The sequence below is a fragment of the Enterococcus sp. genome, assembly GCF_032555305.1.
GTDB lineage: Bacteria > Bacillota > Bacilli > Lactobacillales > Enterococcaceae > Enterococcus_A.
Genome location: NZ_JAWGOQ010000018.1, coordinates 1 through 57,671, shown reverse-complemented (window position 1 = coordinate 57,671; position 57,671 = coordinate 1). Strand labels below are relative to the sequence as shown.

Below are 57,671 nucleotides of genomic sequence, written 5' to 3'. Positions count from 1 at the left end.
CCAGTATTTGGATCAAGTCGCAGATTATTTTCATGATGTTTACCCGGAATATTCGATCCAGATTCAAGGATCAAAATTAAACGAGGCGGAAAGAGAAGAATTCTTAGCCGCTTTTGTCGATCAGCCAAATGATACCTTGATCGGTTTTTGTGTACTGGGGGGGATTTTTTCAGAAGGCATTGATTTAGTTGGCGAACGATTAATTGGTACAGTCGTTGTTGGTGTAGGCTTACCGCAAATCAATCATGAACAAGAATTGATCAAAGAGTATTATGATGAAAAACGCAATCAGGGATTTAGTTACGCTTATCAGCTGCCGGGGATGAACAAAGTCATCCAAGCTGCCGGTCGAGTGATCCGAACGATGGAAGATCGAGGGATCATCTTATTGTTAGATCAGCGCTACACGAATCCACATTATCAAAACCTGTTACCGATCAGTTGGTCGGATCGCAAAGTTGTCTATGGTGCAGAAGACGTTGAAAGAACAGCACAGGATTTTTGGCAATCGAGAAAATAGGTAAAATGACTAAACAAGAGCTTTCATTACAGAAGGACAAAATAAAAATATCGCATATAAAATATTTATAAAACATCTTTGTTAAAGTAATTAGCACATAGACAGCCCTAGAAGAGATCAAACTAAAAGCCGACATTTTCTGTCGGCTTTTTTTAACGATAATTAGTAAATTGAACATCAATGGGTAAATCGATATTCTTTACTAACGCGATTACTTGCTGTAGATCATCTCGGCTTTTTCCAGTAACTCGTAGCCGATCTTCTTGTATTTGTGCTTTCACTTTAATTTTGCTGTTTTTAATTGCAGTAGTGAGTTTTTTTGCACTTTCCTTATCAATTCCATTCACTAACTCCGCAGCCTGGCGAGCATTTCCACCTAGCGCATGTTCAGAATCAGAAAATTGAATATTCTTTAGTGGGACCCCACGCTTGATCAACTTGCTGAACAAAACATCCTTGACTTGTTCGATTTTATATTCATCCTCAGCTTTTATCACCAGTTGATTTCCTTCTAGCTTGATATCAAATAGGCTTCCTTTAAAATCGAAACGATTTTTCAATTCCTTCAGGGCGATTTGGACCCCATTCTTGACTTCCTCTTTGTTCAGTTCTGAAACGATATCAAAGCTTGCATCCTTTGCCATAGACATCCTCCTTATTCCATTCGATCAGAATCTCATTAGTGACAATCGATATCCTGATCCTTTTCTTATAGTTTATCAAAAATTGCTAAGAAAGCTATGATTATTCTCCAATCAATTATTGAAAACGATTGATTATTGCGGAGTGAACCTGTTACTCTATTATAGGTTTGAATTAAAGGAGGAATTATCGGATGCAGAAGGTTATCAATTATACATCTAAGGATTTGACGAAAAAAATCCTTGTCATTTTATTTACCGGGCTGACTGGCGCGGTCGGCTTGAACTATTTCTTGATTCCAGCAAATGTTTTTTCAGCCGGGATGACCGGAATTGCTCAAATCGTTGAGCATTTACTGTCAAATACTGGTTTATCCATTGATACCGGGATTTTGATCTTTCTTCTGAACGTTCCGGTATTTATCTTAGGATTCATTAAATTAGGAAAATCTGCGATGATTTTAAGTTTTGCTAACGTCATCTCAATGTCAGTTTTCACGACCCTGGTGCCTGTTGGTCAAGTAACGGATAATGTTTTGATGAATGCCATTACTGGTGGTGTATTACTGGGCATTGGAGCAGGATTTTCTTTGAAGTTTGGTTTTACTACAGGCGGCTTAGACATCGTTTCCTTACTATTATCCAAAACGACTGGTCGAACAGTCGGAAATTATATGATGCTCTTAAATGGTGTGATTGTAGTGGTTGCAGGTTTCTTCTTTACTTGGGAGAGCGCCTTATATACGATTATTACGATATTTACTATGAGTACTGTTGTTGACTATGTTCATACTAGCCATCAGAAGATGACTGCCTTTGTTACTACAGATAAAAGCGTCGAAATGCGAGCAGCCCTGAGCAACGAACTGCTTCGAGGAATGACAGTCATCCAGGCACGTGGAGGATTTAGTTCTAGTGAACGAGAAATGATCATGATCGTTTTCACTCGCTATGAATTATATACGCTGAAACAAGTGGTTGCGGATGTAGATCCACATTCATTCACAAATATTGTGGCAACGGATTCTGTAGTGGGGACTTTCTTGACTCACGACGAACAACTACAAATAAAAAATTCGCAAAATAATAAATAAGGATTCTTAAATGAGAATAAACGGGTTTCAATTCTCATTTACAAAAGCCTTGAGATAGAGTAAAATACATCTTGAAACTCGAAAGGGAGTGGAGCAGGTGGAAGAGAACACACAAAAATGGACCGATGCAGAAGTAGCAGAAATCAAAGAAACTATTTTGACCGCTTTAGAGTCAGTTATTGACCCAGAGTTAGGTATTGATATCGTCAACCTTGGTTTGATTTATGAAGTAGACTTCGAACAAACTGGGAACACTGTGATCAAGATGACCTTGACCACTATGGGGTGTCCGTTAGCAGACATCTTAACAGACAATATTCAATCAGCATTGTCTGAGATTCCAGAGGTAACGAATGTAGAAGTGAAGCTCGTTTGGTATCCCGCATGGACAACGGATAAAATGAGCCGTTACGCACGAATTGCTTTAGGGATTCGCTAATTTAACAAAAGAATCTGTCTCCTCTTCCTTAAGAGGGGACTTTTTTTGCTATAATCGAGGAAAGGGGCGAGACTAAGATGGAAGATTATCAACTAGCAGATTATCTAGCCGCAAAGAAATCATTGTCTTCAACATTGCATAAAATTGAGCAGGCAATTGTTTCGCTAGAGGAGAAGCAAGCCACTGGGCGAAACATGAAGGCTCAAATTACCTTATCGCGAGAACGAGTGAAGGCACTGAGACTTTCACTTGCTTTGATTGAGCGAGAAATTACTAGATTGTCTTAAAAACAGATGCAGGACATAAAAAATGTGTTTTGCATCTGTTTTTTCTTTTTTAATATGACAGCTTATTGTCGCATTAGCATTGATATAGTTTTGGAAGAAAGGAAGGAAAGATATGCAGATTGAACGGTTGGTGCAAATGATCTTTTATATCGTTAGCCGGAAACAGGTCACTGCAAAAGAGCTGGCGGATTACTTCAGTGTTTCGACTCGCACGATATATCGGGATATCACGACGCTGACTCTAGCTGGAATCCCGATTATTTCAAAGAAAGGAACTGGTGGGGGTATTTCATTGATGGATGGATATGCTCTAAATAAGTCTTTTCTGACGAATGATGAGCAAGTCCAGATTTATCAAGGTCTGCAAATTCTTCAGGCTTCAAATTATCCGGATGCTGAACAGGCTTTAAATAAAATCGGTGCCCTTTTTGATCAGCCATTAATCAATGACTGGCTGGAAATTGATTTTAGTCACTGGGGCAGCAGCGATGATGAGAAAATCACGATCTCAGAATTACGCCGAGCCATTACCGAAAAGTATGTACTGACTTTTGAGTATTTCAATTCTGAGCTGCAGCGCTCCGAAAGAATGATTGATCCGCTGCGTTTGATTTTCAAATCACACGCATGGTATATCGTGGGTTATTGCCACACGAATAAAGCAATCAGAGTTTTTCGTTTATCTCGTATGAAAAGGCTCAATGTCACGAATACACAATTTGAACGAATACTGCCAGAGGATTTTTCTTTAGGTGAATCAACTTATACTATTGAATTTGTATCTTTCAAATTACTTATTGCTGCTGAGATGTCCTACCGATTATTCGATGAGTTTCACGAGGATCAGGTTGAGCGTTGTTCTGATGGAAGCTACTTAGTGACTGTTCAGTATCCTTTGAACGAATGGACCTATCATCGGTTGCTTTCGTTTGGGACGTATGTTGAAGTACTCGAACCTGCTGCAGCCCGGATTGAATTAAAAAAACGTGCAAAAAAAATCGCGTATCAGTATATAAAAGAGGAGGAAGACTAATGGAAGAATGGTTGTTTGTCATGATGATCAAGAAAACAAAAGAGTATCGTCGATTGAATAAAGCAGGAGTGACAGAGCATGTCGAAAATCTGCGGAAGCTGGATGAAGCGGGGAACATTGAACTAGCTGGAGCATTTAAGGGATTTCCTAGAATGGCCGGAATGTTCATTCTCAAGGCAAAAAGCTATGAAGAAGCAGAGGCGATTTGTCAAAAAGAACCTTTGATTGTCGCAGGGTATGCTACATATGAACTTCATAGGTTGCAAATTGCTAATAAAGAAAATAATTATTTATTATAGGAGAGGGGAAATAAAATGAAAGAAGGAAGTATGCTTTTCGTGCGAACCGATTATCGGACTGGAGAAGGCGAGGTTAGCGAACAAGTAGCGATGGATTCTGCCGCATATTTGAAGAAGCTTTCAGAAGAACGTTACTTAACAGCAGGAGTATTTGGTGATATGGCCACTGAGGAGATTGATGGCGCGATGATCATTTTTGAAGCGGAAAATTTAGCTGAAGCGAAGGCGATTTCGGAGGCTGATCCGGTGTTTCAAGACGGGGTATATCGTTATGAATTAAAGCAGTGGTATGTAATGGTTACGCCAACAGAGAAGTAATAAAAAAAGAAACGACGGTTGAGTGGTCGTTTCTTTTTGTTTTAAAGACCTTGGAACAGTTTCATTATAGCTTCAGCTCTTCTTCTGGTCGGTTCGTTTAACGATTCTAATTCTGTGCCAATCTCATTTGATGAAGCTTCTTTCAATAAGAGCAATCGATAGATTAAGCGTAAGTCCTGACGACGTACTTTTGGCAGATGCTGCAGCAATACTTGATTGAAGTCAGCATTCATCTGATTGATCCCGATCAATGGGTCTTTTTGAATAGTGTAATTAGTCAAATACCGATCAAAATCCTGTAGGGCAGAAGCAGCTTTCTCAGGTACGAACCCATTTGCCCATGCAGCAGTTACCAAAACAAAACTATCTGAATCAGAGAGGTCTTGCTGAAAGGCTGTGATGGTTGCGTTCAAAACTTTTTCTTGTACAGCCTCAAATACGTCTGGTTCATTTTGTTTCATACGCGAGAAATAATTGGTAAAACCATCACTATTTAACAAATTCAAATCAATTGCTTTGAACCAATTATAATAGTGAGAATTAATATATGAGTACGTGTTGTTTTTGTCCTGGCGTTGAATTTTTTTTAGATTTTCGATTGTTTTCATCAATTTTCCTGCTTTCTTTTTGCTTTTTTTAGAATGCAAACTTGAGTCAGTTTCAATTCTATATAATATAAGAAGTGTTACCCTAGTGTAGGATAGACTTGCACTGAAGAAGAATTTCTATAAGTGTCGATTTTATTCGATAATCTAATCGTCATTATACTACTTTTTATACGAGCCAATCTTTTTGCCTACTTTTTTGATTAAGTTATACTAAGAATAAGTCATAATTTTGAGAGGATATTTTATGAATGAATTAATTAATACATTTAGTGAAAGAAAAGACGATCTATTATCAGCGATCTTTGAACATTTAGCGATTTCTTTGAGCGCCTTACTGATTGCTATAGTGATCGCAATTCCGCTAGCGATATTATTAAGCCAACGGAAAAAATTAGCCGAGGTTGTTTTGCAAATTACAAGTATTTTGCAGACAATTCCTTCGTTAGCTTTACTGGGATTATTAATTCCTTTTGTAGGCATTGGTACTGTTCCAGCGCTGATTGCCTTAGTGGTCTATGCGCTATTACCGATTTTCCAAAATACTTATATTGGATTAGCCGAGATTGATCCATCGATCGAAGAAGCTGCTGATGCATTTGGAATGTCCCGAATGAGAAAACTAATGCGCGTAGAATTACCGATGGCAATGCCAGTGATTATTTCTGGTGTTCGAACAGCATTAGTATTGATTATTGGTACTGCGACATTAGCCGCTTTAATTGGAGCAGGCGGGCTAGGTACATTTATTTTGTTAGGAATCGATCGAAACGATCCCAACTTAACTTTAATCGGTGCGATCAGTTCAGCATTGTTAGCAATTATTTTTAGCACGTTGATCCGTTTCCTACAAAATCGTAGCGGGAAGGTCACATTAATTGCTCTAGGAATAATCTGTCTAAGTATCGGCGGCATTTTCTTTGCTCAGAACAATCCGATGGGTACTGAAACAGTAACGATCGCAGGAAAGCTAGGTTCAGAGCCAGATATTTTGATCAACATGTACAAAGAGGTCATCAAGGATGAAGATTCGTCGATTAATGTCGAACTAAAACCGAATTTTGGGAAAACAAGCTTCTTGTTTAGTGCCGTGAAAAGCGATCAAATCGATATCTATCCTGAGTTTACCGGAACCGTCTTAGAAAGTTTGGTTAAAGTACCGAAAAATACACCAGATGATTTGTCACCAGAGAAAACTTATCAAGAGGCGAATAAATTATTGGACGCGCAATTTGATATGCGCTTGCTAAAACCGATGGATTATGAAAATACCTATGCTTTAGCAATGAAAAAAAGCGAAGCTGAAAAACGGGGTATCACAAAAATTTCTCAATTACAAGGACAGCAGGATCAATTGAAAGCCGGCTTTACTCTTGAATTCATCGATCGTCAAGATGGTTATCGCGGAATTCAAGATAAGTACGGTGTGAAATTAAGCTCGGTTCAAAGTATGGAACCAGCGTTGCGGTATCAAGCTATCAATAATGGAGATGTCGATGTAATCGATGCTTATTCGACTGATAGTGAGATTAAACAATATGACTTAGTGACATTAGAAGACGATCGGCATCTCTTCCCTCCGTACCAAGGTGCACCTTTGATGAAGAAGGAATTTGCCGACAAGCATCCAGATATTGTCAAAGCCTTGAATCGTTTGGCTGGTAAAATCACAGAAGATCAAATGATCGAAATGAACTATCTGGTTAACGTGAAGAAAGAACAGCCAGCAAAAGTTGCTCATGACTTCTTAGTGAAAGAAAAGATCATTGGGGAGGAGAAATAGATGGAACCGATTATTGAATTTAAAGATGTTAGTAAAGAGTTCGAAGGCAATGTTGTCTTAAAAGATTTAAACTTTCAGGTTCGAAAGGGAGAAATTTTTGTTCTAGTTGGTCCTTCAGGAAGTGGTAAAACTACTTCGCTGAAAATGATCAATGGCTTGATCGAACCAACGGACGGCAATCTATACTTTAAGGAAAAACGAATCAAAGATTATAATATTCAAAAGCTGCGCTGGCAGATCGGTTATGTGCTACAACAGATCGCATTATTCCCAACAATGAGTGTTAAGGAAAACATAGAGGTAATCCCAGATATGCTTGGTTGGGATAAGGAACGACGCAACAAGCGTGTAGATGAGTTGTTGAAGGAAGTAGACATGGATCCAGAACAATTCAGAGATCGGATGCCTAGCGAACTCTCTGGCGGACAACAGCAGCGAATTGGAATCATTCGTGCACTCGCTTCAGAGCCGGATATTGTATTGATGGATGAACCATTCAGCGCTTTAGACCCAATTTCTCGTGCTAGCTTGCAGGACCTTGTCTTGGAGCTTCATCAAAAATTAGGTAACACGGTTATCTTCGTCACGCACAATATGAAAGAAGCTATGAAGATCGGCAGCCGTATAGCGGTGATGCACGAAGGGAAATTGATTCAATGTGATACACCGGAAGAAATCCAAAAACATCCTGCAAACAAATTTGTTGAAGAATTCTTCGACGAAACTACAGATGAAGTCTATACTCAAACGCTGGAGGCCTTATATAATGGCGGTTACTATCAAAAATCAGAAACTGCGGATTCAGCATTGTTGACCTTAGAGGTAGATACAAGTTTGAGTGAAGTTTTTGATCTATTGGCTGAGCATGATGCATTTGCCATGAAACATGACGGGAAAGTTATCGGCATCATCAACCGGAGCGATGTCTTCCGTTACTTAAGTCAGGAGGGGTAACATTGAAAAAATATGATGCAATCGTGATTGGCAGCGGACCAGCCGGAAATTCCGCAGCCTATGGTTTAAAGGAACAGGGGAAAAATGTAGCAATTATCGAGTCGGATTTATGGGGCGGTACTTGTCCAAATCGCGGCTGCGACCCCAAGAAAATGTTGATGAGCGGGGTAGAAGCTCAAAAACGAATCGAAACGATGATCGGTAAGGGCTTTGAACAAGCTCCAAAAATCGTTTGGGAAGATTTGATGACCTTCAAACGGAGCTATACCGATAGTGTTCCACAAAATACTAAGGATGGACTAGATGCTGCAGAAATTGATCGTTATCAAGGCCAAGCTAGCTTTATTGATGCCAATCAGATCGTTGTGGATGATCAAAACTTAGCGGCGGATCAATTCTTAATTGCAACAGGACAGCGTCCTTCAGTATTGCCAATCGACGGTCAAGACCTGCTGCAAAGCAGTACGGACTTTTTGGAATTAGAGCATTTGCCCAAGAAGATCGCTTTTATCGGAGCGGGGTATATCGCTTTTGAATTAGCGGTAATTGCTAGTGCTGCCGGTTCAGAAGTACACATTATTCATCATAATGATCATCCACTAAAAGAATTCGATCAAGATTTAGTGACTGATTTAGTTGAACATATGAAGTCAGACGGCATTCAATTTCATTTTAACGTGAACACGAAAGCAGTAGAGTTGCTGCATCCACAATATCGTATTACTGGCGAAAATATTGAATTGACGGCAGATATGGTGATTGGTGCAACCGGTCGAGTCCCTAATGTCGAAGGATTGAATTTGGAGAAGGCTGGCGTCAACTATGACAAACGTGGAATAAGCGTTGACGATCATTTGCGTACGTCACAACAAAATATTTTTGCCTGTGGGGACGTAGTCGCAAAAAGCCAACCTAAATTGACACCAGTGGCTGGTTTTGAAGCCGGTTATGTGGTAATAGCAATGAATGGTGAATCAGAAGAAATAGAGTACCCAATGATTCCAACAATCGTGTTTGGCGATCAACGGTTAGCTAGGATCGGTGTGAGTGAAAGAGAACTTGCTGCTCATCCAGAAAAATATCATTCACAAACGATGGAACTTTCTAGATGGTATACGTATCATCGAATTAATGACCAAGGAGCAAAAATCAAATTAATTTATGATGAAGAAGATAAAATCGCTGCAATCACTTGCTTAAGCCAGCTCGCTGATGAAGTTATCAATTATCTTTTGATCATCCTGACGAAGAAGATGACTCACGAAGAAGTAGAGAAATATATCTTTGCGTATCCCAGTCCCGCCAGCGATCTTTCATATTTTATTTAAAACAGAGGGCAACCTCTGTTTTTTTTTATGCAATTATGCTAAAGTTTACGAAAATACGTTCCCATGGTGAGAAAATGAAAACAACACTAACACAAGAAATCGAAAAAGCTCTATATTATTATTGTATCGAACTTGGCGGAATCGTCGTAGAAGAAGTCACTATGCCTGAAGAACAAGGCATCGTTGATACTTTGGCTTGTTTTTTTAAACCAAATTCTACTGAATGGCGCTGCTATGAACTAAAAGTAACCAAAGCTGATTTTTATTCGAAGGCTAAGCTTTCTTTTATTGGTCATTATAATTATTTTGTTTTGACAGAAGAATTGTATGAAAAAGTATCAGCTGATATTCCCAGTGACATAGGTGTATTAGTTTATCGTCCCTATTCACAGGCTGAGGATCTACCTGCCAATGGAACATTTTTCATCGCGAAAAAGCCATTGAGAAGAGAACTTCAAGTTGAAGAGACCGCTTTAACACAACGGTTTATGGCCTCATTATTTCGTGAGGTTCAAAAGGCGAAACGGATGTCATACGGTCCGAGTTTCTTCTCAACAGAGCAGCTCTATAAAGAATTGCGCAAACGTTTGGACGAAAAGGATAGTTTGCAAGAAAATAATTATTACCGGCGTTTTATAGAAGATGTCCAATCCGCTAGAATTGAAAGCTTAGAAGAAGAATTGCGGGCATTGGAACAGGATTATGAGTTTTTACGTCAACAAAGACAGGTCCGACGTCGACCAACTGAACCATTGGAGTGAGGCTATGTATTATCCATATCTAAGAGGTAAACAATTCGACTTGCTAGCGGTGAATACTTTGATCAAAGAAGCACGCTGGTCTGAAAGAATTCGTCCTATTATTGAACCAGTTCGAGATTCAGCGACATTGAAAAAAACGATCGAGCTCTTCGATCAAAATAATTATTGTTGTTATTTGATCACAAATCCTCAGGTAGGTACAGCAAAACTTTTTGCTGAAAAACGCTTCGAGTGGCAGCTAAGTTCACAATCGAGTGTAAAACCTGCAGAGATCATTACCAGAGATAATCCGTTTTTAGCAGATCTCTATTTATTCAATGCTCATTCTCCGCGAAAGCAGGAACAGTTACATATCAAAAATGCTGATATATCCATTATCCCAGATCAAGGAAGATTTAGAATTTTAGATGTACCAAATAAAATTTTACTCAGAGAAGCTTTTCAGATGAAAAAAAATGTTGCCAATTATGCTGAAAAGGTGGATGATTTTTATAGCGACGAACACCTTTATTTAGATTCTAAATCAAAGGGTTTTAGCGATTATACAATTGAAGGTAGTCGTTATTTTGATAAAGGTGGTCCCAGTCGTGCAATCGCAATTCATATCAGTTATTTTGATGCGTATCTTAATTTAAGGATCAAACATTTTGTGTCTGACAATAATGAGAGCGCAAAAGATCAAGGAGGTAAATTTTTCGAGGCATTAGAAAAATTATTTGAATGGTATTCCCGCAATCAAGATCAGTTACTACTAACACTTGGTTTAGAGGAGTTATTACACTATCGGGAAAGTAAAAAGTTTCCTGGGTTGGGAACGATCAAAAAATGGTCATTAGCACATCATTTAGAATTGCTTGGTGCATTTTTAGAGCAAGGTGATCATTGGCAGAGAGGGTGGAAAAACAATGGGGTATGAAGATGAAGATTTTATCGTCAGACAAGCCAAGCAAATGGGAGAGCTCTTAGGCGGTATAATGGGTAAAAAAGATGCTGAAGCTCTTTTATCTTTTGGCAATGAGGCGAAGACTAGTGATTTAAAGGAACAAGATTTTGATTTCCGCTTAACAACGTTAGAAGACGTACCAGCCATCGGAGTCATAGTCAACGAAGCGAAACAATATTTAAAAGAACAAGGATCACCGCAATGGCAAGATGGGCATGAACCCCATGAGGGAGTGATTCGTGAAGATATGCGTAAAAAAGCCAGCTATGTACTGACTTTGAAAGGCGAGATTGTTGGAACCGCAGCATTGATTGCGGGGAAAGATCCCGTTTATGAAGCCATCGAGGGCAAATGGCAAGGTGATCAACCTTATGTGTCCTTGCATCATGTGGCAGTCAGTCAAAAATATCGCGGGATCGGCTTGGGTAAAACGTTATTGACCGCATCAATCAAGCAATCACAAGCACTAGGCTTTGAAGACATTCGAATTGATACATATCCAGCTAACAAACCGATGCTCTCATTAATCGATAAGCTCGGATTCACGTATTGCGGAATGATTCATTTCCCATTCGAACATGGAGAACGCAAAGCATTTCAGCTAATTCAGCGCTTGGCATAACTGATCCAGCATGTCATCTAATGATGCTTCACCATTTATTTCGATTAGATTAGGGAACTTTTTTAATCGAGCAAGACTATCTTGGTCTTCTTGAAAAATCGCTAGTCGTCGATCTAGCTCTTCAACAGTTGCTCTTTTTTCAAGACGTGCGATCATGGTTTCTTGTGAGATATTGATCCAGATAGGCACCATTTGATCACCAAATAGACGGTACAAATTAATAAAACCTGTTGTTGTGATTGGGTCATAACAATCGCCAGCGGCTAATGCTTCTTGTAATGTTTCTTTAGCAATGCCATAAAAATGGTTATCATACACATCATATTCGGCGAATTGATCACGATTCACCATCTGTTTGAATTCTTTTTTTGAGATAAAGAAGTAGTCACGCCCGTGTTTCTCACCATCGCGTGGAGCACGTGTCGTATAAGAAATGATTTTTTGGTCAGGAGTAAAGGCTTTCTCAGCTAAACTAGTTTTTCCTGAACCGCTCGGGCCAATGAATAAGTAGCAATGATTCATAGTTAATCACGTCCTTTTTTATAGTATAAAGAAAGAGGGCAAAAGATGCTAGGGAGGGGACCCTATATGGAGAGAAGTACACGGAATAAAAAACAAACAAATAAACTGCCGATTATTATTATCGGTATTATCATTTTGGCTGTCGCCGGTTTCTTTGGTGTACGCGCCTATCAAGCAAGTCAAGAAAAAAAACAAGGAGAAGCAACAGTATCCGCGTTTGTTAAGAGTTTGGAAAAAGGCAAGTATCAACAGCTGCCAAAGAATTTAAATGCCAAATCAATCAAAGATAGTGGCTATACAAGTAAACAAGTCGTAGAAAAATATCAATCAATCTTTTCCGGTATCAGCGCATCAAATATCAAGATGAAAAATTTGAGTGTTGAGAAAAAAGACGATCAGTATCAATTTTCATATGAATTATCGATAAACACTGGTTTTGGACAATTAAAAAATCAAAAATATTCTGGTACTTTAACAAACGGTGGCAAGGAGATTAACTGGAAACCAAATCTGATTTTTCCAGGCATGTCTGGCAAGGATAAGATTAATTATTCAGTGGACCCAGCAACACGAGGGGAAATCCTTGATCGTAATGGGCAGGCGATAGCAGCCAACGGAACAGTCTACCAGTCAGGAATCGTACCGAAAAATCTTGGTACTGGAAATGATCGTACAGCAAAAATCGAGACAATTGCTAAAAGCTTAGACATTACTACTAAAGATATTGAAGCAGCTTTAACACAAGGTTGGGTACAAGATGATTTCTTTGTTCCACTAAAGACCACAGCGGATGCTCCAAAAGATATGCCAGATGGTTTAGAAGTTAAAGAGACAACTGGTCGGACTTATCCATTAAAAGAAGCAGCGGCACAACTGATTGGGTATGTGGGTAAAGTAACTGCTGAAGATATGAAGAAGAATGATGATCTCGCAAGCGACAGCTTGATTGGTCGCAGCGGGTTAGAGATGGCTTTAGACAAACAATTACGAGGAAAAGATGGCGGCTCATTAGCAGTCACTGACAGTGAAGGCAATGAGAAGAAAGTATTACAAAAAATCGAAAAAAAAGATGGCGAAAATGTCAAATTAACAATAGACAGCCGTGCGCAGCAAATCGCCTTTAATGGATTAAACGGTCAAGCTGGGTCCAGTGTTGTCATGGCACCTAAGACGGGGGATTTGTTAGTAGCTGCTAGTTCACCAAGCTTTGATCCGAATAAAATGACTAACGGCATCAGTCAATCAGATTATGATTCCTATAATAACGATAAAAATCAGCCTTTCATGAGCCGTTTCGCTACAGGTTATGCGCCTGGTTCAACCTTTAAAACCATCACAGCAGCAATTGGTTTAGACTCGGGCACCTTGAATCCGGATGAAGAATTAGCAATAAATGGTTTAAAATGGCAAAAAGACAGTTCATGGGGTTCCTATCAAGTTACGCGGGTATCTGATGTTAGTCCTGTTAATTTGCGGACGGCATTAGTCTATTCGGACAACATCTATATGGCTCAAGAGACGTTGAAAATGGGAGAAAAAACTTTCCGTGCGGGTCTAGATAAATTCGAATTTGGAAAGGATTTTGATTTGCCGATCGCAATGAATAAGTCGCAGATCTCAAATGAAAAGAGTTTTAATTCCGAGATCCTATTAGCGGATACAGGATATGGCCAAGGGCAATTGCTATTGAGTCCAATTCAGCAAATTACCGCTTATTCAGTTTTTCCAAATAAGGGAACGATGGTTTATCCTAAACTGATTGCAGACAAAGAGACAAAGGACAAAAAAGAAGTAATCAAAACAAGCTCAGCGGAAACGGTCGCTAATGACATGCAGGCGGTGGTTAGTGACGAAAACGGCACTGCTCACAGTTTAGCAGCTTTGAATATCCCGCTCGCTGCCAAAACAGGAACAGCTGAAATCAAACAAAAACAAGATGAAAAAGGTCAAGAAAATAGTTTCTTATATGCTTTCGACTCAGAAAAGCAAAATTATTCAGTCGTTGAATTCCTTGAAAATAAGCCAGAGGGAACTTCAGCAACTGACCTATCGAAAGACTTGTTAAACTACTTGAATCAAACGTATCAATAAAATACTTGTCTGAAAAGCCGTTGCTTGGTAATATAACCAAGAAGGACGGTGTCTTATGAACAAGCGACAACGAAAAAAACAAGCATACAAACAATACATTCGGGCTATTTTTGAAGGCTACGAAACGATGCTGGAAGATTCCAGTATCAAAGAATTGCATTTCAGTTATTTGAAGGAAACGACTTACTTGGAACGCGACGACCAAGATAAGATTCATTTTACGACCAAAGAAAAATAGTTGTATTTGAACTTCTCAACAGAATTTGTTGGGAAGTTTTTTTAAACCATAGAAGACCAATTTTTACCTCCAACTTAAGACCGAGAAAAAGCTTAAGAGATTCTAAGTTTTGTAAATAATTATTTAAGCAAAAGGGTTCTGAGTTAGTAAAAGAACCCAAATCGGCTAAAATGGTGATATCAAGAAACAGGAGGCAATATTATGAAATTTCATAAATATATTTTACTAACAGGATTAGGCCTGGCACTAGGAGCTGGTTTGCTAAGCAGTACGAACGCTCATGCTGATTCAGAGGACGGAGCAATCAACGAACGGTGGGGAAAGCCGACGTTTGTCGCTGGAGCTGGCTTGAATCAAACACAACTAGATGAAACGATGAATAAATTAGGAATCACTCAAGACAGTGTAAAGATGGAAAAAGCTACTGGCGCTGATCTGGTGAAATACCTAGGCTACGGCAGCGGTGATGATAGCGTTATGTTGAGTTCTGTCGTGGTGAATCGTGAAGATCAGGGGAAAGGGATCAATGTTAAAATTCTGACACCAGAAAATATTACCCAAATCACTGCTGATCAATACAAAAATCCCTTAGTTACTGCCGGTATTACTGATGCAACAGTTAAGGTTGCCAGTGTCGTAAAAGTAACAGGTGAAAGTGCTTTGACTGGTGTTTATAAAGCTTTTGAATCAAATGGTGAAACTGTCGATCCAGAGCGAGCACAATTGGCTCAAACTGAACTTGATACGACATCAGATGTTTCGCAATCGGTTGTCAATAAAGCGAATGAACAGAGTCAAAATCAAAACTTGTCTGACAGTGAAAAAGAAAAAGCAGATGAAGCTTATAAAGCGCAATTGAATCAAACACTGGTTGATATTAAGAAAGAGTTAGCTGATCTTAAAGAAAAACAAGGAGAATTAGCAACCAAAGATGACGTCGAAAAAATCGTTAACGACGCATTGGAAAAAAATAATTTATCACAATATGTTACAAAAGATGATATCAGTAAATTAGTTGCCTTAGCACAACAGTATCAAACGACTGATGGTGTATTAGACAAAGAATCTATTCAGCAGCTAGACAAAATCAGTAACGACTTTAAAGGAACTGTCAATAAAGTATCCGATCAATTAGGAAAATTCGGTGATTCACTGAAAGGTACTTTAGAAGAGAATCAAGGATTTTTTGCAAACTTATGGCAGCAAGTTAAAGACTTTTTTAGCGGATTAACAAATTAATCAAAAAGATTGTGTCATATTTTCAGATAGACACAATCTTTTTTTACTTCCTCCAACAGTTTATGCTTATCATTATGACTCCACTGGGGTAAAATAGAGGAGTGGTGTCTAATTCTCAAGGAGATATGATAATATTTTTTCTTCCCAAGAGTAAGATCAATAATAATTATGGTAATATTTATTATATAGTTAACTATTAAAATGAAGGAGGGTCTTAGATGGAGACTCCAGAAAAACAGGAAGAACTTCATACTGAAACATCATTTGATTCAGTGAAGGAATCTGCTTCTGATGTGTTAGGTGGGTTGATGGGGCAGATCAAACGGTTGGAAGAAGCAATGAAGGAAGAACGTATGGGCGACGTGTACCAGATCTATTGGAATGAATTGCCCGCTTCAATCCAACAATCCAGCAATGCGAATCACGAAATCGATAATTTTTTGACAAGCAAATTGGATCAAGAAATTCAAAGGACGTTCCCATTTATGATCATGCGGGATATCATTTCACCAATTCTAATCAATTACCAAATCGGTAGCTATTACCGCGAACGTTCGGTATTGCAGGTGGATGCGACACAACCAACTATAAAAATATTACCTGAAATTCGTGATCAATGGGAAAGGGTCATGAAAGGCGAATATAAAGAAAAATTATTAGAATTACAAGACCAGCAAGATAATTTTGATGCGAAGACAATCGCGGCTCAATCGGAATTACGGGAAATAAACGGGAAAATCGCTCATCAAGAAAAGCTGAAGGCGGAATTGGAAGAAACAAAAACTTTTATGAACCGCAAAAAAATCGAAGAAGAAGTCGAAGTGATTGACGGCAAGTTGAAAGAGCTGAAGAAACAACGTAATGAATGGACACCTTTTGTTGGGGATCAGTTGTCTGGCGAATCACAAAAAATTGCTTTAGAAAGCAAAATCGCCAGTCTTGAGTTAGAGCAAGCAGTTGCATTGAAGGAATTACGCTTAATCAAAAAAAGGTTCGGCGGTTTAGAAGAAATGGATGCCGCACTTGAGATTTTTATCAAGGATTTTTTAAACAGGGGGGCGGAGTAAATGACCGAAGAGAAGAACAAAATCAATCAAATATACGATGCGCTGGTCGAATCAGAAGAACCAAGTTTAAACATTCGCGAAAAAGAAATTCTTCACCCCGAAGAACCAATGGAAGAATCAATTGAAACTTTTAAGGCGGCACCATCAGCTAAACCAGTCAGTGATTCTTCACTAAACTATTATGATAATCGGAATGAAAATTATCAGGATCTGCTGCGCTTGATTGAGGATGCCGAAAAAGAGATTGCTGATCTGAAATTCAGAAAAGTTTTGATGGAATCTGATTTTCCAACATTGCTGGATTACTTTAAGAAAATTTTTGTTGATGAAGAGTTTTCAATCTCCGCCATCGCAAAAGGAGCTCTGCTGGAATATTTTACATTTGAATTGATCAAACCGCTAGAAAACTACGGGTTGCATCTTTCAACGAATGATTTTTCTACTTGGGAAAGCAAACATTTTAACCTTTCTTATCGATTAACAAGTGCGAATGTCATTAATTTTAGTTTCATGATGCCAACCTCAGATGGTAAATTCCGTAATGAAAAGATCAAACTGATGGAAGTCTATCCGGAATCGATGACTGTAACAGTTTTGAACGACGCTGTTTTAACCTTGCTTAAGGATTGCTATAATAAGCATATCTATACTAGCGGTCAAAATTCTATGTTCAGTCGTGAAATGAATGACGTGATGGCCCACATGAAGGAGCTAGGGTTTGATTTTGATGACAACCTTCTGGACAACAGCAAGCCTTTAGACCTGTCAGTAGACCTTCATCACAAAACACCAATCGATGTACTGGACAGAATCTTCATTACGACAATGAATAATGACAATTACGACTTCAAGAAAGTCGGAGAACACAGCTATCTGGTCGCTTTGGATGGTAATCAGACGGTGACGATCGAACAAAGTCCCAAAGATGAATCCAGCAGCTTGAAATTGAATACAGATCGCAAAAATAAATCGCTGATCGAGTTCTTTGGCACATACCCGTTCTTAGTGCCGCTAACGATTACTAATGATTAATAATGAAACAACACCTGTTGCACCAAAACTACTTGGTAAACAGGTGTTGTTTTTTTAAGATCGAATCAGTGCAAAATATTTTTATAAATCGAATAGACATATTCCAGATATAATTTGACCGAAAAAGTTACTCTTATTTTATTTGGAATAGGCGTTTCATAATCAGTTAAATACGCTCTTCTCTTTGAAAAAAATTAATTTTTCAGGCTTTTTTTGTAGGAAATCACGTTCACTCGTGAAACTCCGCAAATCCTATGATATACTTTGAAAGTTGATATGAAAGAAGTATCAAGTTTACCATGTTTGAAAGAGGGTAGAGATTGTGTGTGGAATAGTAGGATTTATTGACCGTTCAAATACAACGCAAAAAGAACAAATTGTTAAAAATATGATGGATACGATTGTTCATCGCGGACCTAATAGTGCAGGACAATTTATTGATGAGGGTGCTGCTTTAGGCTTTCGTCGTTTGAGTATCATTGATCTAGAAGGTGGAACGCAACCAATCAAGAATGAAGATGGTACCAAAATCATTACCTTTAACGGAGAAATATATAATTACCAAAGCATTCGTGAAGATTTGATCGCTAAGGGGCATATTTTTACTACCCATGCGGATACTGAAGTACTATTGCATGGCTATGAAGAATACGGCCTTGACTTATTACAAAAAATCCGTGGGATGTTCGCATTTGTAATCTGGGATACAAAAAAACAAGAATTATTCGGTGCTCGTGACCATTTTGGAATCAAGCCGCTTTATTATACAATGATGAACGGTACTTTTATGTACGGTTCGGAAATCAAGAGCTTTCTGCAACACCCAAATTTTGTCAAAGAATTGAATAAGGAAGCATTGAAACCATATATGACTTTCCAATATTCAGCTTTAGACGAAACATTCTTTAAAAATGTGTACCGCATTAAAGAAGGACATTACTTTACCTATAAAGATGGCAAATTAGACATCCAACAATACTGGGATGTAAAAGAACAAGAAACAACTATGACGCTGGAAGAGACGGTCGACTTGATTGATGATACTGTTGTAAAATCAGTCGAAGCTCATCGGATCGCTGATGTTGAAGTGGGTTCATTCTTATCATCAGGGGTTGATTCTAGTTATGTTACTGCCGTATTGCGTCCTGAGCATTCTTACTCGATCGGGTTTGGCGATAAAACTTACAACGAATCAATTGAAGCGAAGAAACTAGCCGATTTGATCGACTTGAACAATACATCTCGTGTGGTTACTGGAGACGAAGCTTTTGAGTACTTCCCATTGATCCAATATCACTTAGATGAGCCGGATTCAAACCCTTCATGTGTTCCGCTATATTTCTTAACTGAACTTGCCAGCCGGGATGTACGTGTCGCACTAAGTGGTGAGGGGGCTGACGAATTATTTGCCGGCTATCAAGCCTATGGTATGAATACGAAATCAAAAGCTGTTAAAGTTGTTGCCGAAGGTTTGAAAAAACTGCCGAAAAATATGCGCTATTCAATCGCAAAAGGTTTGAAGGGTAAAACCTTCAAAGGAGCTTTGCATTTGTATACTTCATTGGCCCCGGCAGAAGAATTCTTTATCGGACAAGCAAAAGTCTTTGAAGAAGATGAAGCTGTTGATTATCTGCAGCCTGAATTTCAACAAAGTCCTACAATTAAAGATATTGTAGACGTCCATTATGAAAAAGTTCAGGATATGTCTGAAATCAAAAAAATGCAATATTTGGATATGCACCAATGGATGCCGAAAGATATCCTATTGAAGGCTGATAAATTGGCAATGGCTAATTCACTAGAAGTTCGTGTACCATTGTTGGACAAGGAAATGATGAAGGTCTCTGAAATCGTTCCTACTAAATATTTGATTAATGCTGAAAATACGAAATTCGCATTCCGTCAAGCTGCAGCACGGCATTTACCTGAAGAATGGTATAACCGTGAAAAACTTGGCTTCCCAGTGCCGATCAAAGATTGGTTGCGCGAAGAGAAATTTTATCAGATTGTTCGTGATGTATTCACGCAAGATTTCGTCAACGAATTCTTTGATCAAGAGAAGATCGTAAAACTGTTAGATGATAATTTTGCAGGAACAGTCGATGGTCGTCGTAAAATTTGGACAATTTATACCTTCTTGACTTGGTACCAAGTTTACTTTATCAATGATGGGGTAAAACCAGTCCCAGCCACGATCGCGTAAAATTTTATTTAGAATTGACAAATGTAAAAGGTCACGTTAGACTATTACTAAGGAAACTTAACAAAATTTATGAGGTGTCTTGGTGAGTGTAGATATTTAATTTGGAGTAACTAGATAGCGAAAATGGACTGTAACCACAGGTTTATTTCGCATGCCAAATTAGATGATACCTATCAAAGCTGATGAATCCGAAGTCAGGCTGTGAAGAGGAATCTTCACAGCTTTTTTTGCGAGTTCCACTATGCGCTTTAGTGCATCTAGTGGAATCGTATGCGTACGAAGATACTTCAAATTTTTCGTCATAAAAAGTTGATTCTTATGATTGAGCTAGCTGTCAGGCATTTTAAACTTCTGACATGTTTGACGAAGACGTATGCACCTAGAATTCATAATCTGATATTTCTTGTTAAGTTCCCCCGGCCTCGATAGGTATCTTTTCAGATTGAAAGGAAGAGACCATGAATAACGAAACTTTTACAAAAACACAATTTAACGAAATTAGACAACAACTAAGCAGCTATGCAATCAGCAGTTTTGGGAAAAAATTAATCACTGCCACCAAACCTCATTCAAAACTGTCAGTAGTAGAAAAACGACTCACAGAGACGACTGAGGCAAAACAATTATTAGATAGTAACTTGCATGTTCCCTTTATGGGGTTGCAAAGTATCGAACATATTACGAACCAACTTGAAAAAGGGTTTGTCTTAACACCGCAAGAATTATTAGAATACGCGGATTTCTTGCGTAGCCTGCGCTTGATTCAACAATTTTTCGAGAAAAATCAAAGTATCGCACCGACATTGAATCGTTACGGTCAGGGATTAAATGACTTCAATGAGATCGAAGCTGAAATCTATCAAGTAATTCGAAACGGAAGAATCGTTGACGATGCCAGCCGCGAATTACGTCGAGCACGTCGAGACATTGCTGAAACACAAGACAAGATACAAGAATTATTGAAGAAATTCATCCGGCAAAATAAGGAAAAATTGCAAGAAGCGATCATCACTAAACGAAATGATATTTTCACTGTACCGATCAAAGCGGCTTATAAGAAGCAAATTAAAGGAACAATCGTTGAACTATCTAGTAAAGGCACTACCGCATATATTGAACCTAGCAATGTTAGCCGCTGGAATGAGCAATTAGCATATCATAAGATGGTTGAAGAAGCCGAAGTCTACCAAATTTTAGCTACATTAACAGGTTTGTTAGCCGAAGCTTTACCATTGATTCAACAAAATATCGAGATCATTGCCGAATTTGATCATATTTTTGCTCGCGGAAAGTTTAGTCGTGAGTTGAAAGGAATTACGCCAGAAATAAATGCAGATGGTTATATACATCTAGTAGCTGCGACCCATCCATTGATTGAAAATGCTGTGCCGCTTAATCTGACAATTGGTGACGAGTACCGTGGATTGACGATCACTGGACCAAACGCTGGCGGAAAGACAGTTGTACTGAAAACAGTCGCCCTAATGACATTAATGACAATGGTTGGATTACAGATACCCGCAAGAGAAGGTACAGAAATCGCGATTTTTGATCAGATTTTTGTAGATATCGGTGACGCACAGAGCATAGAGAATGCCTTGAGTACCTTTTCCGGTCATATGCAGAACATTTCGGATATCTTGCGACAAACAAGTAAGAACAGCCTGATATTATTGGATGAATTGGGCAGCGGTACTGAACCAAATGAAGGAGCAGCACTAGCAATTGCGATCATGGAGGAGTTTTATCAAAAAGGCAGTATCTTGATCACTACGACGCATTACGGTGAAATCAAACGATTTGCCGAACAGCATCCAGATTTCATTACTGCTGCTATGGATTTTGATGCTGAGCATCTGACACCGAAGTATCGCTTACTAATTGGCCAAACAGGTGAAAGTAACGCGTTATGGATCGCCAAAAAAATGGCGATTTCTGATCAGATCATTACTAAAGCGCAGAATTATTTCACTGATCGCAATTACAGTCTAGAGAAAAAAACCTTTAAAAAGAAAACGAAAAAACAGCTAACTGAAGCTGTTGAAATAACTTATTTCAAAGGGGATAAAATTTTCTTATTAGAACAACAAAAATCTGCGCTCGTCTATCAGGAGGTACCATTCACTGACAATGTAACAGTATTCCTTGAAGATCAATTTATTGAAGTTCCAAAGCGACGAATCAAACTTGAATTTCGTGCATCTGAGCTTTATCCAGCGGATTATGAGCTTGAAAACTTATTTGAAGATTTCCATATTCGGAAAGAACGTCGTGATATCGATCGCGGATCGAAAAAAGCACAACGCAAGTTAAGAAAAGAAGCTATGAACAGAAGACAAGATTAAAAAAACTCCTCCAGTAGAAACGCTGGAGGAGTTTTTATTATTCATATTGTTGATACGTTTTAGTCTTATACAGACCAACAGTTGACTTCTGATTGTTTTCACTATATAAGCTTGAAGACTGCGAGCCTTTTTGCCGTTCGATTTCCTCTAAACGAGCTTTTTGATCACGATAATCAAATGAGCCTGGATCGATCGGATCTAATCCACTGTCTTGATAATATCGCAGCAGATCACTATTCGTAATCTTATCAGAGGTGATCAATTGTTGATCAACATCCTGATTTAATTCAACGAAAAGCTGCTCTTGTTCAGGTGTCGGCTCGTCAATGACTTGAGCTGTTTGATTGTCATACATTTTTCCGCCATAGAAGGTGTATTGCGGTGTAACAAAGTCACCATCGCGGAAGGCTACGACTTGCTTATGCTCAGATGAAAATAGATCTTGTCCCAACTGCAGATATTTCTTCGAGTCAATCCCTAATAAATGAAGCAGAGTAGGGAGGGCATCGACTTGTCCGCCATAAGTGTGATTGACACCGCCATTCGTTGCACCTGGTACATGAATCATAAATGGTACTCGCTGCAATTGAGCATTATCGTAATCAGTCCAACTGTCGGAATCTTTTCCGAGCAGCGGAGCCAGCTCTCGATTCCGTGTATTAGAGATTCCGTAGTGATCGCCGTACAGGACGAAGATTGAATTATCATAAAGTCCACTGGCCTTCATATAATCAAAGAATTCCTTTAAAGCTGTATCCAAATAGTTAGCCGTAGCAAAGTATCCATTAATCGTCTCATCTTTGGTATTCGCTAACGGGAATCCATCTTCTTCATTTTTGAAACGAGAATAAGGGTAATGATTCGAAACTGTGATGAACTTCGCGTAAAACGGCTGTTGCAGACGCTCCAAGTACTGAACCGATTGACTCAAGAATGGTTTATCATGCATACCGTATTGGAACGAGTTGTCATCATTAATATCGTAATATGAAGAATCAAAGAAATAATCAAAGCCTAAATGCTTATAGGTCTTGTCGCGATTCCAAAATGAAGCTGAATGCCCATGAAACACTGCTGAGGTATAACCAGCTTTTTGATTCAAGATATTCGGCGCTGCCTCAAAGGTATTTTTATCGCCCATTTGGGTGAACAATGCTCCTTGATTCAAACCAAATAGTGAGTTTTCCATTAGTGTTTCAGCATCGGATGTTTTACCAGCTTTGACTTGATGGAAAAAGTTATCAAAACTATAAGTACTTTCACCATGATATAAGCTATTTAAAAATGGTGTTACTGTATGTTTTTCACCATTTTCATCTGGTAGCTGATAGTCAATTAAGAACTGCTGGAAGCTTTCCAAATGAATGTAGACCACATTTTTTCCCTTTGCAATACCGTACATTGAATCATTTGGTTTAGCATAGTGATCCTTGACATAGCTTTTCACTTCTTTCAAATCGTTGGGACTTGCTTCAGCGCGAATTTGGTTGTTTTGATACGTCTGATAACTATCATAAACAGTAAATGCATTCACGCCGAGATATTTCACCAAATTTTCTCGGGAAAATTGTCGGCTTAATAAGCCGGATCGGTCAATCTCAGCCAGGAATATATTCCCACTGCTGATCAACAAGGAAAGGGCAGACAAAGCAGCTGCTTGTCGAAACCGAGGGTACTTATCGTCCAATGGGATGTTCTTTCTGAACAGAAGAATCGGAATAATCAATAGATCTAGGATATAAACGATATCGTACCAACGGAACAATCTTACCGCACTTTCACCTAAACCCGTGGAAACTTGGCCAGCACCCAGCATCGTATTTATCGTAATAAAGTCTGTAAATTCGCGATAATATACTGCATTCGAAAAGAGCCAGATCGTCAGCAAACCATAAATAACAAATAGAGTCGTGTACGCCACCTTTGAACGTTTAATAAAAAGCCCGATACAAAGCAGCAGCATTGAAACACTCAGAGGATTGATTAATAGAATGAATAATTGCATTGGACTCTGAATTCCTAAATGAAAATCGACTACATACGCGAACATATTTTTCAGCCAAAGTAGGCCCATTAGCAGGCTGAAGAAGCCAATCCTAGTTTTAATGAAGTTTTTATATTTTTTTAAATGAGACATTTTCATGCTCCTTAAACTTATTTTTCATATACTTAAATAGTTTATCGGTTTTTTTAAGGAAGGTCAAACTGATTAGTGTGATAAAAGCTGATATACCAGCTTTTCTATTAGTTATCTAATAGAATATAAATAATTCTTAATAAACACAGGTGATGAGCTAAAATGATTCTTATTTAACCTAGAAGTTGTCTTTACTGCTGAATCATTTCTTGAATGCTATAATTACAAAAAATGAAAAGAGGAATGACCCATGCCATTAATGAAAATCGATATGATCAAAGGACGCTCTGAAGATGAAATCAAGCAAATTTTAGATATTTCATACCAGGTCATGCTAAAGGCCTTTCATGCACCAAATGGAGATCGCTATCAACTAGTTACTCAACATGAGCCCTACGAATGCAAATCCTTGATACGGGACTAGCTTTTGAACGAACGGATCAAGTAATTGTCTTCAGTTTAGTAACACGTCCGCGAACTACTGAGGAAAAACAAAACTTTTATTCAGAACTAGTCAAAGAATTAAACGAACAATTAGGTATTCGCATTGAAGATATCATGATCAATCTTACAGTGAACACTGATGAAGATTGGAGCTTTGGTTTTGGACGTGCGCAGTTCTTGACCGGAGAGTTATAAGAATTAAGATATCTGAGGTGGGAAATTATGAAAAAAATCATTATCGCAGCAATGTGTCTACTTATTTTTAGTGGCTGTCAGCTCAATCAAAAAAATAATGAATCAGTGGATACTTCTTCGATAAATCAATCTAGCTCGAGAACATCTGACACATCTAGTATAAAACAGACGAAGGAGGAGAGTACTGTGACTTACCCGTCAGGAAGTTTGCTGCAAGCGGCTTCAGCAAACGATCTAAAAAAAGCAGAGGAGATTCTTAAAGATAAATCGTATCAAATAGACGAAGTGAACGAAAAAGCAGAAACGCCTTTAATGATTGCCGTTCATAATAATCAAGTTGAACTCGCTAAAAAGTTGATTGATGCCGGTGCAAATGTTAATCAACAAGATAATATTCAGGATAGCCCATATTTGTTTGCGGGAGCTGAAGGCCGAACGGAGATTTTATCCTATATGTTAGCGCAAAGTACGCCAAATCAAGCAATTACGAACCGCTTTGGCGGAAATGCGTTGATTCCTGCAGCAGAAAAAGGTCATCTTGAAAATGTAAAAATTCTTTTAATGGATGGTCGCGTAGATGTCAATCATCAAAATGATTACGGCTATACAGCGTTAATTGAAGCTGTTGCATTAAGAGACGGTTCGCAAGTTTACCAAGATATAGTCGCTGAATTACTTAATCACGGCGCAGATCCAAACATTGTCGATAATTATGGAAAATCAGCAAAAGATTATGCGAATGAACTTGGTTATGGAAACATTTCTAAGATGTTGCAAGAAAAATCATAGATAAAAAGGTAGAAACACAAATAAGGAGCTTATCAGTAGAGCTCCTTTAAATTTTTTATTTTAGTTTACATAATATACATTAACAAAAGCTGAATAGTTAAAAACCATTCCGATTATCACTTTAAATCGGATGATCTTTGTATTAATTTTAGTTTACTTAGTTTATCTGAATTTACGTATAATTCCTCAGATTTTGATTAAAATTCATTATTCCGCATAATCTTTTTATCTTCACTCAGAGATTGATTTTTCAATTGATAAACCAAATGATCTTTCAGCAATCCATTTTGATTACGCTGATAGCTAAATTCGTATGTAAAACCATTTTTTTCAAGAATTTTTTTTGACGCAATGTTCTCAGGAATAAATTGTGCAACGATTTGCGGCAAATTGAAATTATCAAATGCTAAATCAACGATCTGATGAACAATTTTGGTTCCGTAGCTTAAGCCCTGATAGTCTTTTTTTACAATGTATGCGATTTCATTTAATGTAGCTGAATTAATTGTGGTTTTGATGATACCAGCAATTCCCAGTATTCTTTTATTATCAGCTTCTTCAACAATGAAATAGCTATAGCCGTAACTGTCATATTGCTGAATGATTTTATTAATCCACCCTTTTACTTCAAGATCACAATAAGTTTTTCCCCAACCAAGCTTCATTAGTTCTTCATCCTGAAGAATACTTTTCAAAAAATTAAAGTCATCAAGGGATATTTTTTTGAAAATGAACGGGTCCTTTTCAAACATACTCCACTCTCCTATTATCTATTTAAAGTCTGGATGAGATGATAAATTTCTACCATATCAACAGCTAAATAGTCTGCGGCGCTTTGGTCGATTACTGCACGTGTCTCTTCATATGCAATTGTTGGGATACCTGCTGCCTTTGCAGCGCTGATTCCGTAAAATGAGTCTTCAATTGCTATCGCCTCATTTGGTTTCACAGCCAATTTTTTTAATGTGTTTAGATAAATGGTTGGATTTGGTTTGCTTTCCTCAACAAATTCACCGCTGTAAATTACATCAAAGTAATCTTTAATCTCGCAGGATTTCAAAACTTCGAGGATATGCTCATGTGTTGAAGATGAAGCGACCGCTAGCAAAATATTATTGACTTTGGCCCAATTCAAGATCAAAAGAATATCTTTGCGGAATAGCTGCTGGTAATTAATTGATTTATAAGCAGTCTCATTATACGCTTCAAATCGTTCCTTAATAATTGTCAGTGTATCATTGCTGCCGATAAATTTTCTTAGCGTTCGATAAAGCATCTCGTATGATTGACCGATCAATTCGCTAAATTCAGTCTCATGTGTATTAATCGCGGGATTTTCTTTTTTTATAAACTCTTGCTGGATTCTGAAATCTTGAAATTCTGTATCAACGATAACTCCGTCCATATCAAAAACAATTGCTTTGATCATTAATGCCTCCCCCTTTACCTATCTATAAAATGAATTATTGCAAAGCATTTGAGAAAAAGCAACTTACTTTATGATTGAAAACAAAAATAGCCAATCACGCTTTCCTTAAACGCAGTTGGCTATTTTTTGATTTTTCCGCGAAATGCTTTAATTTTTTCAATAGTAATTACCTTCGATGAAGTTTCTGGATTCTTAGCTGCTTCTTCTTTTTGCTCTTCAACCAATTTGATTCCCCGATGCTCGGCACGAAAAATATTACGTTTAATTTCCTCGACTTGAGCCAGTTTGGCTATCGCATCTGGTTCATGCCGCAAAAGCTCTTTTGTTTTTCGCACATGGATTCGCTCGGTTATTTTTTCATCAAAATAACTAATGATAGCAAAATTGATCACTAAGGCAATTAAAAGAAAGTTATCGGTCACATTCGAGCCATTTAGATATCCGTTACTAAATAACCAAATAACAAAGCAAATCAAAGCGAGAAAACTGAAAACCTGATAAACTCTCAACACCTTCTCTTTTTCATTGCGGTCGGCGAATACTGGTTTGGCTTCGTAAAACAAAGCGAGATAAAGTCTTCGAGCTTCAGCAAACTCTGACTGTGTTTTTTTGGCTGTCTCCTGTGCTTCTTTCTTGGCGAAGCCTTGCTCTTTTATATAATATTTCGTAATTTTCCTTTTTCTGATCATTTGAACCCCCTCTTCGATTCTAAGATCATGGATATTTTGAAGATTCATAAGGTTTCTCCTTATTCGTAATAATGAATTAATTTTTCAAGGAAAAATTAGTACGATTCGAATGTCGTTTATCATTCAACTAAAGGGTTCGCGCTGAAGTCTTAATCAATCTTTGTAAAAGCTCTCTCTTCTCATCGAACTGTGAGAAGTTGAACTGACATCCTTAATCACGGAATTCTCTGTTCGGCAGTCTCTATTTTATCATTAAGTTAGTAGAAAGACTAAGAAATTATTTAATATTTTTCGCCGTGTCTGAATTAAGAAAAGAGAAATCCACTCAGACTAGGATTCTCGTCGAGTGGACCATTTTTTTTATATTTTCTTTACTGCTTCTTCGATGGGTGTTTCACCATCTCCCATAAGAATTACTTTTTTTATGGTGTTATCTTGACTAAGTAATTCTGCTAAAACAGCCGCAACATTTTCAATCGAATTTTCTGATACTTCAGTGATGTCAGTAGTTATTTTTCCGCTTCCTGGTATTTCTTTCAAGCTTCCTGGTTGAAGGATTGTATAGTCCAACTTCGTTCTATCGATCAGCCAATTATCGGAGAAAAATTTTGAGATATTATAATCAGTTAGTGTCCCTCTCCATTTTTCAGGTTGTAAAGCAAATAATGAACTTAGGTGAATGTAGCGCTTGATCCCCTTCTGTTCAACAGCCTGCATCAGTTTAACAGCACCAAACAAATCTGTTTGTAGTAAATCCATGCCTCTTGATCCAGCAACAAAATAAACTGCTTCGGCATCTGCCAATGTGTCTGCGATCTCGTCTATTGTGCCGTGAAGATCTAAATGAACTGGTGTGACTGATTCGTTTCCTGCAATATCTTTGTCACGACGTGCGCCTGCATAAATAGTATGCCCTTTTTCGACTAAGTTTTTGATTAGCTCTTCGCCCACTCTGCCAGTTGCTCCAGCGATAAATATTTTCATGATAACGAGCCCCTTTCTCATTGGATATGCTACCGCATTTATTCTGAAGGAACAACTATTTTCACTCGGAATTGGATGAGATAGAAAACAACCAATTGGCTGTTTTCTTTTTATTTCGCAACTTTATAATAAGAATCATTAACAATATTGATTAGGAATGATAATCAAAAGAACAGCCCTCAATCTTTTCTCTTTATGCTTAATGGCAATCAAAGAAATGAGGTACAGGCGAATATATTATAAGTGATTCAGCTTTATACACTCTAACATCGTTTTAAAATCGAGCTTTTTCAATTATAAGAAAAAGGCTTTAAATAGAATGAGGAGTTTTTCTATGACAAGAACAGCGTTAACTATCGCAGGTTCTGATACTTTAGCAGGTGGGGGTCTGCAATCAGACTTGAAAACATTTGAGAACTACCACTTATTTGGTTTGACCGCCATTACTTGTATTGCGGTAATAAAAGATGATCAGTTTAGGATTAATGATTTGCCCTCTAATCTTTTAAGTGACCAATTGGCTACCATTAAAGAAGGTCTTTCTTTGGATGGTATAAAGATCGGATTGGTGCATCAGCTAGACTCTCTTGAAATCGTTAAGGATTTTCTACGGGATTTTGTTGGACCAATTGTCTTGGATCCAGTCATGGCTTTTAAAGAGACTGATCGCGTTTACAGCGCTACATATCGAACGAAATTAATCGAATTGTTTCCTTATGCTACGATCATTACACCGAACTTAAAGGAAGCCGAAATCTTAAGTCAGCAAAAAATCACCAACCTAGCCGAGATGGAGCAAGCTGCTCAAAAGATCTTCGCTCTCGGCGCTAAATCCGTTGTTATAAAAGGTGGAGAAAGGCTTTCCGGTGATCTGGCATCCGACCTATTCTACGATGGTGACCATTTTGAATACTTCTCCAAGCCAAAACTGACAAATGTATCGATCAATGGGGCTGGCTGTTCATTTGCTTCTGCTATTACATCAAATCTTATTTTAGGGAAGGATTTGCTTTCAGCAATTCATGATAGTAAAGAATATGTGTATCAAGGAATTAAGAACGGAATTGTTTTAAGCAATGGCGAAGGAAATGTTTGGTTTGGGGATAGCATAAAGACGGAGGTTAGAACATGAAAACGAGAGAAATGACAAAAATAGCAATGATGGTTGCATTAACTGTAACACTTTCGATCTTGTTTATCATCCCTATTCCAGCAACCAAGGGATTCGTGACATTATGTGAAGTTGGAATTTATGCCTCCGCTATGCTTTTTGGTCCAACTGGCGGCTTTCTAGTCGGTGCTTTAAGTGGCGGTTTAATTGATTTGATCTCTGGTTATCCTGAGTGGGCAATTTTTTCGATTATTATTCATGGTATCCAAGGATTGATTTTAGGTTATCTTTATAATAAGCATCCAAATAAAAAGGGTCTTACCTTTGGATTTATATTTGCTAGTCTCTTTATGATTATTGGTTATACCTTAGCGACGGCCTTGCTATTCGGCTGGCCAGCAGGTTTGGCTTCATTGCCAAGCAATCTCGTTCAAAATATTTTCGGTATCGCGGTGACAGTCCCTCTTTTCCATGCTTTGCAGAGAGTCTTACGCCATCCTCAATATAAATAGTAAACAGAAAGAAGTCATTCGAATGGAAAAAGAAAAAATTCAACAAGATCTAACAACGATCGTCAATGATGTGCTAAATGAAGCAAATCTTAAAGCCGGCGATGTTTTCGTACTCGGCTGTACCACAAGTGAAATTGTCGGCGGTACGATCGGTAAAAATTCTAGTCAAGAAGTCGGCCAATGGGTGATCGAGACATTGAAATCAATCCTTGATCCCAAAAAAATATATCTAGGTGTTCAGGGCTGTGAGCATATCAATCGTGCTGTAGTAGTTGAGCAAGAGATTGCTGAGAAAAAAGATTGGGAAATTGTTTCAGTCAAGCCTGCTTTGCACGCTGGTGGCTCTTGTTCCGTAGCTGCTTTTGAACAGTTCGCTGATCCCGTTGAAGTTGAGCATATCGTTGCACAAGCTGGAATTGATATCGGCGATACTTCAATTGGCATGCACGTAAAATATGTGCAGGTTCCTGTGCGTCCATCAATTAAGGAACTTGGCGGTGCGCATGTCACCGCTTTGCGGAGTCGACCAAAATATGTTGGCGGTCCTCGTGCGACTTATTAGATCAAAAATAATCATAAAGAAATTTCGATAGAAACTTTACAAAAAGAAAGCGAACGCCCGTATTTCTTTCCAAATAGGAAAGTGTATGGACGTTCGCCTTTTTTATTTAAACGAACCGAGCAATTAGTTGTAGTAATTGCTGAGGCAATGTTGAGATATCTGAAATATCTACGAAGTTATTCTCACCATATAATGACCGCAGCTGTTCTTTGTCTTCGCCGATGGCACAAGCGATGAAAAGAATTCCTTTTCTCTCATAGTCAGCCAAAACATTCTGGATATCTTGCTTGGCTTTTTCTCCAGTATAATCCGGCAAGGCTTTCGGCTGTCCATCACTGATGGACAATAGTACTTTCGTATCAGCAGCTTGCTGGCTAAGTTTTTCCGCTAGCAAACGTAACGGAACACCGTCCCGATTATTTTGCCGTGGTTTCATCGTAGAAAGTTTAGCTGCCATGAAATCATAGCTATCGTCGAATTCTTTATACGAATAGATAGAAGTTTTTTCTCGTTGACTGAGATCGGCTGAATCGCCATAAAGCATTAAAGGGATACTTGTTTTTTCGGCAAACAAGCTTAGGGCTACAGCTGCTAACTTGGCATTTTGGATACGATCATCTCGTAACATTGAACCTGACTCATCGACTCTCACTGCCAATGCTAAAGATGGCTGTTCACTTGGTGGATTTTTCTTATCGAAATTCCGCAAATCGCCATAAGCTACGTGGCTCGGGTTAAAACGAGCACCATAATACTTTCCGCTAGAAAAATCATTACTGACTTCTTTATTTAATAGATCATTGATCACTCGACTCAGACTTTCAACCTCAGGTAGAACCTTTTGCGTTAACTCTTGCCCATTTTTGATGGCTGTCTCATTGATAACCGGCCGATGAAGAATTGTTCCCTCTTTTGCGTGGATCGTATCCTTTAGAGTTTCACGAATCTCACGATTGAGTTCTTTACGCTTGGATTTATCAATCTCGGTCATTTCGTCTAATGACATGGCTGATCCGATCTTTTCTTCTTCGTCCAGTGAAGCAGTTGTACTTTCAGCTTCGGAATCGCTTCTGGTCGCTTCATCATCAATCGTTGCAGCTTCTGGCTGCTTTTCATTATTAGAAGCTTCTTCAGTTAAGTCAGAATCTTCATTTTCAGTGGAAGTTTCTGTCTCGAAAATTTCGCTTTTTAATGTAGCATTTTCAGCTTCTTCTAAAATATTACGTTGGTCTGCTTCAGCGTGACTAATTTTTCTGCCTTGATTAAATTTTTGTTGGTTCTTCACTTGTTGAAGTTCTGTGAGCAGCCTACTTTGTTCTAGAGCATCCTGCAGTATTTTCAGTTCAGTTTCATCTGTGGTCAATTTATACAAAACCTTCGGAAAAATGCTTTCTAAAGGATCTTGTCCTTGTTTCAAGCTATTTGCCCAAAAGAAATATGAACGCATACCCGCGACCCCTTTAATCGCATTTGCTTTAGCTGTTTCATCCAACAACTGAATTATTTTCGCCATTACTTCTAGATAATCTCGATCAGTAAAGTTGGTTTTAGCAATTGCTCGGTCGATCATCACATCAATTGTCGGAAGATCCATTTTTTCCGCATGCTGAACTCGATCACGTAAAGATTCATTCAATGGTCGATTTCCTTGATAATTACGATTCGTTGTGATGATTACAACGCAATCAGAATGACGGCGGATGATCCCCGTCGGTATGTTTAACAAACCATTTGGTTCCAAAGCTGAGTTCAAAGCAACCAGTACGGAGGCATCGCGAATAACAGTCGGTTCCTGGATTTCCAGCAAATAACCTTTTTGCATTGCTCGAACGATCTCTGAAGGGTAAAACTTATATTCGACGATCGTTGAATTCTCATCCTGATCAATTCGCTCAATCAACTTACTTAAACGTTCTTTTGCTTCAAAAGCATCGATCTGAAAGTGATTTTCGATCACTGTGAGAACGTCTTGTAACGAGTCCGTCTGATAAATCGCTTCTAGTAATTCCTGATCATCGCTATCATCCGCGGTTACTACTGGTAATAGGGCACCAAACACATCTGTCTTATCCATATCAGCAAAACAAGTCACTTTAGTATATGGCAGCTGTAGATCATCAGACAGTGCTCGTGCAAGTTGGGTCTTACCAGAACCAGCATCGCCTTCTAATAAGACATTCATAATCTTCATTTCAGGATCCAGCCAATTATTTTTGATCTCTGTCGCGATTCTCAGTTCTTCTTGACTTGTTTTATGACTAGCCGGTTTACGCCAGATCATTTGCTCTTCAACTTTTGTAAATGTTCGTCCTTCTGTTACGACAAAAGGTTGATTCATCTTTTCTCACCTCCGAATATGACTTAATAACCTAGTTCATCTAAAAGACGTTTCAACGTACGGTATCGTTGTGCGATCAAATCGCCATCTTTATTCATCGTATCATTGAATAAAATGATATCTTCATCGATCTTTGGATTTTCGGTATCTACTTGAACTTCCATTCTACCGCCCTGCAAACCAATGATCTCTACTTTAGGATTTTCTGGATCATAGAATTTTTCATAACGATAAGCATCTTGCAGGTAAATACTTGATTGCGCAACTAAAATCGCTAAGTCTAAGATACGAGTGATTGGTAATTCCTCTGATTGACGCGACCACTTTTCTCCAGTATGGCGCCAAACTTTGCCTGAGATATCGACACGTCCTCGATCATTCCATTGTGCCAAACCCAATGTTAGACCTTTTGCGTCACTATCCCATGCATGATGTCCATCAATTTTATCGTAATCTTCGACTAAGAAGACTGGTTTATGCTTCAAATTTGTTGGTATTTTCATATTTTATTCCTCCTAGTTATGTTTACTAATCTAGTAAATTACTAAACTACTAATGAAAAAAGAATACGAAATAAAATCAATTTTTGCAACTAACTTCTATTAATGGTTTCATTTTTTAAGCCTTCAAAAAAAGTGATCTTTTCGTCGCGTGCATCATCAAACTAAACTGCTTTATCCCAGTATTGGTTAAACATACGGTGTTTCATTTAAACGTTCAAAATGGAGTCAAAAAAACGAACAGGCACACCCTTTCTGAATGGAAAGTAATATACCTGTTCGGCTTTCATTTCGTAATGTATTTTTATTAAATGCTTTACAATCAATTACTAAAACTATCTTGCGACGCCTAGTGCGATTGCTTTATCACCTAGATGAGTGCCGATTACTGGGCCAAATGTTCCAACATCGATTGTTGCGTCTGGATATTTTTGGCTTAGCTTATCATACTCTTGTTGAGCCAATTCAGGGTTATTGCCGTGAATTACGAAGATTCGCAGGTCATTATTATTTGCTAGACGGCGTTCCTCGATAATTTCTTCCGTACGCTGCAAAGCTTTCTTCAATGAACGAATCTTTTCAGCTAAAACAATTTTGCCATCCTCAAAAGTAAGGATCGGTTTGATTTTTAATAATCCACCAATAATTGCTGCGCTATTCGTCAAACGTCCGCCGCGAACTAAGTTGTCTAGGTCATCAACTATGATATAAGCGTTGGTCGTATCACGAATTTCGTCAATCGCGGTTAATACATCATCCAAAGATTTTCCTTCATCGCTCATTTCTAGTGCTTTTTCTACCATATAGCCCATTGGAACACTAGTTATTTTCGAATCGTAAGGAATGACTTGCAGTCCTTCGATATCTTCCTTTATGGCTGTCAACGTACGCACAAATCCAGAAATTCCTTCAGATAAATGAATACTGATAACAGTATCATACCCTTGCTCTTTGATTGAGCGATACAACTGGTAAACTTCTCCAAGTACTGGTTGTGAAGTTTTTGGGAAGTCTTTGCTACTTTTCAGCTTCTGATAAAACTCTTCATAACCGATATCTACACCTTCTTCAAAAGGCTGATCATCAATGATGACCGGAATTGGGATGATAAATAGATCTTTATGATTGCGTATGCGTTCATTCAGATATGCGGTACTATCTGTTACGATCGCTAATTTCATAATTGCTTCCTCGTTTCAATCAAAATTTACAATAATTATAATATAGCATATTCCTAGAATCATGGGAATCAAATTCCCACTACTTCCCTAAAAACTCTTGAGCAGCTTGTGCATTCTGGTTTGTATCAACGGCTAGAGCACTGCCGGCATTCGCTGTATCGATATAGGACCATGAGCCATCGACTGGCAAAGTCAAACGGTCGATTCCCCCTACAGCTTTGGCGAAACCAAACAAATTACCCAAAATAAAAGTATTTGGCATATCTGTCGACAAGTACCCCCAAATTTTACCGGCAGCGTACGGTCCTCTTAAAAGAACCAGCGGATTTTTTAGTTGACTGAAGACCGATTGCATCACTTGCTGCTGTCTCCGAACACGACCGAAGTCGCCTTCTTCATCCATCCGGAAACGAGCGTAATTCAAAAGTGTGTGACCATTCATTCGCTGTGGTCCTTTAGTGATTGGTTCATCAATATAAGCACTCATATCTTTTTCAGCATCAATCTGGACCCCTCGTGGAAATAGAGCGTCCACTCCCTTTTCGAAAGTCTGGAAATCCACCATCGCATAATAACGACAATCAATGCCAAAGTTCTCCTTCAACGTTTGACGAACTAGATCAGCCCCGCCATAAGCATAAGCCGCATTCAGTTTATTTTCTCCGACACCTGGTATGTTAACGTACATGTCCCGCATGAAAGAAACTAATTTGGGTTTTCCTCGACCATCGACCTGCAGCACCATCATGGAATCTGACCGACCACTAATATTGTCCCGTGTGTCACTCCCTAAAAGCAATATATTTTTTGTACCATTTTCTGAAGCTGCTCCATTAAATTCTTGGGTTTCCATTTTCGGCATCGAAGAATCATGCTTTGCAACAAAATTTCCCACACCAAAAGCAACTACAGAATAGCTTAGAAGCGCGATCAAAATCATGACTAGGATTCTTTTCCAGCTGCGCTTTTTCTTTGTTTTTTGTTCATATGGATTCTTTGGTTTTCGTTTAAATGGATTTTTAAATGCAGGAAGTTTAAAATTGAATCGTTTTTTCTTTGGCTCCTGATAATGATCTTCATAGTAAAACTCTTCTTCAGGTTCTTGATACGTTTTTTTGGGCTCTTCGTAACTAGTTTCTTTGTACGTAGGTTTCTCTGGTTCTACCTGTTCATCTTTCTTCATCTCACGACGAAAGCCAAAAGGTTTTTTCTCTTCCTTCTGACTCTCTTCGTGGATCTTCTTATATTTATCCATCCGGCTCATAGTGCACCTCTTCATCTCGTTACTATTATTATTAAAATAGCAAATCATCTGGACTTTGTCTTATTTTTCACCAAAAAAATTAGAAAACCTTAACCACTAAGATTTTCTAACGTTTGGAATATAGGTAGGGTAATTTCCGATCAGCGTGACCGTAAAGTTTTGCTCTTTAAATTGCTGCAAAACTTTTTGTAGTTTTCCAGCTTCTGGTGTTTCTAAATCAATAATAAAGAAGTATTCCCCCAGTTTAGTTTTTTGGGTACGAGATTCGATTTTAGTCAGATTGATTTTCTCTGACGCAAAAATTGCTAAACACTGATACAGCGCTCCTGGGTGATCGGCTGCCAGATCAAAAAGCACCGTTGCTTTATTTTTCCCCTGAATTAAGTTTCCTTCTACTGGAATTCCGCCTAACACCCAAAACCGCGTCTCATTCTCACCGATTGATTGGATATTTTCCTGCACGATTGTTAGTCCAAATTGTTCTGCCGCATCTCTTGAGCCAATTGCGGCATATCTTTTATCGGGATGATCGGCTACTTTTTGGGCACCTTGAGCAGTCGAGCCCATTTGTTCAATGTTAACAGTCGGGAAGTGATTCATTAAAAATACCTGTGATTGTGCCAAAGCTTGCTGGTGACTGCAGATCAATTCTGTTTCTTGCCAGCTATCCGCATGTGCAGGATGAACCATTAGCTGTTGTTGAATCGGCAAAACAATTTCAGCTTGAATCGTTGGCAGTGTTTGGAAAATCAAATCTAATGTTGGCAGCACAGAGCCTTCGATTGTATTTTCGATTGGAACGACACAATAATCTAGTGTTCCTTTTCTTTGTTCTTCTAGCAGTGCAGTTAAGGACTCATAAGGAAACAAAACACTGTCATCAAAAAAATTGGTTGCCGCACTGTAGGTGAATGACCCTCTAGGTCCTAAATAACCAACTTTCATTAGGATACAACCTCAACCTGTTGGATGATTTCGTTGACAATCTCCTTTGGTGTTTTCTCTGAAGTATCCACAGTGATTTTTGCAAGTTTCTCATAGAGTTTTTCTCTTGAAAAGAACAATCGTTTTAGATCGCCGTCATCATTTTTGATTGCTAGTGGTCGAATATTAATTTTATCTTCACGAATCCGTTTTACGAGAATGTTCGCGTCAGCTTTTAAATAAACCACCAGTTTATCTGATAGGACTTCTTGATTTTCTTTTTGCAAAATTACTCCACCACCAGTAGCGATGACTGAGTCCTCATTTAACGCTTCTTTCAAGAGATTAGTCTCATGCTCACGGAATGATGCTTCTCCATGATCATCAAAATAGTCGCTGATTGGTTGGCCGATTCGTTCGACTAAGACATCGTCCATATCTACTGAATGCGTGTTTAACGTAGTGGCAAGTTCTTTACTAATTGTTGTTTTTCCGGCTCCCATAAAACCGATCAAGACGATTGATTCCATAAAACATTCTCCTTTTTGAAGATACTTGTAATGTGCCATATACTATTTATACCAATGACTCGATTGATATTTCATTGTGAACTATTTTTAACACAGCTAGATCAATGAGCTCAAATCAGTAAAAAAATCCGGATAAGAAATATTAATAGCTTCAGGATTGTTCAACTCGACAGTCTCATCTGTTAGTAGCGCCGCAATCTGTAGCATCATTCCAATGCGATGATCCCCGTGACTATCAACGACTCCTCCATGTAAAGGGGTTGGACCATGGATAATCATTCCATCGTCAGTTGCTTCAATGTTGGCTCCTAATTTGTTTAACTCCAGAGCAGTTGCGTCAATCCGATTCGTTTCCTTGACTTTCAGTTCTTGCGCATCACGAATCACAGTTGTTCCTTCTGCTTGAGTTGCCGCTAAAGCAATGATTGGCAATTCATCAATCAAGCGTGGAATGATTTCCCCGCCGATCTCTGTACCTTTAAGTGCGGCTGTTTTAATTAACAGATCGGCTGCCTGATTTTTTTTATCTAATGCAACGTGTTGAATATCAGCCCCCATCTCCGCTAGAACATCTAAAATTCCAGTACGTGTTGGATTTACCCCGACATGATTCAATCGAAGGTCACTTTCTGGTAATAGAGTTGCTGCTACTAGGTAAAAGGCAGCGGAGGAGATATCGCCCGGAACAGTTACTTCCTGACCTGTTAACTTCTGTCCTCCGGATACGGTGATTGTTTTATCTTCTACTAAAATTTCCCCGCCGAATTGTTTGATCATTTCTTCTGTATGATTGCGTGACTTTTCTTTCTCAATAATCGTGGTCAAACCATCGGCTTGTAATGCAGCGAACAAAATCGCGGATTTTACTTGCGCACTTGCGATTGTCATTTCATAAGTAATACCAGATAGCTCGCTTCCTTGTACTTCAATAGGTGGAAATTCACCTCCGGTTTTTCCTTGAAGATTCCCTCCCATTTTTCGCAATGGTCCCATCACTCGTTCCATTGGACGGCGATTCAAAGACGCGTCTCCTGCGATTTTCGAATTAAATGGTTGTCCTGCTAAGATTCCCAGCACCAAACGTAGTGTAGTACCAGAGTTACCAGCATCTAGCATATTATTTGGCGCTTGAAGCTGGTCAAATCCTTTGCCTTCAACAATAATATCTGTGCCATCATCATGAACGGTGACACCAAGGGCTTTAAAAACAGCAACTGTACTCAGACAATCCTCAGCTCTCAAAAAATTATGAACAGTCGTCTTTCCATGACTAATTGCGCCGAACATGATACTGCGATGCGATATAGATTTATCTGCTGGGACAGTCAACTCTCCAGTTAATCCTGCTTTTGTTTTTAATAGTTTCATTTGTTCAACTCCTTCTGCGACAACGAAAATCCGCTTCTTCTATTAAAGCTTGCCCTTTTTCCAAGTCCGCTTGATTTTTAAATGAGAGCTCTAAAACACCAAAGATATCTTCACGAGTTTCTTGAATTTTTAAGTTTATAATTGAGATATTCGCTTCGCTGATGAGTGTCATCACTTTCGCAATTGCGCCTGCAATATCTGGAATATCAACATACAGATCATAGAACGCTGGAATGACACCACGATCTTTAGTTGGCAAAAGATCCCGGGAATGTTTAGCCTGACTGAAAAAGTCATAAATTGCAGGCTGATCTTCCTGCAATAAGCTTTCATGTATCTTGGACATTTCTGCCTGCCATCCTGAGATTAATTCCAATAAGATCTCACGATTTGTTAATAGGATATCCGTCCACATTTGCGGATCTGAGGAAGCGATCCGAGTAATATCACGGAATCCTCCGGCAGCAAGCTGTGTTGCTCGCGGGTGAGTTTCTGTTAACTGATCACTCATTTTTACCAAACCAGATGCCACGATGTGTGGTAAATGACTTAACACACCAACGATTTCATCATGGGAGTCTGGTTCAATCACAACAAATTTTGCTCGCGTTGGTTCTAGCAGTTCGATTAAGGGTTCTACATCAGTTCCTTCAGGCGGTGTTAAAATATAGTAGGCTTCTTCAAAAAGATTTGGATTTCCCGCCTTAACCCCTGATTTATGAGATCCCGCCATTGGATGTCCGCCGATGAAGGTAAATGGCAATGTTTTCGCTAATCTCATAACCTCGTTTTTTGTACTCCCGGTATCAGTAACGATTACAGATTGCCGTAGCGGTAATCGCGCCAGCTCATGTAAATAATGCAATGTAGATAGGACGGGTACGGCTAAAATAATGACATCCATCTCAGGTGCTCTTTCAATAGAAGCAATTTGATCCACCAGTTCGACTTCTTGAGCAATTTCTCGGGTTTCTTCTGAATAATCCCAGCCAAACAACTCGATAGATGGATGTTTGATTGCTCTGCAAAGTGAAGCACCGATTAAACCAAGTCCTAAGACGAACACTTTCTTTCTCATAGACGCACCCTCTCTCTTAAAAGTTTTTGATAGCTTGACGATACTCTGCTACTGCTTGTTGTAGCTCATCGATTGTATCTGATGAGAATTTTTCTAAAATTTCATCCGCTAATACGGTTGCCACGACGTGTTCTGCTACCACTGAAGCAGCTGGAACGGCAGTACTATCTGAACGTTCAACACTAGCTTTGTAAGGTTCTTTCGTGTCGATGTCAACACTCATAAGTGGCTTGTATAATGTTGGGATTGGCTTCATGACACCGCGAACGATAATTTGCTCACCATTAGTCATCCCACCTTCAAATCCACCAAGATGATTGCTTGTTCGGCTGTAGCCATCGTCCCAAACAATTTCATCCATGACTTTAGAGCCAGGTTGATGAGCTGCTTCAAATCCGATGCCGAATTCAACTCCTTTAAAGGCATTGATACTTAGCATGATTTGTGCGATCTTGCCATCAAGCTTGCGATCCCATTGAACGTAGCTTCCTAGTCCTGCTGGTACGTTATCAGTTCGTACCTCCACAACTCCACCGATGGTATCTCCCGCTTTTTTGGTTTGATCGATCAATTCTTTGACGGATTCTTCTACCGTTACATCCACCATATTGACTTCAGAGGCGGCTGTTTTAGCTTGGATTTCCTTAACACTTAGTTTTTCTGGTACAGTTGCTTCAATTCCGCCAAGTACAGCTACATGACTGGCGATTTCGACGTCTACAGCAGCAAGGATTTGTTTCGCTAAGGCACCCACAGCAACCCGCATCGTTGTTTCACGAGCAGATGACCGTTCCAAGACATTTCGCAGATCACTGTGATGGTATTTCATGCCACCAACAAGATCAGCATGGCCTGGTCGTGGTTTTGCTACTCGCCGTAATTTCTCCGCTTTTTCTTCGACGGGCTCAACGGACATGACTTTCTGCCAATTTTTCCAGTCACGGTTTTCTACGATCATGGTAATTGGAGAGCCCAATGTCTTGCCGTGACGAACGCCAGATGTAATTCGAACTTGATCTTTTTCGATCTTCATACGCCCGCCGCGCCCGTAACCACCTTGTCTGCGAGACAACTCTTGATTGATTGCCTCAACGGAAAGTGTAAGTCCGGCTGGAACACCTTCGATGATCGTCGTTAATTCTGGTCCATGAGATTCTCCAGCTGTTAAGTAACGCATAAACTACTTCCCTTCTACTAAAAAGTCTTTGATTTCTGTCATATTGATTTTCTGAATGTAGGCCTGTCCAATTTCTTTTAGTAAGATGATGTTCAAGCTATCTCCTCGTGCTTTTTTATCATGGGTGATGGCAGTGAAATATTTTTCAGCTTCCCAAGGCTGGTACTTGTTTGGTAAGTGATATTTTTGATTCATCATCTTAATTTTTTCAGTCATTCCTACTGGAGATAGTCCTTTTTCTTCAGCTATTTGGGATATTTTTACCATTCCGATCGCCACAGCTTCTCCGTGGCTAATTACTCCATATCCTGCGGTATTTTCAATTGCATGTCCGATTGTGTGGCCGAAATTTAATAACAAACGCGATCCATTATCAAATTCATCTTCCTCGACGACTGTTTTCTTCACCTGTAAAGCTTTTTGAATAATCGCTTCACTATGCTCCAGAAGATCTTGAATTCCTGTTAGTTTTTCAAGATCCTTCCATAGTGAAGCATCACTAATTGCACCACATTTGATGATTTCAGCAATTCCTTCTCGTACTCGTAATTCCGGCAAAGAGTTCAATGTTTCTGGGTCAATCAAAACGCCATCTGGTTGGGCAAAGGTGCCAATCATATTTTTGGCTTTACTAGAATTAACGGCTGTTTTCCCGCCAATACTCGAATCGACTTGAGCCAGTAAAGAGGTCGGAATCTGTACAAAAGCAATCCCTCGCATATAAGTTGATGCGACGAAACTAGCCAAATCTCCAACGACCCCACCACCCAATGCGATGATTGCATCGCTGCGGGTAAATTGGTTATCAGCTAAAAAATCATAAAGATTATTTGCCATCTCTAATGATTTGCTGCTTTCGCCAGCTGGAACCGTGTAATAACAAACCTCATATTCGGATAATTGTTGGCGAATTTTCTCACTGTAGATTGGAAAGACGTTTTCATCGCTGATGATGGCGATTTTTTTATTTTGCCAAAGTGAGGCAATCCATTCACCAACTGAATCTAAGCCGTGTCGTTTTACGATGATCTCATAGCTCTTATCTGGTAAAACAATTTCCATGAAGGTCTCCTCCCGACTAGATAAGTGACGTTTCTTTAGTTAATTCTTTGATTTTCTTCATCGCATCTACCATAATCTCAACTTCGCTCATCATTTGCAGGTAATTTTTCTCATTCAATGATTGTTCTCCATCTGACCAAGCGTGTAATGGGTCTGGATGAATCTCCACGATCATTCCATCTGCCCCAGCTGCAACTCCTGCCCGTGCCATCGGTGCAACTAGATCCCATACACCAGTACCATGACTTGGGTCAACAATGATTGGGAAGTGACTCAATTTCTTAATCAATGGAACAGCACTTAAATCAAACGTATTCCGAGTCGCCGTTTCGTAAGTCCGAATCCCGCGTTCAATGAAAATAATGTTTGAATTGCCTTGAACTGCAATGTACTCTGCAGCGTTCAACCATTCTTGGATCGTACCTGAGATGCCCCGTTTTAACCCAATTGGTTTTCCGGTTTTACCAACCGCTTCTAAAAGACGGAAATTTTGCATGTTGCGGGCACCGATTTGGATAATATCCGCGTATTGACAGACAACATCAATGTGGGCTTCATCCATCACCTCTGTGATTACTTTCAAGCCGTGTGCATCCGCAGCTTTACGCATGATTTTCAATCCTTCCTCGCCTAATCCTTGGAAAGCGTATGGAGAAGTCCGAGGTTTGTAAGCTCCGCCACGTAGAATTTGTGCGCCACCAGCTTTTGCCATCCGAGCAGTTTCCATGATTTGTTCTTCGCCTTCAACAGAACAAGGTCCAGCCATTGTTACGAAACTGCCATCGCCGATTTTCACGCCGTCAACATCAACGACTGTATCTTGCGGATGAAACTCTCTGGAAGTGATTTTGTAGGTATTTGAAATAGCTACTGCTCGTTCAACCACACTGTATGCTTGGAAAGGTACATTTTGAATAATTTTTGGATCACCTAGTAGACCAAGTACTAAACGATCTTTCCCATGATTGATTTGTACACCTAAACCCTCTTCTTTAATACGAGATAAGATAGGAGATAATTCTGATTCTTGAATCCCTTTTTTAATAATTAAGATCATAATAATAACTTCCTTCACTTTTTATTTTTTGATTTCATTTTCCAATAACGGTTGGATTTGATCGACTGGCATTTCCTTGCCGGTCCATAATTCAAAAGATGCAGCTCCTTGGAATAGCAACATTCCTAAGCCGTTAACAGCAGTTGCTCCAGTCGCTTTTGCTGCTTTTAAGAGTTTTGTCTCGCCTGGATGATAAATGACATCAAACACCGGCAGGTCTTTTCTTAACATTGTGGCATCAGGTAACGGCATTTGATCTGTATTTGGCGCCATTCCAATGCTTGTTCCATTGACTAACAAGCTGCTTGCTGATAAAGAGTCGGATAGCTGCTGTTCATCTGCTAAGTCATGTAGCTGAATCTGACAATTTGTTTCTTCAGCGATTATTGCAAGCTTGGGTTCGATTTTTTGATAAAAATCATCTTTAATATTGAAAACATCAATTGCTTTTACACCATCGATTGCTGCTTGAGTGATGATCGCAGTTGCAGCACCACCAGCACCAAGAATCGTCATTCTTTTACCGATGATTTCAATGCCGTTTTGTTTTAAACTTTTCATACACCCAATTCCATCGGTGATGTGTCCAATTAGCTTCCCGTCTTGATTCACAATAGTATTGATTGCTCCGATCAAACGAGCAGCTTGACTAAGCTCATCCACATAGTTGATGGCTGCCATCTTGTGAGGCATCGATAAGTTAACTCCCAGCATTTCAAGATCACGAATGGCTTGAATGCTATCGCCAAGTCTCTCTGGCTGTACGTCAAAGCTCAGATAAACTGCATCCACCCCTGTTGCTTGAAACGCTGTTGTGTGCATGATTGGTGAAAAGCTGTGTCTTGCAGGTAGTGCATACAACCCGGCTAATCGTGTCTTTCCTGAAATTTCATTCTCCATCTTTCCTCACTCCTTCATTTATAAATAATAGTCAACCTTCAATCAGCGATTTTGAAAACGAAAAAGGCCCACTGTAGAAAATCTACAATGAGCCTAGTCTCCCAAAATAATACCAAAGAAAAAGCCACTATAGATTTTCATCTATGTGGCATTAAGTCGAACTTAAAATCCTTAGCCATCATAGATACAAACTTGTTGTCGTTTGCATCCATGAATCATGAACACAAACCTATCTAAAATAGCTAAAGTAATAATTATTCAGTTGTGTGTGCGTACTCTTATTCGTATTCATAAAAATCGCTCCAAACTGATTTAAGATTGAACTTAGTATAGATTTGTTTTTCCGATAAGTCAACCCATTATTTTAATTTTCTGTAAAAAAAGTTTATTTACATTACTTCAGCTACTGTCTCACTCTCTTCAAAAAGCAGGAATAAATCCGCTAACGTCATGCGCATTTTCTCTTCCCCGCTGATATCTTTAATGATCTCCCCTTTTTCCATCACGATCACGCGATCGCCGTAATGTAAAGCATCTTCCATTTTATGAGTGACCATCAAACACGTTAGATTCTCTTCTTTAATCCGTTGATCCGTCAGCAGCATCAATTGTTTTGCTGTCTTAGGATCTAGCGCAGCTGTATGTTCATCAAGTAATAGTAAATCTGGTTTCGTGATCGTTGCCATCAACAAGCTTAAGGCCTGCCGCTGACCACCTGAAAGAAATCCTGTTGGCGTATCGAGATGATTTTCTAGTCCATTTCCAACTAATTTACACAATTCCCGATACAGTTCTTTCTTCTGGTTGAGTTGACGTTGGCGTAATCGGCGCTTTTTACCACGTTTCTCTGCTAGACCTAAATTCTCTGCTACCGTTAGTCGCGGTGCAGTTCCCATTTTCGGATCTTGAAACACTCGGGATATTGATGTCGCTCGCTGTTCTTCAGAGAGTTTAGTCAAATCCTTACCCATCACTGAGACCGTTCCGCTATCTAATTGCAGACTGCCGGAAATGCTATTGAATAATGTGCTTTTTCCAGCGCCATTCCCCCCTAAAACAGTGACGAATTCGCCGGGAGCAATCGTTAAATCAACATTATTCAAAATTTTCCGTTTATCATTGATTCCATTGCTGATGGTTTTATTTGCTTTTTTTACTTCAACTGCATTCATACGATCACTCCTCCTTCTCTAGCCCAGTCTTCAAATTCAATGCTTCTTTTAGACGAGGGATCATTAAGCAAAGTGCTAAAATGATTGAAGAGAAAATCTTCAAGTAAGTCGTGTCTAAACCAGCTTTGATGATGAGCAAGATCAATAATTGATAAATAATACTACCTAAAACAATAGCAACTAGTCGTTCAATGAAGGTTACTTCACCAAACAATACCTCACCAATGATGATAGAAGCTAACCCGATAACGATCACGCCGACTCCTTTACCAATATCTGCATAACCGTCATTTTGTGCAATCAACGCACCGGATAGGGCAATGACACCATTTGACAAAGTCAGACCGATCACCTTCATACGATCAGTATTGATACCTATTGAGCGAGCCATATTTTCGTTATCACCAGTTGCGATATAAGCCTGTCCAAAATCGGTGAAGAAGAAAAATAGTAATAACGCGATGATGATTAAAATCGCGATCAAACCTAACAAGACGATATCAAAATGGTCTGGTAAGTTTAAACTTGTAAAGAAATCTTGAATTTTAGGCTGCTTAAGTAATGAAAGGTTAGGTGTCTGCATGATGAACAGCATCACCGAGTTCAGTCCCGACATGACTAGAATTCCAGCTAAAATGACCGGGATTTTTCCTTTTGTATAAAGCATGCCGGTAATAAAACCGGCGCACATCCCTGCAACAATTCCTAAAAGAGTTGCAAGAAACGGAGATACACCATTAGTGATGGCAGTCACGCAGACTGCACCACCTAATGGGAATGAACCTTCTGTTGTCATATCTGGGAAATTTAAGATTCGGTACGTCATGAAAATTCCCAAACCTAAGATTCCCCATAAAAATCCTTGTCCTATCGCTGAAATTACCATCTGTCTACTCCCCTTTAACTACTTCTGCTTTCTCTTTAATTTTTTCTGGAATCGTGATACCTAATTCCTTAGCTTTGTCTTCATTAATAATCATATCACCATAATCAATTACATTAACCGGAGTATCTGATGGGTTAGATTTACCGCTTAAAACATCAGCTGCCATTTTTCCAGTTTCAACTCCCAAATCAAATTGATTTTGTCCAACTGTAGCGATTCCGCCTTCTTTGGCCATGTTGTCAACAGAGACAAATACTGGTTTTTTCGCTTTATCTGATTCGTTGATTAGCGTTTGAAACGCGCTGGCAATTGTATTGTCTTGCGGAATGTAAAGGTAATCTGCTTCCTGACAAGCTTGTTGTGTAATTTGAGCGATATCATTACTTGAACTGATTGCATATTTTTTAACCGTTAAGCCATCTTTTGTCGCCCGTTTTTCCGCTCGTTCGATTTGTGATTTCGAATTTTCTTCTGAAGATGAATAAATCATTCCAACTGTTTTTGCATCAGGAAACAGCTCTTTAGCCATATCTAATTGCTGATCCACTGGAGTTAAGTTATTGACACCAGTAACATTGCCTCCTGGCTTTTTCAAATCACTAACCAAGCCTGCACCAATTGGATCACTGATTGCACCCATAATGATTGGTTTGTCGCTGGTTGCGTTTGCCAATGCTTTTGCCGCTGGGGTAGCGACTCCAACTAAAACATCTGAATCTTTTTCCAGTAGTTGCTGACTCATACTATTTAATTTACTTTGATCTCCTTGACCGTTTAAAAACTCAATCTTGATATTTTTACCCTCTTCATATCCTTCGTCCTTTAATCCTTGAATCACGCCGTCTTTGATTTGATCCAACGATGGATGGCTGATATATTGTAAAATTCCGACTGTTTTCATCTCTTCTTTTTCGGTTGAGGCTCCTGTCTGACGTGACCCCATTTGATAAGCAAAAACTCCGATAAGTACAACTACTAATGCGATGATTGATCCAATAATTCCTTTATTTTTCATTGTTAATTCCTCCGATTTTTTTGATTTTCCACTGATTTGATAAAAGCTAGTTCAGAATTAAGGAAATTATTTTTCTACAAATCAGAAAAATAATTCTATTTTCGTACGCATACGATTCCTCTAATCGTGCTAAAGCACGAAGAGGAACTCGCAAAAAAGACAACTACCCAAAATTTCACGGTAGTTGTCTTAAAAAAACAAAAACCGCATAGATGGTCTCTATGCGGGAATAAGCATGAAAAAATATCCAGCATAGATACAAAATTTAGAAGTTGTCTAAACGTTGTATCTATGAGCGAATTCATAAATACAACTTATCTACGCCAGTTTTGCCAGCTATTCAATTGATTAGATAAGTTTGCATGTCTCATGAATGTCACTCCTCTTTTTTAATGTTGAAGTTAGTTTAGCGGAAAAAAAATCGGCTGTCAACTCTTTTCATTAAAAAAACCTCATTTATTTTATTCGAAATCTCATTTTAATTTTTAAGGTCCCACATCGGTAATCGGTTAAGTTCGGGAATAAACTCGTTGTTCAAATCCTTTAAACTTTCGACGACAAAGCGATTTTTTTCCTTCCCATTATGAAAGAAAATGAATGTCACTTGGCGTGGATCGAGTTTATACTTTTTTGCGATCGTCTCACTATCGTAAACGACTGGATAATAATAGAATTTACGATTCAACATCATTTTTTGATTGGGGTCATCAAGAATTGTCATTACATTCTTAAAAGATGTCCCATCTGGCTGACTGAACATGATGGAAATTGCTTTAGTATCTTGGATTTTTTTATCCACCATTTGATAATCAAGTGGAATCAAATGGTCAGATTTTAAAGCATCAAAAACTAATTCATCTAATTGATCTTGGCGAATCGTTTTCTGAGCAAAGGCGGCAGATGTTGAAAATACTACTGCAAAAATTACTAAACTTGCGGCTATGATTAAGGATCGACGTTCATTTTCAGATACTATAATTATGAATTTACGCCAAAATATAATCATTTTCTCTTTTACTGATACTAAATATCGTTCCATGATAACGCCTCCCTACTTATCATTATATTATTTTTACCTTAAAAACGCTACCAGCAACAAGCATAATGATTTTTTTGCGTAAAGCAAAAAATTTTTCGTGTTCTATATTTGATTGTGAGCGTTTTATTTTAATGATATTATAATAATGACAACTTATTATGAGGAGGTTTTATGATGAGCAGCATTGAACATTTTTCGCACAAAGACATCAACAAGAAGAACCGTCTGTTTTCCAATATTCGCAGTGTACTCGAAACAGCGTTCTACGGAAATAACGTGACACGTATCCGGCATCTCACAGATGCTTATGCATTAGCGAAGTCCAGCCCTGGAACGATAACGACTGACCTCGATGTCGCCTACACCAGCCGATTACAGCTTCCTACTGACGCCAAGGTTTTAGTAACTAACGATGGCAATATTGTAGGTCGAACAGCAGCAGCACGCAGAATCATCGGTCAGCAGGGAATTGATGCGGACTTTTACAGTGAACTTCTGCGAGAAGCAGTTTTTCAAGCACGTTCGAAAAAATTCTATTCCGGCGAAGTCATCGTAGGTCTAGATGAGGAATTCACCGTCAAATCACATTTGATGGTCCCTGCAGATTATAGTCCTAACCTCTATTCCTATTTATTGAATTTTCAAATTGGGGATGCAAAGCATCAGTTCTATCAGGAATCTGACGAGATTCATACTGGTGATATTTTTATTTTTGCAGATCCAGACTGGCACCACTCTGACTTCCCTGATGGCGTAGTTGTGATTGATCCGCTGCATAATTGTGCTGGTATATTGGGACTGCGTTATTTTGGTGAATTAAAAAAGGCGACTTTGACGTTAGCATGGGCAACAGCACATCGCAATGGTTTTATTGCTTGTCACGGTGGGATGAAACAATATTTGCTCGACAAGAAAAAATATACAATGGCCGCATTTGGTTTATCAGGCTCAGGCAAGTCCACTATTACTTTAGCTAAACCAAAAAATAAAGGAGAAGTTCATGTTCTTCATGATGATGCCTTTGTTATTTCAAAAGAAAAAGGATCGACTACCGCTCTTGAACCAGCTTATTTTGATAAGACACAGGACTATCCGATGTCTAGCGAACAAATCAAATATATCGTTACTGCGCAAAATGTCGGTGTCACCTTGGATGAGGAAAACAAAAAAGTACTAGTGACCGAAGATATCCGTAATGGTAATGGGCGCAGTATCAAGAGCCGCTACGCTACACCAAATCGAGTGGATCACATTGCCGAAAAGGTTGATGGTCTATTTTGGATTATGAAAGATGACAGCTTGCCGCCACTGATCAAGATTGAAGATCCATCGCTTGCTGCTGTATTTGGTGCGACTCTTGCTACAAAACGTTCAACCGCAGAAAACGTGGTTGGTGAAACAGCAGATCAGTTAGTTATCGAACCATTTGCCAATCCGTTCCGCTGTTATCCTTTGCAAGAAGACTATCAAGACTTCAAAGAATTGTTTGAGAAAATGAAAACTGACTGCTATATCCTAAATACTGGTGATTTTAAAGGAAGAAAAGTAACGCCAGATGAAACGCTTGGCAGTATTGAGAAAATCATTGACGGCTCTGCAGATTTCAAGCCCTTTGGTCCGCTTTCAGGTATCAGTTATCTACCAGTAAAAAAACATGAACCAGATTTTAACAGCCACCACTACCTGATTCATTTAATGACTCGATTAGAGACTCGACTGGCGTTTGTTCAATCCCGTAAGACCTATCAAGGCGGTTATGATCGACTGCCGAATGAAGCAGAACAAATGCTCCTATATCTATTAGACCAACTTCATAATTACAAGGAAACAATTACAGTCTAAGATTTCGTCAGTGACTTGCTTGGTCACTGGCGTTTTTTTGTTTATAATAGACCTACAATGAATAGAAATGAGGGATAAAAAATGTCCTTTGATGGAGTTTTTACCCATGCAATGGTACACGAATTGAAAGAACAACTCGTTACTGGAAGAATATCTAAGATCCACCAACCCTATGAAAATGAGGTTATACTAGTTATTCGCGCTCAAGGGAAAAATAGACGGTTACTACTCTCAGCGCATCCTAGCTACGCACGAATTCAACTGACAGAAATTGCCTATACAAATCCTGATAATCCGCCTAATTTTGTGATGATGTTGCGGAAACATTTAGATGGAGCAATTTTAGAGGATATTCATCAAGTCGAAAATGATCGCGTAGTTCACTTTACCTTCAGTAAGCGTGATGAATTAGGTGATTTGCAAAATATCGTTCTGATCGTTGAACTAATGGGACGTCACTCAACGATTGTTCTGTTGAATAAGCAAACGGGAAAAATTCTGGATGCCATCAAGCATATTGGGCATTCTCAGAATACTTACCGCTCCATCTTACCTGGCAGCGAATATATTGAACCGCCGAAGCAAGAGCAGCTGAATCCGTTTCATGTGAATAAGGAGCAAGTGTTCAAGATTCTTTCAACTGCCGAAACGTTGGATGGACGATATTTGCAGCAAAATTTCCAAGGATTGGGTCGCGACACTGCAGAAGAACTGGTTTATCGCTTAAAGAAAAGACCTAATGAAAAAATGGTTGTTTGGGCTGATTTTTGGGATACCGTTCAATCCGAACTTATACCGACGTTGGGACTCAAAAATAACAAGGAATTCTTTGCTCCGCTGGACTTTGAAACCTTCGAAGAAAGTACCGCATACAATAGCTTGAGCGCTTTACTTGATGCTTTTTATGGAGAAAAAGCAGAAAAAGATCGCGTAAAGCAATTAGGAAATGACTTGATTCGTAAAGTTGAAAATGAGATCAAGCGCAATCAAACCAAGTTAGCCAAACGCGAAAAAACTTTGAAAGATTCAGAGAATGCAGAAGATTTTCGTCGTGATGGTGAATTACTAACCACCTTCATGGCGCAAGTGCCACGGGGAGCGCAAAGCATTGAATTGCAGAATTACTATGAGGATAATGCGCCAATAACGATCAAATTGAATCCCGCATTAACCCCTAATCAAAACGCACAGAAGTATTTCCAAAAATACCAAAAGCTGAAAAATGCGGTTAAATTGATTTACGATCAAATTGCTGAGGCTAAGGATGAAATTGCCTACCTCGAATCCGTCTTAGCTCAATTAGAAATCGCTGGACCAATGGATATTGAAGTTATCAAAGAAGAGCTGATTGCCAGCGGCTACTTAAAGAAGAAACGCAGCAAGAAAAATCGCAAGCAGGCACCTTCTAAGCCAGAACGCTTTGTTGCAAGTGATGGAACGGAAATCTTTGTTGGAAAAAATAATCTGCAAAATGATCAATTGACCTTGAAGCAAGCGCGGAAAAGCGATGTTTGGCTGCATGCCAAAAATATTCCGGGCTCGCACGTCATTGTAAAGAATGATACCCCTAGTGAAGAAACGTTGCTAGAAGCTGCTGAATTAGCGGCCTACTTCTCAAAATTCCGGCAATCGGCACAGGTCCCTGTTGATTATGTCGCAGTCAAACATGTTCATAAACCGAATGGTGCTAAGCCTGGATTTGTGATATATGAAAATCAAAAGACATTGTTCGTGACCCCAGAAGAATCAGTTGTTGAGCAATTACGAAAAAATGGAACAGCCTAATCTGGCTGCTCCATTTTTTATACTTAAAGGGAGTATAAAATTTTTACATGAATAAATCACTTTACAGCAGAAATATCCATGTTCGGCTTCACGAACTAGCTTTATCGGCAATAAGTAAAAGCTGAGCAAGTTCGCGAAGCCTTTCTTCTTAGACTAATCTTTTGTCAATTTCGTACGAATTTTGAACCCTAATATATCTAAGAAGAAGTTGAAAATCGGAATACCGACAATCAATCCCCATACACCTAAAAATTTTTCACTAACTAATAAAATAACGAATGTATAAAAAATCGGCAGCTTTGTCCGACTCGACATAAACTTCGGATTCAAAATATAGGCTTCAATACAATGAACCACCACAATCAAAATCAATACGTAAATGACGGTCTGAATCCCTCCCGTTGAATAAGCAATCAGCGTTAACGGAATACAAGAAAAAATCACTCCAGCGACCGGGATTAAGCTTAAGAAGAAAATCATGATCGCTAGTGTCGGCAATTGCGTAAAACCAATCAGACCTAACCCCACGGTGGTAATTACTGTATTGACGATCGCAATCAGTAATTGAACCTCTACGACAACACCGAATGTTTCAACGAAAACTCTGGCAAAGTAAAACAAATCTTGGAAAAACCACGCATAATTACTACTCAGAAAATTCTTTGAAAACAAAATCGTTTTCTCTTTTTCTACCATGAAGAAAAAGCTCAATATAAACGAGACAATAAAAGCGATGGCTAAGCGACCAACATTTTGCAATTGTTCCAAAATGATTCCAGCCCCGCTTTCAACCTTATCCTGCCAGTTATGATTCTTAAAATAGCTAGAAATGAAGTTCGTTGCAACGTCAGAATTGAACTCTTTATGTTGATAGAAATGAACGATTGAATTATAGGTAGAGACGACTTGATCGATCAAAATGGTTGAATATCTAGAGATCAAAAGATATAGCAACCACAATTCAAACAGATAAAGAATGGTCGCCAGCAAGAATGTCGGTGCTTTAATATAGCGTTGAACAAATTTGACGATTTTGACCGAAATCAACGTGAAAATGAACGTTAACAAGATCGGCGTCATAAAATCTCTAATCATAAATAGGACAAAAATAATCATTGCCAAGACGGTGAATCTTCGTAAACGAAGATTACTTATAAAGTTTTCATACATACAAAACCCTCTTATTCATTTAAATGTGTGTTTTTTTTTCAAAGATGAATGCTATCATTTTGAAAAACTACTGAAAATACTATACCATTAAACAGCTTTTTCAGCTTCTAATATACTTTTCAATAGATAACTGGGGAGATTTCCTTGTTACCTGACGCCTTTTTGTAGGACAAAAAAGACCGGTAGAATTACTTCTACCAGTCTCGAAAATAACTTATACTTACTGACTTTGCCAATCAGCGGGATAGGTGACATAGATGAATCGTGCATCTCCAGTTACTGAGAACTTTATGCTGCTGCTTTTAGGGATAAAAATGATTTCACCAGCTTTAGCAGATATTGTCCTGCCATCAATAACTACATCTAATTGACCAGAGATGATATAATCCACTTCATCGTATTCTAAAGTCCAATCAAACGTAGTGTCTTTCATTACCATTAATCCGCAACCCAGACGAGGACTTTCTTGAAGAGATACTAAGTCTTTTGTATAAACGATGTCTGCGGGATTACCTGTATCTAAACGATCCTCTTCTGCTACTTCAATTTCTGGTAATGCAATGGATAAAATGCCGCTTAGATCGACATTTTTTGTCGGCATTATATTTTCCATTACTAATTTTCGGATCAATTTTTCGAGCATTTCTTGATTCATTTCTGTCATTGTTTACCCCTCCTTCTTGCCTAACACGCGATTTGCCATGAACATCCCTACAAAAATAGCGGTGACACCAGCCACCAATTTGCCTACCATCATTGGAAAAATCATTTCTTTTGCAACACCTGCTGTAAACCCAAGATGATCTCCTAGCACAAAGGCAGCAGAAACGGCAAATGCCACATTGATAATTTTTCCTCTTTGATCCATATCTTTCATCATTTGGAACATCGGGATACTATTGGCCAAAGTAGCGACTAAACCTGCGGCTGCCACTTCGTTCATCCCCATCGCTTCTCCAAGTTTTAATAAAGGTTTGCTAAATACTTTAGTAATAACTGCTACTAAACAAAACGCTCCGGATAAGGTCAAGGCGATCCCACCGACTACTTCAATCCCTTCTGTAACTGGAGTAATTCCTTTGATAACGGTAATACCGACCAATTGTTGGATGGCGCCAATAACCAATCCGAAGATCGCTGCCGCTACTACGCCTTTTCCAAAAATTGTGAACCCCTTGATCATCCCTTTTGGCGCAAACCATAGACCAATCATGATTAATACAGCAAAAATTACGATCGGAATCAAGTTAACTAAAATCATTCCGATCGGCATCCCCGCAGCTAGACCACCAGCCAAACACCCGATTGGAATTGTTACCATACCGCTTAACACACCAGTAGCTAAAAATTGTTGATCTTCTTTTTCAATGATTCCTAAAGCAACTGGAATGGTGAATACGATCGTTGGACCCATCATGGCTCCTAAGATTGTTCCTGCAAAAAGACCAGCCTGCGGATCAACAGCCATCTGTTGTGCTAAAGCAAAACCACCCATATCATTTGCTAAAATAGTTGTCGCGAACATCGATGGATCAGCACCAAGCATACTGTATAAAGGAACGACAATTGGGCTCAATAAATTTGCCAAAATGGGTGCTAAGGTAATGATCCCAACCATTGATAATGCCAGCGAACCCATCGCCATGATTCCTTCTTCAAACTGTTCCCCTAATCCTAACTTCCCACCGATTACATGATCGACCGCACCAATGATCATGAAGACAACCATGATATACATAATTATTTCATTTATACTCATTCTCATCTCTCCTTGAATTATTTGTCTCCACCGAATCAACCACTCCAACAATCATGGCATCTATCGGGATTCCTTCATTTTCCGCGGAAATTCTTGCTGCCATTCCCTGCGTAATCAATACGAGGTCGCCAATTCCTGCTCCTGCATTGTCTGCGGCAACTAGTAGTCCTTCTGCTTGTTCTAAGTTCATATTCCAAGTTTTTACCAGCATAAATTTGGAGCCATTCAATTTTTCATCTTTCCGTGTTGCCCATAAACTTCCTGTCACTTTTCCCAGCAGCATCCGCTTCTCCCCCAATCTGAATATTCATCTCTTGAACATAATCTTCAGCCAGAGGTGTCAACCGGCTGCCATCAGGAATGACTAGAGAGTTCGTTTCTTTAGTCAATTCAATTAAATCTTTTTGTGTTAAGTATTTCGCTCGCTTGAAGAGACTGTCTTTGCTTTTTTGCTTGTATATTAATTGATCGATTTTATCGATAGAAAATTCAAAGTCTAGACCAAATTGAACGGTTTCTTCTTTTATTGCATCATATTTCTTTAATAACGCGAATTTCGCTTGTTTCTTCAATTTATTGCGATCGACTTCACTAGCCAGTACCCAAACTGGTTTTCCCTTTATTAAAAACTGAAGAATCGTTGCAGTTGTAGGATCAATCACCTGAAGATTGGCTACAGCTGCAAGCTGCGATAAGGATAATGAGTTGACTAGAAGGGCACTTGCTGTAGGAGCATCAGTCTGTACCCAGTTCACTTTCGTGGAAAGACCTTCGATGACTGCTTTTGGGTACTCGCCAATTTGCCGAAGCAAAGCAATTGAAATAGTTCCGTTCGTATTATGAAGGCGGACAGATTTTAGAACTTCTCGCGTTACTTTTTCAATGATGATTTCGATTTCATTTATCTTCATTACTGGCAATCTCCTATTTTACTATCACTCCCGTAACACCTTTCTGATATCCACAAGCGTTTGCCTCGTCATAATCAATATGCATGGCTGTAGCGAATTTTGAACTGATCCGAATTACCACGTCATCAAAAATTAAAGAGCGTTCACTATTTAATCTGACCTTGACGATTTCCTTATTTGAGACCTGTTGTTTTTTAGCATCCTCTGGTGTCATATGAATATGTCTTTTAGCAACAATCAAACCTTTGGTTAATTGAACGACCTGAGCCCCGTTCAACACGGTGATGCCGGGGGTTTGTTCAATCATGCCGCTTTCTCGAATCGGTGTATCAATTCCTAGAGTTCGTGCATCGGTTAATGAAACCTCCACCTGGGATTCGCTTCGTTCAGGTCCTAGAATCACAACATTTTGGAACATTCCCTTTGGTCCAGCGATGGTCACTCGCTCTTTACAAGCAAACTGCCCAGGCTGAGACAGTTTTTTTACCTCAGTAAACTGATATCCTTCTCCAAAAAGCTGATCGATATGAGTTCTTGAGAGATGGACATGTCTTCCCGATGCTTCTACCGGAATTTGCGACTGTTGTGTTTCTTTTATTTTTTTAACAATTTCATCGACAAGTGCATTATATTGCTTCACATTTTAGCCTCCTTCATTCAAGAATCTTTTTACTGGAACTCAAAAGCGCTGTGAAAGGCACTACGCTTTTGAGTAAAATTATTCATGTGTTTGTTAGGAGACTTACTCTTGAATCATTTTTGGTAGAATTGCATCAACTTCGGTATGAGGACGTGGAATCACATGAACAGACAGTAGTTCTCCTACTCGCTCTGCCGCAGCGGCTCCTGCATCGGTGGCTGCTTTTACCGCACCTACATCGCCGCGAACCATGACTGTCACCAATCCACCGCCAACCTGCTCTTTGCCCATCAATGTTACGTTTGCTGCCTTCACCATAGCATCTGCTGCTTCTACTGCACCTACTAATCCTCTTGTTTCGATCATTCCTAAAGCGTTTGTACTAGACATTATTATTTCCTCCTAAAAGTTTATTGTTAAAATTTTTTCAAATTATTGTAACCGTGCTAAAATTTGTGACACTAACGTATTAATTAATTCTTCGTTAGCTGTTAATGGGGATGCTTCCTCATTTGTCGTCGTTTCATTACTACGAATCTCTTCTAACTCTGTGGTTCCATAAGCAACCCGTCTTAAATTGAAAAGATGCTGCGGGCCAATGTTATCAGATGTTGAACTTCCTCCGATGCTACCGCAACCTAGCGTGAGAGCAGGGACTAGATTGGTCGTTCCACCGATGCCGCCTAGCGCTGCTGGCGTATTCACTAATAAACGCGAGACGGGCTTTTCTAAGCCAAAAGCCTGAATAACCTTCCTGTTTTCGGTGTGAATGACCATCGTATGCCCAGCACCTTCTTCTTTCAAAATTTCTTTTGAAAGATCGCAGGCGGCTTGCCAATTTTCAACGGTGTAAAAAG

At 39.0% G+C, this 57,671-nt stretch carries 57 protein-coding genes and 2 pseudogenes (1 of these 59 running past the window's edge); 27 read left to right on the top strand and 32 right to left on the bottom strand.

What is annotated here, in order from left to right; translation table 11 throughout:
• Nucleotides 1–520, top strand: partial view of a helicase C-terminal domain-containing protein gene (locus tag E6139_RS13830; protein WP_316403655.1) — the 3' end only. 1,823 nt of this gene lie to the left of the window's left edge; 520 of the gene's 2,343 nt are visible here — the last part of the coding sequence; the start codon falls outside the window, past its left edge; its stop codon occupies nt 518–520.
• A 152-nt stretch (nt 521–672) separates the two neighbouring features.
• Here E6139_RS13830 and E6139_RS13825 read toward each other — a convergent pair whose 3' ends face one another.
• A complete protein-coding gene (locus tag E6139_RS13825) occupies nt 673–1,164 on the bottom strand; it encodes a YajQ family cyclic di-GMP-binding protein (protein WP_316403654.1) in 492 nt (163 codons plus the stop codon).
• A gap of 191 nt (nt 1,165–1,355) precedes the next feature.
• Here E6139_RS13825 and E6139_RS13820 point away from each other — a divergent pair, with 191 nt between their 5' ends.
• The 6 genes from E6139_RS13820 (at nt 1,356) to E6139_RS13795 (ending at nt 4,631) form a co-directional block, all read left to right on the top strand.
• The gene (locus E6139_RS13820; protein WP_316403653.1) at nt 1,356–2,255 is read left to right on the top strand and encodes a YitT family protein; all 900 of its coding nucleotides are present in this window, start codon (nt 1,356–1,358) and stop codon (nt 2,253–2,255) included.
• 97 nt (nt 2,256–2,352) lie between these two features.
• The gene (locus E6139_RS13815) at nt 2,353–2,694 is read left to right on the top strand and encodes a metal-sulfur cluster assembly factor (RefSeq protein WP_010739126.1); all 342 of its coding nucleotides are present in this window, start codon (nt 2,353–2,355) and stop codon (nt 2,692–2,694) included.
• Between the two features lie 77 nt (nt 2,695–2,771).
• Nucleotides 2,772–2,981 (top strand): hypothetical protein, encoded by a 210-nt coding sequence (locus tag E6139_RS13810; protein WP_316403652.1) that lies wholly within the window; start codon nt 2,772–2,774, stop codon nt 2,979–2,981.
• A gap of 112 nt (nt 2,982–3,093) precedes the next feature.
• Nucleotides 3,094–4,014: a YafY family protein gene (locus tag E6139_RS13805; protein WP_316403651.1), complete on the top strand. Its 921-nt coding sequence runs from the start codon at nt 3,094–3,096 to the stop codon at nt 4,012–4,014.
• Complete coding sequence (locus tag E6139_RS13800; protein ID WP_316403650.1) at nt 4,014–4,313, top strand: YciI family protein; 300 nt, start codon at nt 4,014–4,016, stop codon at nt 4,311–4,313. Before E6139_RS13805 ends, E6139_RS13800 begins: the two co-directional genes overlap by 1 nt.
• A gap of 15 nt (nt 4,314–4,328) precedes the next feature.
• Nucleotides 4,329–4,631: a YciI family protein gene (locus E6139_RS13795; RefSeq protein ID WP_316403649.1), complete on the top strand. Its 303-nt coding sequence runs from the start codon at nt 4,329–4,331 to the stop codon at nt 4,629–4,631.
• A 41-nt stretch (nt 4,632–4,672) separates the two neighbouring features.
• Here the strand turns inward: E6139_RS13795 and E6139_RS13790 are convergent, their stop codons facing one another.
• Nucleotides 4,673–5,239 (bottom strand): hypothetical protein, encoded by a 567-nt coding sequence (locus tag E6139_RS13790; RefSeq protein WP_316403648.1) that lies wholly within the window; start codon nt 5,237–5,239, stop codon nt 4,673–4,675.
• Between the two features lie 244 nt (nt 5,240–5,483).
• Between E6139_RS13790 and E6139_RS13785 the strand changes: the two genes are divergently transcribed.
• From E6139_RS13785 to E6139_RS13760, 6 genes are all read left to right on the top strand, one after another.
• The gene (locus tag E6139_RS13785; protein ID WP_316403647.1) at nt 5,484–7,019 is read left to right on the top strand and encodes an ABC transporter permease/substrate-binding protein; all 1,536 of its coding nucleotides are present in this window, start codon (nt 5,484–5,486) and stop codon (nt 7,017–7,019) included.
• Entirely contained in the window at nt 7,020–7,973 is a 954-nt protein-coding gene (locus E6139_RS13780) for an ABC transporter ATP-binding protein (RefSeq protein ID WP_316403646.1), read from the top strand.
• Between the two features lie 2 nt (nt 7,974–7,975).
• Nucleotides 7,976–9,301, top strand: coding sequence for an NAD(P)/FAD-dependent oxidoreductase (locus E6139_RS13775; RefSeq protein WP_316403645.1), 1,326 nt, complete (start codon nt 7,976–7,978; stop codon nt 9,299–9,301).
• 74 nt (nt 9,302–9,375) lie between these two features.
• Nucleotides 9,376–10,062 (top strand): hypothetical protein, encoded by a 687-nt coding sequence (locus E6139_RS13770; RefSeq protein ID WP_316403644.1) that lies wholly within the window; start codon nt 9,376–9,378, stop codon nt 10,060–10,062.
• A gap of 4 nt (nt 10,063–10,066) precedes the next feature.
• Nucleotides 10,067–10,978, top strand: a complete 912-nt coding sequence (locus E6139_RS13765) for a sce7725 family protein (protein WP_316403643.1) — start codon at nt 10,067–10,069, stop codon at nt 10,976–10,978.
• Nucleotides 10,968–11,627: a GNAT family N-acetyltransferase gene (locus tag E6139_RS13760; protein ID WP_316403642.1), complete on the top strand. Its 660-nt coding sequence runs from the start codon at nt 10,968–10,970 to the stop codon at nt 11,625–11,627. Before E6139_RS13765 ends, E6139_RS13760 begins: the two co-directional genes overlap by 11 nt.
• Here E6139_RS13760 and E6139_RS13755 read toward each other — a convergent pair.
• Nucleotides 11,607–12,149 carry a guanylate kinase gene (locus tag E6139_RS13755; RefSeq protein WP_316403641.1) on the bottom strand — a complete coding sequence of 181 codons (543 nt, stop codon included), beginning with the start codon at nt 12,147–12,149 and terminating at the stop codon, nt 11,607–11,609. The two genes, E6139_RS13760 and E6139_RS13755, sit on opposite strands and share 21 nt — an antisense overlap.
• Nucleotides 12,150–12,215: 66 nt before the next feature.
• Between E6139_RS13755 and E6139_RS13750 the strand changes: the two genes are divergently transcribed.
• The 7 genes from E6139_RS13750 to E6139_RS13720 all read left to right on the top strand — a co-directional run bounded on the left by E6139_RS13750 (nt 12,216) and on the right by E6139_RS13720 (nt 22,364).
• Entirely contained in the window at nt 12,216–14,240 is a 2,025-nt protein-coding gene (locus E6139_RS13750; protein WP_316403640.1) for a penicillin-binding transpeptidase domain-containing protein, read from the top strand.
• A 55-nt stretch (nt 14,241–14,295) separates the two neighbouring features.
• Nucleotides 14,296–14,478 (top strand): hypothetical protein, encoded by a 183-nt coding sequence (locus E6139_RS13745; RefSeq protein WP_316403639.1) that lies wholly within the window; start codon nt 14,296–14,298, stop codon nt 14,476–14,478.
• 201 nt (nt 14,479–14,679) lie between these two features.
• Nucleotides 14,680–15,717: a DUF1002 domain-containing protein gene (locus tag E6139_RS13740; RefSeq protein ID WP_316403638.1), complete on the top strand. Its 1,038-nt coding sequence runs from the start codon at nt 14,680–14,682 to the stop codon at nt 15,715–15,717.
• 218 nt (nt 15,718–15,935) lie between these two features.
• Nucleotides 15,936–16,784, top strand: a complete 849-nt coding sequence (locus E6139_RS13735; RefSeq protein WP_316403637.1) for a hypothetical protein — start codon at nt 15,936–15,938, stop codon at nt 16,782–16,784.
• Nucleotides 16,785–17,816, top strand: a complete 1,032-nt coding sequence (locus E6139_RS13730; RefSeq protein ID WP_316403636.1) for a hypothetical protein — start codon at nt 16,785–16,787, stop codon at nt 17,814–17,816.
• 322 nt (nt 17,817–18,138) lie between these two features.
• Nucleotides 18,139–20,019 (top strand): asparagine synthase (glutamine-hydrolyzing), encoded by a 1,881-nt coding sequence (asnB, locus tag E6139_RS13725; protein ID WP_316403635.1) that lies wholly within the window; start codon nt 18,139–18,141, stop codon nt 20,017–20,019.
• 458 nt (nt 20,020–20,477) lie between these two features.
• Nucleotides 20,478–22,364: an endonuclease MutS2 gene (locus E6139_RS13720; protein WP_316403634.1), complete on the top strand. Its 1,887-nt coding sequence runs from the start codon at nt 20,478–20,480 to the stop codon at nt 22,362–22,364.
• Between the two features lie 37 nt (nt 22,365–22,401).
• On the opposite strand, the gene E6139_RS13715 is transcribed toward E6139_RS13720, so the two are convergent.
• On the bottom strand, nt 22,402–24,501 hold the full coding sequence (locus tag E6139_RS13715; RefSeq protein WP_316403633.1) for an LTA synthase family protein: 2,100 nt from the start codon (nt 24,499–24,501) through the stop codon (nt 22,402–22,404).
• Nucleotides 24,502–24,751: 250 nt separating this feature from the next.
• Here E6139_RS13715 and E6139_RS13710 point away from each other — a divergent pair.
• Both E6139_RS13710 and E6139_RS13705 read left to right on the top strand, forming a co-directional pair.
• A pseudogene (locus E6139_RS13710) lies at nt 24,752–25,140 on the top strand (tautomerase family protein).
• Nucleotides 25,141–25,167: 27 nt separating this feature from the next.
• Entirely contained in the window at nt 25,168–25,929 is a 762-nt protein-coding gene (locus E6139_RS13705) for an ankyrin repeat domain-containing protein (protein ID WP_316403632.1), read from the top strand.
• A 197-nt stretch (nt 25,930–26,126) separates the two neighbouring features.
• Here E6139_RS13705 and E6139_RS13700 read toward each other — a convergent pair whose 3' ends face one another.
• From E6139_RS13700 to E6139_RS13685, 4 genes are all read right to left on the bottom strand, one after another.
• Complete coding sequence (locus E6139_RS13700) at nt 26,127–26,681, bottom strand: GNAT family N-acetyltransferase (RefSeq protein WP_316403631.1); 555 nt, start codon at nt 26,679–26,681, stop codon at nt 26,127–26,129.
• Nucleotides 26,682–26,695: 14 nt separating this feature from the next.
• On the bottom strand, nt 26,696–27,358 hold the full coding sequence (locus E6139_RS13695; RefSeq protein WP_316403630.1) for an HAD family phosphatase: 663 nt from the start codon (nt 27,356–27,358) through the stop codon (nt 26,696–26,698).
• A gap of 119 nt (nt 27,359–27,477) precedes the next feature.
• A complete protein-coding gene (locus tag E6139_RS13690) occupies nt 27,478–28,095 on the bottom strand; it encodes a hypothetical protein (RefSeq protein ID WP_316403629.1) in 618 nt (205 codons plus the stop codon).
• Between the two features lie 312 nt (nt 28,096–28,407).
• Complete coding sequence (locus E6139_RS13685) at nt 28,408–29,031, bottom strand: NAD(P)H-binding protein (protein WP_316403628.1); 624 nt, start codon at nt 29,029–29,031, stop codon at nt 28,408–28,410.
• A 334-nt stretch (nt 29,032–29,365) separates the two neighbouring features.
• On the opposite strand from E6139_RS13685, the gene E6139_RS13680 reads away from it, so the two are divergent.
• From E6139_RS13680 to E6139_RS13670, 3 genes are read left to right on the top strand one after another with little or no spacing between them, the layout of a single operon-like run.
• Nucleotides 29,366–30,163, top strand: a complete 798-nt coding sequence (locus E6139_RS13680; RefSeq protein ID WP_316403627.1) for a bifunctional hydroxymethylpyrimidine kinase/phosphomethylpyrimidine kinase — start codon at nt 29,366–29,368, stop codon at nt 30,161–30,163.
• Nucleotides 30,160–30,654 (top strand): ECF transporter S component, encoded by a 495-nt coding sequence (locus tag E6139_RS13675; RefSeq protein ID WP_316403626.1) that lies wholly within the window; start codon nt 30,160–30,162, stop codon nt 30,652–30,654. Before E6139_RS13680 ends, E6139_RS13675 begins: the two co-directional genes overlap by 4 nt.
• Before the next feature lie 22 nt (nt 30,655–30,676).
• The gene (locus E6139_RS13670; protein ID WP_410470540.1) at nt 30,677–31,216 is read left to right on the top strand and encodes a TIGR01440 family protein; all 540 of its coding nucleotides are present in this window, start codon (nt 30,677–30,679) and stop codon (nt 31,214–31,216) included.
• A 106-nt stretch (nt 31,217–31,322) separates the two neighbouring features.
• Here the strand turns inward: E6139_RS13670 and E6139_RS13665 are convergent, their stop codons facing one another.
• From E6139_RS13665 to E6139_RS13590, 16 genes are all read right to left on the bottom strand, one after another.
• Nucleotides 31,323–33,554: an AAA family ATPase gene (locus E6139_RS13665; protein WP_316403625.1), complete on the bottom strand. Its 2,232-nt coding sequence runs from the start codon at nt 33,552–33,554 to the stop codon at nt 31,323–31,325.
• Nucleotides 33,555–33,577: 23 nt separating this feature from the next.
• Complete coding sequence (locus E6139_RS13660) at nt 33,578–34,057, bottom strand: DUF6530 family protein (RefSeq protein ID WP_049221548.1); 480 nt, start codon at nt 34,055–34,057, stop codon at nt 33,578–33,580.
• Between the two features lie 332 nt (nt 34,058–34,389).
• On the bottom strand, nt 34,390–35,235 hold the full coding sequence (locus E6139_RS13655; protein WP_316403624.1) for a DegV family protein: 846 nt from the start codon (nt 35,233–35,235) through the stop codon (nt 34,390–34,392).
• Nucleotides 35,236–35,314: 79 nt separating this feature from the next.
• A complete protein-coding gene (locus E6139_RS13650) occupies nt 35,315–36,499 on the bottom strand; it encodes an LCP family protein (RefSeq protein ID WP_316403623.1) in 1,185 nt (394 codons plus the stop codon).
• Between the two features lie 96 nt (nt 36,500–36,595).
• Entirely contained in the window at nt 36,596–37,444 is an 849-nt protein-coding gene (pheA, locus tag E6139_RS13645) for a prephenate dehydratase (RefSeq protein ID WP_316403622.1), read from the bottom strand.
• The gene (locus tag E6139_RS13640) at nt 37,444–37,953 is read right to left on the bottom strand and encodes a shikimate kinase (protein WP_316403621.1); all 510 of its coding nucleotides are present in this window, start codon (nt 37,951–37,953) and stop codon (nt 37,444–37,446) included. The genes pheA and E6139_RS13640 overlap by 1 nt, the downstream gene beginning before the upstream one ends.
• Before the next feature lie 96 nt (nt 37,954–38,049).
• A complete protein-coding gene (gene aroA, locus E6139_RS13635; RefSeq protein ID WP_316403620.1) occupies nt 38,050–39,321 on the bottom strand; it encodes a 3-phosphoshikimate 1-carboxyvinyltransferase in 1,272 nt (423 codons plus the stop codon).
• A gap of 4 nt (nt 39,322–39,325) precedes the next feature.
• Entirely contained in the window at nt 39,326–40,399 is a 1,074-nt protein-coding gene (locus tag E6139_RS13630) for a prephenate dehydrogenase (protein WP_316403619.1), read from the bottom strand.
• A gap of 16 nt (nt 40,400–40,415) precedes the next feature.
• Nucleotides 40,416–41,576, bottom strand: coding sequence for a chorismate synthase (gene aroC / locus E6139_RS13625; RefSeq protein WP_316403618.1), 1,161 nt, complete (start codon nt 41,574–41,576; stop codon nt 40,416–40,418).
• A 3-nt stretch (nt 41,577–41,579) separates the two neighbouring features.
• The gene (aroB, locus tag E6139_RS13620; protein WP_316403617.1) at nt 41,580–42,638 is read right to left on the bottom strand and encodes a 3-dehydroquinate synthase; all 1,059 of its coding nucleotides are present in this window, start codon (nt 42,636–42,638) and stop codon (nt 41,580–41,582) included.
• A gap of 16 nt (nt 42,639–42,654) precedes the next feature.
• Nucleotides 42,655–43,695, bottom strand: a complete 1,041-nt coding sequence (gene aroF / locus E6139_RS13615; RefSeq protein WP_316403616.1) for a 3-deoxy-7-phosphoheptulonate synthase — start codon at nt 43,693–43,695, stop codon at nt 42,655–42,657.
• 21 nt (nt 43,696–43,716) lie between these two features.
• Nucleotides 43,717–44,595 (bottom strand): shikimate dehydrogenase, encoded by an 879-nt coding sequence (locus tag E6139_RS13610; RefSeq protein ID WP_316403615.1) that lies wholly within the window; start codon nt 44,593–44,595, stop codon nt 43,717–43,719.
• Nucleotides 44,596–44,984: 389 nt separating this feature from the next.
• Nucleotides 44,985–45,767: an ABC transporter ATP-binding protein gene (locus E6139_RS13605; protein WP_316403614.1), complete on the bottom strand. Its 783-nt coding sequence runs from the start codon at nt 45,765–45,767 to the stop codon at nt 44,985–44,987.
• Nucleotides 45,768–45,771: 4 nt separating this feature from the next.
• Nucleotides 45,772–46,653, bottom strand: a complete 882-nt coding sequence (locus tag E6139_RS13600; protein WP_316403613.1) for an ABC transporter permease subunit — start codon at nt 46,651–46,653, stop codon at nt 45,772–45,774.
• 4 nt (nt 46,654–46,657) lie between these two features.
• Nucleotides 46,658–47,668, bottom strand: a complete 1,011-nt coding sequence (gene trpX, locus E6139_RS13595) for a tryptophan ABC transporter substrate-binding protein (RefSeq protein WP_316403612.1) — start codon at nt 47,666–47,668, stop codon at nt 46,658–46,660.
• A gap of 478 nt (nt 47,669–48,146) precedes the next feature.
• Nucleotides 48,147–48,707, bottom strand: coding sequence for a hypothetical protein (locus E6139_RS13590; RefSeq protein ID WP_316403611.1), 561 nt, complete (start codon nt 48,705–48,707; stop codon nt 48,147–48,149).
• 174 nt (nt 48,708–48,881) lie between these two features.
• Here E6139_RS13590 and E6139_RS13585 point away from each other — a divergent pair, with 174 nt between their 5' ends.
• The gene (locus E6139_RS13585) at nt 48,882–50,549 is read left to right on the top strand and encodes a phosphoenolpyruvate carboxykinase (ATP) (RefSeq protein ID WP_316403610.1); all 1,668 of its coding nucleotides are present in this window, start codon (nt 48,882–48,884) and stop codon (nt 50,547–50,549) included.
• 81 nt (nt 50,550–50,630) lie between these two features.
• Nucleotides 50,631–52,334, top strand: a complete 1,704-nt coding sequence (gene efbA, locus E6139_RS13580; protein WP_316403609.1) for a fibronectin-binding protein EfbA — start codon at nt 50,631–50,633, stop codon at nt 52,332–52,334.
• Nucleotides 52,335–52,487: 153 nt separating this feature from the next.
• Here efbA and E6139_RS13575 read toward each other — a convergent pair whose 3' ends face one another.
• From E6139_RS13575 to E6139_RS13540, 8 genes and pseudogenes are all read right to left on the bottom strand, one after another.
• A complete protein-coding gene (locus E6139_RS13575) occupies nt 52,488–53,504 on the bottom strand; it encodes an AI-2E family transporter (RefSeq protein WP_316403608.1) in 1,017 nt (338 codons plus the stop codon).
• Between the two features lie 220 nt (nt 53,505–53,724).
• Nucleotides 53,725–54,168: a cupin domain-containing protein gene (locus tag E6139_RS13570; protein ID WP_316403607.1), complete on the bottom strand. Its 444-nt coding sequence runs from the start codon at nt 54,166–54,168 to the stop codon at nt 53,725–53,727.
• A 3-nt stretch (nt 54,169–54,171) separates the two neighbouring features.
• Complete coding sequence (gene eutH / locus E6139_RS13565) at nt 54,172–55,263, bottom strand: ethanolamine utilization protein EutH (protein ID WP_172702288.1); 1,092 nt, start codon at nt 55,261–55,263, stop codon at nt 54,172–54,174.
• The gene (locus E6139_RS13560) at nt 55,250–55,546 is read right to left on the bottom strand and encodes a EutN/CcmL family microcompartment protein (protein ID WP_127979090.1); all 297 of its coding nucleotides are present in this window, start codon (nt 55,544–55,546) and stop codon (nt 55,250–55,252) included. Before E6139_RS13560 ends, eutH begins: the two co-directional genes overlap by 14 nt.
• Entirely contained in the window at nt 55,497–56,174 is a 678-nt protein-coding gene (locus E6139_RS13555; RefSeq protein ID WP_316403606.1) for an ethanolamine utilization protein, read from the bottom strand. Before E6139_RS13555 ends, E6139_RS13560 begins: the two co-directional genes overlap by 50 nt.
• Nucleotides 56,175–56,187: 13 nt before the next feature.
• Entirely contained in the window at nt 56,188–56,814 is a 627-nt protein-coding gene (gene eutD, locus E6139_RS13550; protein WP_316403605.1) for an ethanolamine utilization phosphate acetyltransferase EutD, read from the bottom strand.
• 102 nt (nt 56,815–56,916) lie between these two features.
• Entirely contained in the window at nt 56,917–57,204 is a 288-nt protein-coding gene (locus tag E6139_RS13545) for a BMC domain-containing protein (protein ID WP_016180229.1), read from the bottom strand.
• Between the two features lie 42 nt (nt 57,205–57,246).
• Nucleotides 57,247–57,671: pseudogene (locus E6139_RS13540) on the bottom strand (acetaldehyde dehydrogenase); the annotation flags it as partial.

Excerpts from the sequence above, each read along its gene's own strand:
- E6139_RS13825 (WP_316403654.1), bottom strand. The coding sequence starts at position 1,164 with ATGGCAAAGGATGCAAGCTTTGATATCGTTTCAGAACTGAACAAAGAG.
- E6139_RS13820 (WP_316403653.1), top strand. The coding sequence starts at position 1,356 with ATGCAGAAGGTTATCAATTATACATCTAAGGATTTGACGAAAAAAATC.
- E6139_RS13810 (WP_316403652.1), top strand. The coding sequence starts at position 2,772 with ATGGAAGATTATCAACTAGCAGATTATCTAGCCGCAAAGAAATCATTG.
- E6139_RS13805 (WP_316403651.1), top strand. The coding sequence starts at position 3,094 with ATGCAGATTGAACGGTTGGTGCAAATGATCTTTTATATCGTTAGCCGG.
- E6139_RS13800 (WP_316403650.1), top strand. The coding sequence starts at position 4,014 with ATGGAAGAATGGTTGTTTGTCATGATGATCAAGAAAACAAAAGAGTAT.
- E6139_RS13795 (WP_316403649.1), top strand. The coding sequence starts at position 4,329 with ATGAAAGAAGGAAGTATGCTTTTCGTGCGAACCGATTATCGGACTGGA.
- E6139_RS13790 (WP_316403648.1), bottom strand. The coding sequence starts at position 5,239 with ATGAAAACAATCGAAAATCTAAAAAAAATTCAACGCCAGGACAAAAAC.
- E6139_RS13785 (WP_316403647.1), top strand. The coding sequence starts at position 5,484 with ATGAATGAATTAATTAATACATTTAGTGAAAGAAAAGACGATCTATTA.
- E6139_RS13780 (WP_316403646.1), top strand. The coding sequence starts at position 7,020 with ATGGAACCGATTATTGAATTTAAAGATGTTAGTAAAGAGTTCGAAGGC.
- E6139_RS13770 (WP_316403644.1), top strand. The coding sequence starts at position 9,376 with ATGAAAACAACACTAACACAAGAAATCGAAAAAGCTCTATATTATTAT.
- E6139_RS13765 (WP_316403643.1), top strand. The coding sequence starts at position 10,067 with ATGTATTATCCATATCTAAGAGGTAAACAATTCGACTTGCTAGCGGTG.
- E6139_RS13760 (WP_316403642.1), top strand. The coding sequence starts at position 10,968 with ATGGGGTATGAAGATGAAGATTTTATCGTCAGACAAGCCAAGCAAATG.
- E6139_RS13755 (WP_316403641.1), bottom strand. The coding sequence starts at position 12,149 with ATGAATCATTGCTACTTATTCATTGGCCCGAGCGGTTCAGGAAAAACT.
- E6139_RS13750 (WP_316403640.1), top strand. The coding sequence starts at position 12,216 with ATGGAGAGAAGTACACGGAATAAAAAACAAACAAATAAACTGCCGATT.
- E6139_RS13745 (WP_316403639.1), top strand. The coding sequence starts at position 14,296 with ATGAACAAGCGACAACGAAAAAAACAAGCATACAAACAATACATTCGG.
- E6139_RS13740 (WP_316403638.1), top strand. The coding sequence starts at position 14,680 with ATGAAATTTCATAAATATATTTTACTAACAGGATTAGGCCTGGCACTA.
- E6139_RS13735 (WP_316403637.1), top strand. The coding sequence starts at position 15,936 with ATGGAGACTCCAGAAAAACAGGAAGAACTTCATACTGAAACATCATTT.
- E6139_RS13730 (WP_316403636.1), top strand. The coding sequence starts at position 16,785 with ATGACCGAAGAGAAGAACAAAATCAATCAAATATACGATGCGCTGGTC.
- E6139_RS13720 (WP_316403634.1), top strand. The coding sequence starts at position 20,478 with ATGAATAACGAAACTTTTACAAAAACACAATTTAACGAAATTAGACAA.
- E6139_RS13715 (WP_316403633.1), bottom strand. The coding sequence starts at position 24,501 with ATGTCTCATTTAAAAAAATATAAAAACTTCATTAAAACTAGGATTGGC.
- E6139_RS13705 (WP_316403632.1), top strand. The coding sequence starts at position 25,168 with ATGAAAAAAATCATTATCGCAGCAATGTGTCTACTTATTTTTAGTGGC.
- E6139_RS13700 (WP_316403631.1), bottom strand. The coding sequence starts at position 26,681 with ATGTTTGAAAAGGACCCGTTCATTTTCAAAAAAATATCCCTTGATGAC.
- E6139_RS13695 (WP_316403630.1), bottom strand. The coding sequence starts at position 27,358 with ATGATCAAAGCAATTGTTTTTGATATGGACGGAGTTATCGTTGATACA.
- E6139_RS13690 (WP_316403629.1), bottom strand. The coding sequence starts at position 28,095 with ATGAATCTTCAAAATATCCATGATCTTAGAATCGAAGAGGGGGTTCAA.
- E6139_RS13685 (WP_316403628.1), bottom strand. The coding sequence starts at position 29,031 with ATGAAAATATTTATCGCTGGAGCAACTGGCAGAGTGGGCGAAGAGCTA.
- E6139_RS13680 (WP_316403627.1), top strand. The coding sequence starts at position 29,366 with ATGACAAGAACAGCGTTAACTATCGCAGGTTCTGATACTTTAGCAGGT.
- E6139_RS13675 (WP_316403626.1), top strand. The coding sequence starts at position 30,160 with ATGAAAACGAGAGAAATGACAAAAATAGCAATGATGGTTGCATTAACT.
- E6139_RS13670 (WP_410470540.1), top strand. The coding sequence starts at position 30,677 with ATGGAAAAAGAAAAAATTCAACAAGATCTAACAACGATCGTCAATGAT.
- E6139_RS13665 (WP_316403625.1), bottom strand. The coding sequence starts at position 33,554 with ATGAATCAACCTTTTGTCGTAACAGAAGGACGAACATTTACAAAAGTT.
- E6139_RS13660 (WP_049221548.1), bottom strand. The coding sequence starts at position 34,057 with ATGAAAATACCAACAAATTTGAAGCATAAACCAGTCTTCTTAGTCGAA.
- E6139_RS13655 (WP_316403624.1), bottom strand. The coding sequence starts at position 35,235 with ATGAAATTAGCGATCGTAACAGATAGTACCGCATATCTGAATGAACGC.
- E6139_RS13650 (WP_316403623.1), bottom strand. The coding sequence starts at position 36,499 with ATGAGCCGGATGGATAAATATAAGAAGATCCACGAAGAGAGTCAGAAG.
- pheA (WP_316403622.1), bottom strand. The coding sequence starts at position 37,444 with ATGAAAGTTGGTTATTTAGGACCTAGAGGGTCATTCACCTACAGTGCG.
- E6139_RS13640 (WP_316403621.1), bottom strand. The coding sequence starts at position 37,953 with ATGGAATCAATCGTCTTGATCGGTTTTATGGGAGCCGGAAAAACAACA.
- aroA (WP_316403620.1), bottom strand. The coding sequence starts at position 39,321 with ATGAAACTATTAAAAACAAAAGCAGGATTAACTGGAGAGTTGACTGTC.
- E6139_RS13630 (WP_316403619.1), bottom strand. The coding sequence starts at position 40,399 with ATGAGAAAGAAAGTGTTCGTCTTAGGACTTGGTTTAATCGGTGCTTCA.
- aroC (WP_316403618.1), bottom strand. The coding sequence starts at position 41,576 with ATGCGTTACTTAACAGCTGGAGAATCTCATGGACCAGAATTAACGACG.
- aroB (WP_316403617.1), bottom strand. The coding sequence starts at position 42,638 with ATGGAAATTGTTTTACCAGATAAGAGCTATGAGATCATCGTAAAACGA.
- aroF (WP_316403616.1), bottom strand. The coding sequence starts at position 43,695 with ATGATCTTAATTATTAAAAAAGGGATTCAAGAATCAGAATTATCTCCT.
- E6139_RS13610 (WP_316403615.1), bottom strand. The coding sequence starts at position 44,595 with ATGGAGAATGAAATTTCAGGAAAGACACGATTAGCCGGGTTGTATGCA.
- E6139_RS13605 (WP_316403614.1), bottom strand. The coding sequence starts at position 45,767 with ATGAATGCAGTTGAAGTAAAAAAAGCAAATAAAACCATCAGCAATGGA.
- E6139_RS13600 (WP_316403613.1), bottom strand. The coding sequence starts at position 46,653 with ATGGTAATTTCAGCGATAGGACAAGGATTTTTATGGGGAATCTTAGGT.
- trpX (WP_316403612.1), bottom strand. The coding sequence starts at position 47,668 with ATGAAAAATAAAGGAATTATTGGATCAATCATCGCATTAGTAGTTGTA.
- E6139_RS13590 (WP_316403611.1), bottom strand. The coding sequence starts at position 48,707 with ATGGAACGATATTTAGTATCAGTAAAAGAGAAAATGATTATATTTTGG.
- E6139_RS13585 (WP_316403610.1), top strand. The coding sequence starts at position 48,882 with ATGAGCAGCATTGAACATTTTTCGCACAAAGACATCAACAAGAAGAAC.
- efbA (WP_316403609.1), top strand. The coding sequence starts at position 50,631 with ATGTCCTTTGATGGAGTTTTTACCCATGCAATGGTACACGAATTGAAA.
- E6139_RS13575 (WP_316403608.1), bottom strand. The coding sequence starts at position 53,504 with ATGTATGAAAACTTTATAAGTAATCTTCGTTTACGAAGATTCACCGTC.
- E6139_RS13570 (WP_316403607.1), bottom strand. The coding sequence starts at position 54,168 with ATGACAGAAATGAATCAAGAAATGCTCGAAAAATTGATCCGAAAATTA.
- eutH (WP_172702288.1), bottom strand. The coding sequence starts at position 55,263 with ATGAGTATAAATGAAATAATTATGTATATCATGGTTGTCTTCATGATC.
- E6139_RS13560 (WP_127979090.1), bottom strand. The coding sequence starts at position 55,546 with ATGCTGCTGGGAAAAGTGACAGGAAGTTTATGGGCAACACGGAAAGAT.
- E6139_RS13555 (WP_316403606.1), bottom strand. The coding sequence starts at position 56,174 with ATGAAGATAAATGAAATCGAAATCATCATTGAAAAAGTAACGCGAGAA.
- E6139_RS13545 (WP_016180229.1), bottom strand. The coding sequence starts at position 57,204 with ATGTCTAGTACAAACGCTTTAGGAATGATCGAAACAAGAGGATTAGTA.